Origin of the sequence: Candidatus Brocadia sapporoensis, assembly GCF_001753675.2 — a bacterium.
Taxonomy (GTDB): Bacteria; Planctomycetota; Brocadiia; order Brocadiales; family Brocadiaceae; genus Brocadia; species Brocadia sapporoensis.
Map to the genome: position 1 here is coordinate 1 of NZ_MJUW02000100.1, position 41,852 is coordinate 41,852.

Here is a 41,852-nt window from a genome sequence, read left to right on the forward strand (position 1 = left end):
CCTAACTATTCTGAGAAAATATTCTCTCTCACCATCCGTTTCGCTGAATAGTTACAAATTAATTCTCAATAAAGACAAATGTTTGTTTTTTCATTATAGGGAATCTTTAAAAGATATACAATAATTATAGCATTTCCTCGTATTAACGTGTCACCTCTGACGAGTCTTGATAAATTCGCGGTACGACGCTATCACTGGCACATCTGCCTCTGCCCAGTCGAGCGCAGAAAGTTCCCGGGGAGTCAACCAGGCAAGCGCTGCGTGTTCATGAAGTGTGATGTCACCGGAGATTATCTTACAAATGAACGGATGGAGTGTGACAGAAAATACCTGGTAGTTATACGTTACCGGGGACAGAGGATGACCGATAACGGCTTCTATGCCCAGTTCTTCCTGCAACTCGCGCCTCAGACATTCTCTAAGGCTTTCTCCATCATGTATCTTGCCACCAGGAAATTCCCATTTGAGCGGCAAACTCATCGATTTGCTCCGCTGTGTTGCAAGCACCTTCCCTTCCCTCTCAATGATGGCACAAGCGACCTGAATCGGTTTCATGAAAAAGTTAAATCTGTTGGATCTGAGGAGGAAATACAAAAATCGAAATTCCTGCAAAGCACGTTACTTGTATCCCAATTTATATAGTTTGCTTTTATCTTTCCGCCACTTCTCCATAACCTTTACCCGAAGTTCCAGGTATACCTTTCTGCCGATCTGTTTTTCAATCTCTTCCCTGGCAACGAGTCCGACCCGCCGGATTGCCATACCGTCTTTGCCAATAATGATACCCTTCTGGGAATCACGTTCTACGTAAATAATGGCTTTAATATAATCCTTTCCTGTCTCCCGTTCTTTGAACTCTTCGATCTCAACTGTGGTGGAGTAGGGGATTTCCTCTCCGTAAAACTCAAAGACCTTCTCCCGTATAATTTCGGAAGCGAGGAATCTATCATTATAGTCGGTCATGTAATCCTCAGGGTAGAAGGGTTCCCCCTCGGGCAAATATTTCACAATAAGTGTCAGCATAAGATCAAGATTGGTTTCCTTCAGGGCTGAGATTGGCACAATCTCGGCAAATTTGAATTGTGTATCATACGCAGCAATGATAGGGATCAGGCTGTCCTTTTCCACCAGATCTATTTTATTAATGGCCAAAATCACCGGGATATTCAGGCGCAACAACTTTTCAAGGATTTCCTTGTCTGTACTGACTGGAGGCGCAAAGGGCTCCGCTATCAACAGGATCACATCTGCATCTTCTACCGCTTCGTAAGCAGATTTCACCATATATTTCTGTAATTCGTATCTTGGTTCCATAATGCCGGGGGTATCATAAAAGACGATCTGATAGTCTTCCCGGGTCAATACGCCCATGATTTTTTTCCTGGTTGTCTGGGGTTTGTTCGTAACGATGGATAATTTGCATTCCATAAAATCGTTAATCAGAGTCGATTTCCCCACGTTTGGTTTGCCCACAATGGCCACATAACCTGCTTTAAAATTTCTTTTTTCTGACTGCATGAATATTTACCCCAAAATCAAAATTGCTTGCATACAACGGTTAACTTCGATTATCATTTACCATATTATATGAGTAAGGTTAGTGATAGATACCCGCATTCTAAACTTTATAGAACGTTGAATCAAGTGTTTTAGTGATGACTGCATACTCGAAAAAAGAGGAGGTTTGTTCCTTGGAAGAGGGTAAACAACAATCGATGCCCGCATCAGTTCAGGGGCTTTATCGTGAGAAAAAAAGGCTGGATATCAGGAAAACAGGTAAAAACAAAAAGAGATGGCTTAACTCTCTAAGGCTGCGTTGGTCTATACAAATAGCATTTTTTATTGTGGTGATCGTGATCGGGTGGCAATTTTACACCTTTGTAAAATACTGTGAGTCCGGTGGAAAGGGGTTTTATATGCCAAGACCTCCCGGGGTTGAATCTTTCCTGCCGATCAGCGCCCTTATGGGTACAAAATACTTTTTCGGAACGGGGAAGATTAATTCCATTCACCCCGCGGGCTTTGTCATTTTCGGGACACTGCTCCTTACGGCCCTATTTTTCAGGAGGGGTTTCTGCGGCTGGATTTGTCCTATTGGCACCATTTCTGAATGGGAATGGCGTCTGGGAGATTGGTTTTTAAAAAAACTGCCACAACGGGTTTCCTCCTTAATGAGAAATATCCCCACCCGGTTCACGGCAGGCCTGAGTCTTATCTTTACCCCCATTATTGCCTTGCTGATTGCCGGGGTTATAACCATGGAATCCTTCAAATACCCCTTGTTTCGGTATCTGACCCCAGCCTATGTCCTGGCAATGGTATTACCCTTTGTGATTCCAAGAAAAATCTGGCCGGATAAAGTTAACGACATACTGGCAAGGGCATGGAAATTTTCAATCCTCGCCTTTTTTATCCAGGTTGTTATTATCAAAATGCCTATTGCACAATTGGAGATGTTATACGCCCGCGCACCTTTTATGCGTGTTGCAGATATTAAAATGCTCAAATTTTTCACAAACATGTCCGGTATGGCTTTATCCGTCATCCTGACCTTTCTTATTATATCTCTGATTAACAAAAACTATTGGTGCCGTTTCTTCTGTCCGTATGGCGCTTTGTTGGGTATTATTGCATATGCAAGTCCTATGAGAATTACCCGTGATACGGGGAAGTGCATCGATTGCGGGAAATGCACGAAGGCATGTGCCATGCACATCCTTGTTGAGAAGAAAATACACGTTCTGACCCATGAATGTGTGGCCTGCTACGACTGTGTCAACGCATGCCCGGTAAACGGGGCACTCGATATGAAACTCATCGGCGACCGGAAAAAGATTCGTTACGGGCTTTATGCCATTATGATCGTTGGCTTGTACGTTGTCATAACAAACACGGCACGCGCAACAGGGCACTGGTACACGAAGATATCAGACGCCGAATATATCAAGCGGATATCGGAACTCGACAGCCCCAAATACCTTCACAAGGAAGGCCAGTTTGAGACAGAATAAAAAACTTAAAGACAGATTATGTGCTATCAAATGAAAATATCTGTATTTAGCAGTTTTGTTTTTTTTTCCATGATCATGTCTGGTTGTGCAACCTATAAAACTGCCGTTTTAAAAAAACCGGTTTGGGAGGATACTTCAGCCATTCTGGCAAATATCCAGGGGGAAAGACAAAATCTTACGGTACAGCAGATCAGGGATATCTTGATTTCCACGAGTTCCAGACTTACCGGTTTTCGCGCAAATATTGACTTAGCCCTTACGACACCAGACGCCAAAGTCCCTGTCCGCTGTACGGGACTGATCTTATATCAAAGTCCCAGGAGTTTACGGGCAATAGGCGCTAAGTTTGCAACAACGTTGTTTGATATGTCTTCCGATGGCAACAGGTTCTGGTTGTACATCCCTCCGGAAAACCTTGCATACACGGGTGAGTCCAATACCTTTCACAAGATTGAGGTGCTTGGCATCAGCATCTTCCCCGGTGATATGGCAAGCTTGTTTAATTACCGGGAAATTTTGCAAGGGAAACAGCCTACCATGGAAACCTGGCCTGCATATTGGCTGCTCCATATGCTCGAAGTGGGGAATGAGGATGTGAATCTGAAAGGAAATCTCATGATTGACAGGGTCAATGCGGAGGTTGTTCGCTGTGAACTGTTTAATCCGGACGGTTCGGTTCGTCTAGAGGCGGTATTTACTAATTACACAACGCAGAACGAATGCCGGATACCACAAAAGATTGATGTTCGCTGGCCGACATATAATACAACTCTTAGTATAACGTTTTCTCATATTACCGTAAATGGCGTAATCGACCCAAAACTCTTCACCCTTTCAATTCCTGAAGAGACGCAAATCATTACCTTAAACTAGTGTGGCGTTTCACAAAAATGACTACATATGTTATTGTCATTGCGAGCGACAGCGAAGCAATCTTAAATCTTTTGTAAACAACAGATTGCTTCGTCGCTCCACTCCTCGCAATGACATTTGCTTGTGTATAGGTTTTTATGAAACGTTATGCTAGATCCCTTCGCCATTTTCGAGTTCCGTAATCTTTCCCACCCGACGGGCATGTCTTCCACCCTCAAAGGGGGTTTCTAACCAGAGCTTGACTTTTTGTTCCAGAAGCTCTTCGTCAACAATATCAGCACCAATGCACAGCACGTTAGAATCGTTGTGCCGCCGGCTCATCTCTGCCGTATAAAGGTTATGGCAGCATGCAGCCCGCACACCTTTTACTTTATTCGCTACCAGGGACATACCAATTCCCGTACCACAAACCAGTATCCCCCGCTCGCATTCTCCTGACCCAACGGCACGGGCAGCATATAAGCCGTAGTCCGGGTAATCTACCGATTCGTTATTTTTATTTGTCCCAAAATCCTTCACTGTGTAACCTAACTGGGTAAGCATGCTTGCAATATGCTTTTTAAAATCGAAACCTCTGTGATCTGATGCCAATGCAATCTTCATGACAATAGTATCTTCTTAAAAATGTTCTTTTCGTTTAAAAATAAGAAAACCCTTTTTTGAAACTCTGCAAACGACTCTGTGTTTCATTGTGAGACAAAACCGGCGCTCGCAGAAAACAACTCGCTTTTCTGCACCGTATAGCATTACCACAGAAAATCTCTTTTTCTTATTTATAAGGCAGGTTAACCGCCTCCCGGTTGACATCCTGCTTGTCCTACCGACAGAGGGGAACTTGGTTGTGGCTATGCTGCACAATGCAACAATATTACACTCTCGCAAAAGTATTTTCAAGACAACTTCGTATCATTGTCTCTGAAATAATACCGGGTCGGATGATCTCAAAGCCTTCGTCCTTCAGCTTCAACACCGTAGAAGGCGAACGAAAGCGTGTCGAACCGCCATCGAGAATGACATGAATCTTCCCCTTGAAGTCCATTAATACTTGTTGTGCATCGGTTGACGGTGGGTATCCGGAAATATTTGCACTTGTGGTAACAATCGGTATTTTTGCTGTGCGGATCAAATCCCTTGCTGCCGTGTCATCGGGAAACCGTATACTAATATCTGTCCCATTCTTTAAAGGGAAAACAATAGCTAACGGACCCGGCCAAAAAAATTTTATCAGTTTCCTTGCCGTACTGGAAAAATGATCGACGTACTTTTTCACATCATCAGCGTCTGCAATCATCAGGGTAAGTCTCTTTTCTTCGACCCTTTTCTTTAGTTTATAGATACGTTCAACGGCTTTCGTATGATCACGACACGTGCCTAATCCGTATACCGTTTCCGTGGGGAAGGCAACCAGTTCCCCTTCCCGCAGCGCACAAGCAGCCTTTGCTATGTGATCTGAGTAAAGATTTTGATCTTTTAAGTTCAGTACTCTCGTTTCCATCACCACAACCTAACCAGCATGAGCCGGGAAAGATTATTAACACCCATAAGCTACCTTTATCGTTTCAACAAGCAAACGTTTCTCATGAAGCTCTATAATTTATTTGTTCGGTTACGTTCGGGTTAGTCGTCCGAAAATATACTGATAATGTAATTGTATAGGAATTTTCATTTTATTTAAGCGGGTTACCGTGTGGCGCTGACAAACGTTGTTTGTCCGTGTGATATATTCCAAATCCGTGCGTATACTTAAACACCATGGACAAACAAGATGAAGTCCATGCCACTCTGTAACCGAAGACATAACTTGAATAGTTTAAATTCTGCGTATCAATATTGCAACTTCTTTTATACCTTGACAATAAATTACAAAATTTGGTAGAGTTTGATGCATGAAACGAAAGACTCTTAAACTGCCCTGTTTATTTGTGATTTTCAGTGTCCTCTCTGCCTTCATTTCCCAAAGCAATCCTTCGCTCTTTTCCGCAGAAACGGTCATGGGTATCGATGAAATTGTACCAGGCATGAAAGGATACGGTAAGACCGTTTTCACCGGAGACCGGATTGAAATATTTAATGTCGAAGTATTGGGTATCTTACGAAACTGGGAAGCGAAGAGCAATATGATTCTGATCAGGATGTCGGGAGGTCCTCTGGAAAAATCAGGGATTATTGCCGGTATGAGCGGCAGTCCGGTTTATATCAGAAGCCGGCTCATTGGAGCCGTTGCCTATGGATGGAGCTTCGCAAAGGAACCGATTGCAGGAGTTACCCCGATTCACGAAATGAAAAGCACTCTCCTCGATATACCGCCGCAAGAAAATAGCGCCTTGCCAGTCACGGCAGAGTGGGACATCCCCGCCTTTTCTCAGAATGGGTGGCTAACAAAACCGGCGGCAACTTCGATACCGCTGGAATCAGCGAACCACGATGCTGGGAAAATAACGCTCACACCAATTCTCTCCCCATTAGTAGTATCTGGTGTTGAAAACGATGTTTTGCAAAGAATGCTGCCACTCTTTCATACCTATGGATTGTATCCTGTTCAGGGAGGAAACTATGATTTTTGTCCCGATAACCCGGAAAAGAGCAAGCTTGTTCCTGGGGCATCCGTAGCCGCCATTCTTATCAGAGGCGACCTGAGTGCAGCCGTTGTTGGAACGGTAACTTATGAGGAAGGAGATAACATCCTCGCCTTTGGGCATCCTTTTCTACAGACGGGAAATGCAGACCTTCCCATGGCATCAGCCTACGTTTATACAGTCCTCAGCAGTCAGTCGAGTTCTGTAAAAATGGCGTCACCGGTAGAAATCGTTGGCCGGATACATCAGGACAGGAGGTCCGGAATTGCCGGTATTCTTGGTGAGTCATCACGGATGATACCTTGCCGTGTTGAAGTGGAAGGTTCGCAGAAACTCACATACAATTTTGAGATCGTGGATAATAAACTTTTAACCCCCAGCCTCATCTTAATGGCCGCCCAGAGCGCTGTGTTATCCACAGAACGCAAGGTGGGAGAGAAATCGGTACATATAAAACTGACAACCCACCTTGAAGGCTACGAAAACCCTGTTGTTATCGAAAATGTTTTTTATGAACTTGACCAATCATGGTTTTCTCTGAACCATATTGTTCAGCCCTTTACGATGATCATCAATAATCAGTTTCGGGAGATACACCCAACCAGGATCGATCTGAAAGTCACGGTATTAGATACCCGGAAAACTGCCTATATCGAATCAATCCGGGTAGATAAGAAACAAGTAAAAGCCGGTGATACCCTTCAGGTTGACGTGTGCCTGAAACCTTTTACCGGAGAAAAATTTTATCAAACGGTACTTATGCATATTCCCGAAGATACCCTTCCCGGAAGTATGTTAAACCTTACCGCCTGTGACGCTACTTATGGTCAGGCATTGAATATTGGGCGGTCTGCAGGGAAGTATTTTCCCACGAACTTTGAACAACTCGTACAATATGTCGAAAACATGGAGCGAAATAATAATCTTATGGTACGGATCCTGCTGACAAAAAAGGGTATTACTTATAAGGGAGAGGGGTTCCCATCGCTACCAGCATCTATGCTTTCGATTATGAGTTTTTCCAATTGCAGCGGGATTGGCCCTCTCTCTGACGAAGTAGTGTCCCGCGTGCCGATGAAATACGTGTTAAACGGAAATCAAACGATCCCCATTTCAGTTAAATAAAAGGACGCAACATGAAAGGCATTGCGGTAAAAACAATCTGTACACTATTTTTCCTCATCCTCCTCAATCCTTACGCCTTTAGTACTACAACGAACACGTGGACGCAATCGACAGAATCTGATTTTAGTAAGGGCACGATTCAGGGTGTCTCTATCAATAATAAAGGCGAAATCTGGCTTGCTCCGGTAATCAAGACTGTCACGGGGATAAAAGGCGCTTTTGTCTGGTCAATGGCCACAGATTTACAAAACAACGTGTTTGTTGGTACGGGCGACCCGGGCACCGTTTATCTGATAAAGGACGGTTCAGAGGCTGTGGAGATTTTCAGTTCTCCGGAACTATATATTCAGAGCCTTGTCGCGGATACATCCGGCAATCTCTATGTAGGAACAGCACCCAGGGGTATCATTTATAAGATAAATAATCATGGAGATGCTTCCGTATTTTGCAGCTTGCCGGTACCCTATATATGGGATATGTCTATGGACAACAACTCTAATCTCTTTGCCGCCACGGGAAATGACGGCATTCTGTTCAAAATATCTCCGGACGGCAGGCCGTCCGTTTTTTTTAATTCCCCTGAGACCAATCTGCTGGATATACTGCACGACCGGTATGACAATATCTATGTTGGCACAGAACCGAATGGTTTGGTATATAAAATAACCCCATCCGGACAAGCGCAGGTGATCTATGATGCAAGCGAAAGTGAGATCCATTGCCTTTCGATGGATTCCGCAGGTAATATTTACGCCGGCACGGCTTCGGGTACCCAGGCACAAATACCTGTGGTTCCGGTTTCCCAGCCGCCCGTACAGGCCGGAGCTATTACCGCTCTTTTTAAAGAAGAAAAATCATGGGATTTGAACCTCCCGGAAGAACTCCCCATGGCACAACCGGCACCCGTGCAACAACAAAAAACAGTATTGAAAGGTATCGATGCGCCACCGAAGTCCACAGGTCTTCCTACAGCATCAAACTACGTCTATAAAATCAACCAGGAAGGACTTGTACAAAAAAAACTGGAAACGAGCCAGGCATTTATCCTTGGTATGTCCTTTGATGCGCAAGACAACCTGTATGTGGTTACAGGGAACACCTCAGGAGTGTTCAAAATCTCCGGCGATGAAAGTGCAAGCAGTCTGGTGCACCTAGAGGAGGTACAGGCGCTGTGCTGCCTCAATACCGGTAAAAATGAACTCTATTTTGGCACAGGTAATATGGGAAGAGTTTATAAGATATCACCTTCATTTACGAAAGAGGGAAGTTTTCTGTCAAACGTGTTCGATACCACTGCGCCATCTAATTGGGGTTGTATTTATTGGGCAGGCATGCAGCCGGAAGGCACAAGACTCACCCTGTCCACCCGTTCAGGAAACGGAGAAAAACCTGATGCCACATGGAGTGGTTGGTCTGCACCCTATGAGGATAGCGGAGAAAGAATCACAAGCCCTCCTGCTCGCTTTATCCAATACAAAGCCATTTTGCAGACAAACAATAGCGATTTAACCCCTATGTTAAACGCAGTATCACTCGCATATCTCCCAAAAAATGAGCCTCCCAGGATAATCAGTTTTGGGATAGAAAAGGAATCTTCTCCCGCATCACAAAAACTACCGGAGACAAAAACGGACGGCAAGATAGAATCGAAGCCACAGGGAACTCCGGGACAAAAACCACATCATCAGGTTGCCCAGAAGAATATCCAGTGGGAGACGGAGGACCCAAACAACGACACGTTGCAGGTAACGATGTATTACCGGGGAGTTGAGGAAAAAATGTGGAAGATTCTCGATAAGAATACTCAAAAAAAGGGCTCTTGTATATGGGATACCTTACGTCTGCCTGATGGTAAATATCAGGTAAAACTCATGGTCAGTGATGACCCCGACAACCCACCCGAGACGGCCTTCAGCACGGAGAAAACGACCGAACCTGTGGTAGTTGATAACACAAGACCGGACATCAGGTGTTTGAACGCTGCGGTTGGGGCCGAGGGGAAATATGTCATTTCAGGCACCGCGAAGGACGAGTATAGCAAAATTGTAAAGATCCAATATACCATTGATGGACAGGAATGGATCCCGGCATTCCCTATGGACGGTATCTTCGACAGTCCTGAGGAATCTTTTCAAATTACCACCAGGCTCCTGACGCCGGGTGATTATACGTTAATCATCAATGCATTTGACGGTGAAGGGAATATCGGGATTGAAAAGGTGCTGTTTGAGGCGAAATGAGTGATGGCGCAAACCTTCACAGACATCCCAGGAAAAGAATTTTGCAGCAATTTTTTTAACGATACGGTTTTTTCTTTGTTTCCTTTTTGTCTTTGTGGTAGAGTATTGAAAATTCGGGGCGTGGCTCAGTTTGGCTAGAGCGCGACGTTCGGGACGTCGAGGTCGGAGGTTCAAATCCTCTCGCCCCGACCAACTTCATGAAGACCAGGGAATCATATTTCATGAAGAAGTCGGATGAGCCCCCTGAGACCAACCATCCCAATAGAAGTAAGAAAATTGTTCCTGCCTTAACAGGTTGTCCGAGAATATACCAATAAATTGGAATAAAAGACAAAGAAAATCATGCGTAAATGAAATGCGATCTATAAACAAGTCAGGAAACGTTTAAGATTTTTCCATCCAAATCATATTTTTGTATTTTCGTATGAAAAAGCACATGAAACTGTCCAAGGAGAGCTTGTTTTCCTTAGAAGGTTTTGTCAAGCGAAAAAAAATTCTCTCTGGCAAAAAATCGCAGATTTTTTGCTTCATCAAACGAAACACTTCTCTTGTTCGTCTTTTTTTTTAACCAACGGATGCCCCGACGATATTACACTTCATTTATCTGCCTGAGGGTCTCTTCATCCAACAACCTTATATTGTCCTTGATGCTCTGCATCGAAAAAACCTTTGCCTCTCCAAATGTCGTCTCAACCCCCATTATCTGCCTGATAAGTTTGTGGTGGTTGGCAAAATCCTCCAACCGGTCATAATCAGCATCTAACCCTAATCTCACCACCGACAACACCAAAATATGCCATAAATCCATCCCATATCTTCCCGTCTTTTTCTTCCCCTTCGTTACCTTCGTCTCTAATATCCGGAATACCTCCTCGTTCAACTCCGCTGTAACATAGATATGTTGCAATGCCCTCAGTATCGGTGGTAGTTCATCTCGACCCTTTCGTGGCAGTTTTACTTCAGAAATAGATATGACTCCAAGTTGCCTTTGCTGCTCAAATACTTCGATTAACTCAGTACAGGTCTCTTTCTCATGTTCTATCGAATGTCCTTTGGCTGACGTGTTAATGAATCGAATTTTTACACTCTTTATACCCAGAATCCCTTTGTTTTCGCCTTATTTTACCACTTCTCCCAACTATTTTCAATGCCCTCCATTAACGATTTCCTCCTGCTTCTCCTTATTTTACCAGGCTTGGGAGTGTTTCCGTTCAAACACTAATTAGCACAAACACGTTTATATCCAAACGGACAAATGCTTTTCCCCTGCTTTTCAGAAAAATTGTTACGCTAAAAGACAAATTTCTTTCCACGAGGAATAACGAGAAAATAAAATCCTCAACTCAGGAAATTAAAAACAAAGGCACCTCTTACAACAATCATTCTGCCTGCGTGTAATCAATTTGGGTGTAGCGAGGAGTAAATAAAAATCAGGATGGTGTTTTGAGATAGACCAGCGCCTTATCATCGTTGTATGAAATTAATTCCGCATGCCGTCCCCAGTCGATAAGGATATCCAACTGTTTTTCTGCATCACCTTCAGGGAATTCCGACTCTAAAGCGTCATAGATTATATCCCAATTCAAGGCACGGTTTTCTGAATTGTTTAGCATGGTCATTAGCCAGCGCATCAAAGGCACGCGCCGGATGCGTGCAGCAAAAATTTCCTTTCGCGCCTGAATACTGGCTTCGGCAAAGGTTTCGCCGAGTGACGTCAGGGTAATATCGCCTTTTTCAACGTAGACAAAACCCAATATTTCAGCGGCCTCGGTAAGACTAAGGAGGTGGTCGGAGTTAACGCCTAATTCATGCGGAAGGCGGTAAATATCAAAACGGTTTTCCGGAAGTTCGGAAAGTTGCTCTAATAGCCCCGCTAAGTCTGTGATTGTAACATTTGGCAGTGAACGGGTACGGCCTTGTTCGCCCGGGGCAACCCCAAGTTCTATGGTTTCGGGTTCCGTCTGCCCTGCAAGTATGCTATAAACCCTATCCATAACTTTTTGAAATGCTTCCGATTTGCGTTGCCGGGGATGTTGCAGCCCTACCTTCACTTCGGCAACGATTCTCCCTGGCTCTTTATCCATGACTACAATCCGGTCAGCCATGAATACGGCTTCTTCGATGTTATGGCTAACCATAAGGATGGCTTTGGTGGGAATACCACCGCCTGTCCAAAGTTCCATAAGTTCGCTTCGCAAGGATTCGGCGCTTAAGACATCTAATGCGGAAAATGGTTCATCCAGGCAAAGCAATTCAGGTTCTACTGCCATTGCACGCGCAAAGCCGACTTTTTGGCGCATTCCACCCGACAATTCCCGTGGGTAAGCAGTTTCAAAACCATTCAAACCGACCCGGTCAATCAGGTCCGTAGTACGCGCTGCCCGAACATTAGAAGGGATGCCGCGCGCCTTCAATGCCAAATCTACATTTTCAAATACACTCAACCAGGGGAATAAGGCAAAGGATTGAAAGACTATTGTTGCATGCGGATTGACACCATTCACCGGCTGTTCCCGATAAAGTACCGTTCCCTTAGAGGGGCGTTGCAAACCCGTTATAATTCGTAATAAAGTGCTTTTCCCACAACCCGAAGGTCCAAGCAGTGCCACAAATTCACCTTCGTAAATGGTAAGGTTAACATCCTGCACAGCAGTGAAACGGCGCTGCCCACTGGCGTAAGTCTGCTGGACATGACGCAGTTTCAGTAATGCATTGTAAGTATGATTAATTGCCATGGTTACCCCATTCGATATTTTTCATCAGCGAGTTTATAAAGTCTCCTCCAGAAGAGGCGATTGATTAGTATCACGGCTAAAATCATGCTCAGAGTGGAGGCCAGAAGCAAGGGATAGTCTCCTTTTGCGGTTGCTTGCGAGATGAGCGAACCTATGCCTGTTGCAAACAACGTCTGCCCGCCAAAGTTAACATACTCTGCCACGATGCTGGCATTCCATGCGCCGCCGCTAGCTGTGATTGCTCCCGTGATGATGAAAGGAAACAGTGCTGGCAAAATAAGCGTACGCCATGTTTCCCAGCGCGAAAGTTGCAATATGGAAGTTGTGTTTTTCAGGTCTTGAGGAATAGCGCTTGCTCCTGCAATGATATTAAAAAGCAAATACCATTGTGTACCCATTAACATGAGGAAGACGGCGGCTATATTCAGTCCGCCTGTTACGTCGATGAAGATAAGCAGTATGATGGGAAATATAGCGGTAGCCGGTACTGCCGCTGTTACCTGCACAATGGGCTGGAGTATTGCGGCAACACGGCGATTTGTTCCGATTGCGACACCGACGGGAATGGTCCACAACAAAGCAATAACCAGCGATAAGCTCACGCGCAAAAATGTTGCAAAAGCGCCAATCCCAATTTGTGCCCATTGGGTTGACGGTATTAAAACCAACATGAGCACGGCCCGATAACCGCCGTACAGCAAAAGGCCACCAGTAAGCGAATAAAAAATGCCTATCTTCCAGTTGCGTTTCGATGTTTTAACTTCTGTGTATAACCTCATTGGTGCACGACGAATGATCCAAAGGTCAAATTGCTCGTTTACTTTGAGAAGGACGGAACGTATCCACAGAAATAAGCGGGAAGTATGTACTGCGTCGTAAAACCAGGATGTCGGTGGCTGGTCACTCTCTACCATTTCAACTTTGAAGCGGTCTGACCAAGCCAGAAGCGGACGCCAAACGAATTGGTCAAGCGCTACGATCGTAAAAATTAAAGCGGCTAAACCAAGAGCAATGCAGTAAAAATTACCCTGATTAGAGGCTTCCTGAAGATATGCGCCTAAACCAGGCAGACGGAAATCTTTTGACCCAACGGTAAAGATTTCTGACGCCATGAGGAAAAACCAACCGCCCGCCCAGGACATAACGCTGTTCCAGATAAGTCCAATCATCGCAAAAGGCAATTCCAGTCGTTTAAAACGCATCCATGTGTTTAAGCGAAAAATGGAACTTGCTTCGAGCAGTTCCCTTGGAATTGTAGTAAGCGATTGATACCAGCCAAAAGTCATGTTCCACGCCTGACTGGTGAATATTAATACGACAGCCGCCAATTCTGCTGCAACACGCTCGGGCAAGATAGCACTTAACCCCAATAAAACAATCGGCAGGAAGGAAAGGATTGGTACACTCTGTAAAACATCCAGCAGAGGCATAAGGACAGATTCTGCGTGACGATTGTAAGCCGCGATGCGCCCGTAAGTGAGTGTAAAGAGCAACGAGAGGATATAAGCCCCAAACATTCGGCCCACGGAAAGCAATGTGTACCAAGGCAAGGCAAAAGGATTGAGTGAAATTTGCGGACCTTCAATAATGAGCGGCGAATCAAAGGAAAGTCGCGCTCCCCCGTAAAGCAGCACAGCCATTAACAAAATAACAATTACATCTCCCCATGTAAAAGGGCGCTTTATACGCTTTTTCGGTGGTAAGGTGTTTTGAAGTAGTCCCATATTCTTCTCCAAACTAGAACCCAGCGCCATTGGTACGCAGGGCAGAAGATCGATTTGCTTTGGCAAAGCTGAATCAGCCTAATATTACCAGTTGGCTGGAATTTTGTATCGTGATGTGATCAGGGTTGGATAGAGAAATGGTATGCATATCTCTCCTTTGCTTTTCTTAAGATATCCAAAAACCTTCCTCTATCTTCATCGTCAAAGAACATTCTGTTCCTCTGATTGCCTCTTGGTGGGTATGACGAAAAACACATTCAAATTCCAATCATAACGATCTTGCTATAATCCTTCATTGTATCTATTCATCAGAGTTTATCAATGGAAATCTGAAGGTTTGATCGTATGTCGTATATATTATATGGCTAGCCCGACTTTCGCAATTCGCGTACAAGAGCGTTTGTTTTTGGGCAGGTACCGCCAGGAAATTTTTGATTAGTGTAGGGCGGATTTTCAAAAGGCCGCCTGTGAAAATTCTCAGCAAAAATCGGAGTTCTACGTCTATGTGGAAAGCCATGGCCATGTAGCCAGGGAGCGTTCCCGGCGTCGCCGCAGACTCAAGCGTCTGTGGGCAAGTCTGCACGGACTTCGCAATCGAAAGAGCATCACGCGTGATGACCTGCTGATGCATATCGGGGCGTTAAAGAAAGAAGCCGGGCGAGACTTTGGGCTGGTTCGTATCTCTCTCCCCAATCCGCAAGAACCGGTGAATGAGAACACGTTCCGGTTCCGTTTGGATCGAGAACGCCTGCGGCGAACGTTACGGCGTGAGGGACGCTATCGGCTTCGTTCCAACATGCAGGCCCCTTCGCCTAAAACCGTCTGAGAATCGTATCTACTTTTGATGCGTATTGAGCAGGCATTTAAGGATTTGAAGGGATCGCTTTCCATCCGTCCCATATGGCACCAATGGGAAAAGAGAATGGATGCCCATATTTTTGTTTCCTTTTTGGCTTTTTGTCTCTACACCACGTTGCGAAATCTTGCGCGTGGGCAAGCCACAGGGCTGATATCCGAAGCCATTTTGGAAAAAATGTCGAACATTCAAATGATTGATGTTCACTTACCAACCACGGATGGTCGTCGCATTGTCATGAGCCGCTATACACAGACAGAAAAGGATGTTTCTCTCCTTTTGGCACAATGGGGATTATCGCTTCCCGAACAACTGCCGCCCAAGATTTATGCATCAGGACAGATCGGGCTGTAGTGCCGACCTTTTTGTACGACCCCTTGAATTTGCTAACTTAGCGGCTTGTATACCCCCCCGAATTGCGAAGGTCGGGCTAGTGTCTGAACGAAAACTACCAAAAATATCATTTTGAGCGGAGCGAGAAATCTTTTGAGCATTGAAGTTGTTGGGTTTGAAGGTTTCTCCCTTCGGTTGAAATGACAAAAGTATATGTTTTCGTTCAAACATTAACTACTGCGGCTTTGTGGGAGACAGTCTGATGTTGTCCAAATTTAGCTATGCCGTCAGAAGGCTATGGCATAAATGGCTGAATTGGTGCAGCCGGAGGAAGGGCTTTGATTAGAATGAGTTTAAAGATCTGCTGAAAAGACGTACGTTGCCGAAACCCAGCATTGTGAAAGATTACAGCCGAATATATTCTTCTACTTAATGAATCTGTATGAAGAGCCGTGTGCAGGAATTCTGCATGCATCGTTCTGTGTGGAATGGCAGGAGTAATCCTGCCGTCTACTCGACTATAACCTCACTTTCCGATACAAAATTCAGAAAATATTTTCGATAAAATATCTTCTGTTGTAACGGATCCCAGCACCTCACCTATGGCATCTATTGCAGCACGTACGTCTAATGCAATAAATTCGTGGCTTTCATTACGCTGTGCCGATTCCACAGCACATTGAACCGATTGGAGAGATCGCTGAAGGGCATCCTTTTGACGCATACTCATGAGACTCGGAATAGCATCTATCCTGCCGCCAAGGATGGCCTCCAACAACAGCCCCTTCAATTTTTCCAATCCTTCACCGGTCTTCGCAGAAGTATATACAACAGGATACGTTGCAAGCTCCGGTGGCAATTCAAAATGGGAACTTGTTCTTTTTAGATCGGATTTATTGACTATGATAATCGTATTGGCAGTCAAGTTGTCCACCTTTATTTCCAGGAACTGTTCACTCAAATCGAGACTGCCGTCAAAAACAAACAATACAATCTGTGCCCTTTTCAGAATGGATTGCACCGTTTCTGTCAATCCTGCTATCTTATTATTTTTCGCGTCTTCCACTCCTGCCGTATCCGTCAATTTAAAACAAATCCCGCCTATCTCTAAGATATCGGTAACCACATCCCGTGTCGTCCCCGGGATATCGCTAACGATCGATCTTTTCTTCCCTAAGAGGGCATTTATCAGACTCGATTTCCCGACATTGGGTTTGCCATACAAAACAGTTTCAATCCCTCCCTGAGAAATCTTGCCGGTTTCTGATGGACGTAAAAGACGGGAAATGGCCGTTCTTAGCTCCTCTAGTTGCCGGATAATTTCATTCGCCGGTATCAACTCAATATCCTGATCTGAAAAATCAATAGCTGCCTCTATTTGTGCACACAGAGAAACTGCCTTGTCCTGTACCTGCCGGATCTGCCGTGATAGGTTCCCTGTTAATTGTGCAACCGCTGCTGTTAACTCAAGGTCTGTCTGTGCACGGATGATACGCATGGCAGATTCGGCCTGTGCCAGATCGATCCTTCCGTGTAAAAAGGCGCGTTTTGTAAATTCCCCCGGCTGTGAAAATCTGATACCGTTTTTCATTCCATTTCTTTCTGACAACAGAATGTCTAAAAGTATTTCCAGAAGCGGCGGAGAACCAATGGTATGAATTTCTACCACATCCTCTTTTGTGTACGAATGGGGTTTTTTCATAAGGTACAGGGATACAGGAATATTGATACGTTCCTTTGAAGAATGAATATATCCTTTTACCGAACTGTAGGATGGAATATCTTCTAAACTGATGTTTGTGGCTGGAGCAAAAAGACTTTTAACACATGGAATGGCTTCCGATCCGCTGATCCTGATGATTGCGTGAAATGATCTCCCCGAGGGTGTAGAAACAGCAACGATCGTATCCTGAATTTCTGGATACATAAAAGAATCCGGCGTGTTAGGTTCTTATCTTTTTAATGGTCTTTCGGATCACGATACCCTCGATAATACTGAATATGGTGCTTGTTGTCCAGTAAATCGTGAGTCCGGAGGGCATGTGATAGAGGATGAAAGCGAACATAATCGGCATAAACGACATCATCTTCTGCTGGGCTTGGGCCTGCGGGTCTGTTGCCGGGGCTTTTGGGGTAACCTTCATCTGGACAAAGGAAACTCCGGTCATAATTAATGGCAGGATATTGAGGGCGCTCCCAATGAAAGGAATGGTAAAGGGGAGCGTCAACAGGGTATCCGGCGCGGAAAGATCATTGATCCAAAACATGAAGGGCGCCTGTCTCATTTCAAAAGAAAGCTGCAGGGTGCGGAAGAGCGCAAAAAACACCGGAAGTTGCAAGAGCATGGGCAAACAACCGCTCATCGGGTTAACCCCATATTTTTTAAATAACAACATCTGCTCTTTTCCCATTTTCTGTTTATCATGCTTATATTTTTCCTTCAGCTGATTAATCATCGGCTGCAACTGCTGCATTCGAAACATAGAAACCTGACTTTTCCTGGTAAGAGGGAAAAGAATGGCTTTAATGATAATCGTTAACAGGATAATGGAAATACCGTAGTTGGGAATTACCCGATAAACGGCATTTAAAAATGCCAACAGCATCTTGCTGATTACAGTAAACCAACCGTAATCCAGAAGAACATCCAATGTCTCATATTGTTTCAGGATTTGCTCTTTTTTCGGTCCCATAAAATAGATATACCTGTGTCTGGCAGTCTCATGTGGTGGAATCCGAAATTTGTTCGTTTGTATCATTACCATAAAATCAGCGAGTTCTGCCTTTTCATTCGTAAGCACTCCTTCGGCATTCAATGCCTGCGCATTAACCGATGCAATCATATCGCTGGAGGCAGGCTGCAGGATCGTAGAGAAATACTTGTTTGTTGACCCGGCCCAGACAATACCAACCGATTCATTTTTAGAAGGTAATTCCTTCGGCGCCATCTTTAGTAGCTTTGTCCTTTTATTTCCCATATCCACTCCCAATACCGCCGCAATGTCCGTGGCAGGCACGCCTTCATGGGTGATCAGTGAGGATGCGATAATGCTGTATGATGCAGCGGTTTCAGCGTCGGTAGTATTTTCTAAGGCAACTTCCATACTGATATGATATTTGTCAGAAGGCATGGTAACGGTTTTAACAAGATTCATTTCTTTGTTTAGCTTGGTGGAAAATATGATCGTGTCTTTCCCCTGTTCAACGATCTGGTATCGCTGCCGAAAAAAATCCGGCTGCTGAAGAATGGCATCAATGGCAAGAGGGCGGTATTCTGTGTTCACGTCCTCTAATAAATCAAGGATCTTTTTTGCCCCTGCATCTTTGAAGTGTTTCAGTTGAATCGATTTGAGCGCCGCCCCTTCGTTCGTCCATACCGTTCTTACGAATTCATTTTCAAGAACGACTTCCTGAGTCGGAACATCCTTCTGAGGCTCAATAGTCTTCTGGTCTGGCAACGACCGGGTCGCTTCGGCAGTCTTTGCCTCCCGGCTTTTTTGCGGAACGATTTCTTCTGGTATTTCTTCGGCAACTTTAGCCGTTTTAGACGAGAGCAAGGGTAATATAAAGGGGTAATACAATATCATAGTTACCCCACAGATAGCCACCGCAATAATTGCCTTTTTATCCATGAATCTTTTTTGGTCCCTCCGGCAACTCAGCCTCATCAATGAGCATAACAGGAATATCGTCTCTTACCGGATATCGTCGCCCGCATGTGGTACACACAATTCTGTCACCTTCCAGACGGACATCTGTCTTGCAGAGAGGGCAAGCTAGAATATTCAGCAATTCTTCCGTAATCATTGGTAAATTCTCCAGGAAATTATCATAAGCGTTGCATGGTAACAAACTATCTCAGGAATTTCAAATTAAAACTACGATCTGAAAAATATGGTTTCTCTTCATGCGGAAACTTCCCAGTTGTTTTGTTCAATCAACTGTTCAGGAGAGATGGAAATATAAATATCTGCATAGTTTACCGGTTGTTCAATCTTAACTCTGTTGAGTCGAACCAGTTCCAGCAGGGCTAAAAAGAACCCGACAATCCGTTTTCTTTCACGCATTCCCTCAAAAAGTTCCGTAAAGGAAATCGAAGAATAAAGGCGTACCTTTTCGATTACATCATTCATATATTTCTTTATTGGAGTGTCATCATACGTTACTTTCGTGGATACATCAAGCGATAGCTGCTTCATGAGTTGAGAAAACCTTTGCAAAAGATCCCACACCCTGATACCCTCCAACGGCAGTTGCTCTCCTTTCTCTTCTGGCATTTCTATAATGGGCTCTCTGGGTATTCGTGAGCACTTTTTTTCCCACTCAGCAGCACGGTCAGCCAGGATAAACGTGCGCTCCTTGTACCGTTTATACTCCAGCAATTGTTTTACCAGAGATGACCGCGGATCTTCCACTTCATCATCATCTTCTTTTAATTCCGTACGGGGAAGAAGCATGTACGACTTCACATACATAAGCGTAGCCGCCATCACTAAAAAATCGCCAACAATGCTCATATCCAAAGACTGTAAGGCTTCTACGTGCTGTAAGTACTGATCGGTAATCCGTGCAATGGGGATATCGCAGATATTAACTTCCTCTTTTTTAATCAGGTACAAAAGCAAATCAAGGGGGCCGTTATAAACATCCAGATCTACTTTATATTCGTTTGTCATTTTGCGTACGCTGCGGATAATACGGTATAGAGAAGTTTTTTTCAGTTCACAGGGGGCAAATTTATACAAGTGCCTCTGCTCCCTTAAACTACAGTCCCGTAAACAATCTGAGAAAATACTGTATCGGTGGGCCAAGGATGGTGCTTAAAATCGGGATACCAGCATAATTCCCCATAATAATCAGCCCCAGCAGAATAAAAGGGCCGTAGCGCTCGATTTCCTTATATTTCTGCGCCATTGCATAGGGCAGCAAGCCTTCAAGGATGTGAGAACCATCGAGAGGAAATAAAGGAATCATATTAAAAAATGCCAGCGAAAGATTCATAGCAATCCCCGACAGAAGCAAATTAAATAAATTGATAGATACGTTCATCGGTATGAACGTTGCATTACGCAGAAGTTGAAAGACGACACCAAATAAAAAAGCAGAAACGAAGTTAGAGGCAGGGCCTGCAAAGGACACGATCATGTTATCCCGGCGGGGGTTCTTAAAATTATAAGGATTGATGGGAACTGGCTTGCCCCACCCAAAACGCGCAAAAACAAAACACAATGCCCCAAGAATATCGATATGAGCAAGGGGATTGAATGTCAACCGTCCCTGAAGCCTTGCCGTTGGGTCGCCAAGCTTATTTGCCGTCCAGCCGTGAAAATACTCATGAACCGTAAGCGCATAGAGTATTGCAGGGATGGAAATGAGTAAATTATTGAAATCCACTGATTGTTCACGCCCTCTTTTTATTCATGCAATCCGTATAAACGGAGGACATCCTAACACAATAAAAATGTGTTGTCAAGCGCAGAACAAGGAATGGATCGGTTCCCCAGAGAAAGCCGTTCTTTTCTCTTGAATGTTGCAGGAATGACTACTATAATTGGTTTGGCCGGGTCTAAAAATTCATCGATCCCGTTTCATCGATTATAATGGACTGGCTTTTTCAGACCAGTAACTAAGATGCAAAATGGTAAGATAGAAAAGAGAAAGGGGGTGGGGCTGGAAAATGCGAAAGAGTTTTGATAAGGAATTTATGGCAAGGGTGGCATTGGAGGCAATAAAGAAAGAAAAGACGATAGCAGAGATATCGTCGCAGTACGAGGTACACCGGACGCAAATAACAAAATGGCGGAAGCGGGCGTTGGAGGGGATAGTGGGGATATTTCAGGGAAAGGAGGGGAAGGAAGTAGGGGACAAGGAGAGAGTAATAGATGAGTTGTACCGGCAAATAGGGCAACTGAAGGTGGAGAACGAGTGGCTCAAAAAAAAATCTAGAGAGATTGGGAGTTAAAGAGAAGAGGGGGTTGATAGAATCAGATAACAGGGAAATAAGTGTACGCAGGCAGTGTGAGCTGATAGGCTTAAACAGGTCGAACGTGTACTATGAGCCGGTGGTGGTGACAGAAGAGACAGTACAGCTAATGAATCGAGTAGATGAGATATTTACGGAATATCCCTTTTATGGGAGTCGGCGTATACAAGAGGCGTTAGAACGTGAGGGTATATGGGTAGGTAGGGAACGAGTGCAGAGGTGTATGAGGGAGATGGGATTGCGGGCGATATACCCGAAGAGGAGTCTGAGTAAGAGGCATCCTGGGCACAAGATATACCCCTATCTTCTCAGAGATAAGGAAATTAGCCGTCCGAATGAGGTGTGGGCGACGGATATAACGTACCTGAGGCTGAAACGAGGATTTGTATACCTGACAGCAATACTAGATTGGTATAGTCGTTATGTGTTGTCGTGGCGTATAAGCAATACGATGGAAGTGACATTTTGTGTAGAGGCCTTGGAGGAGGCATTAGAGAAGGGTAGGTCGGAGATGTTTAATAGTGACCAGGGTTCGCAGTTTACGAGCGATGAATTTACGGGGGTACTGTTAAGGAAAGGGATCGCCATCAGTATGGATGGTCGTGGTCGTGCGTTTGATAACATTTTTACGGAACGTCTTTGGAGGAGCGTGAAGTACGAGGATATTTACATAAAAGAGTATGATGCTTGTCGTCATGTGCGCGAGGGATTAGAGAAGTATTTTGAATTTTACAACAACAGGAGGTATCACCAGGCGCTGGAATATAGAACACCGTATGAAGTCCATTTTGGAGTTTCCTGCGAGGATAAATGAGTGAATGGCGATGGTGGTGCATGGAAAAATCGCGGAGTGTGCAGAAGGGTAACTCCAGTCGCCCTACGGGCTCCTTCCGTTACCCTTCTGCACACTCTAATTGATGCATTAATGCATCTATAAATTAACAATAAATGGTCTTGACAAACCCGTCCACTTTAGATGCACGACTTTACAGAGTGAAAAAACCTGATGAAAGAAAAACTTCTGTCAGATATTGATTTTGCTAAAGAGGTACTCCTTCTCGAATCGGAAGTAATCAAAAACCTAATCAGCCGCCTTGATCAGAGCTTTCAGTTGGCCGTCGATCTGATTTTTACCTGTAAAGGCCGGGTCGTAGTTACCGGCATTGGAAAGGCAGGAATTATTGGACAAAAAATCTCAGCTACCCTGGCCAGCACCGGAACGCCTTCATACTGGATTCATTCTTCAGAGGCAAGGCATGGCGATCTTGGACGCATCGTTTCGGAAGATATCGTTTTGGTGCTTTCGAACAGCGGTGAAACCGAGGTTGTTACCCTCTTGCCCTTCGTGAAACAGATCGGGGCTAAAGTGCTTGCCATTACAGGAAATAATAAATCTTCCCTGGCCAAACACAGCGACGTTGTCCTTGACCTCGGGAAGATTGAGGAACCGTGCCATTTAGGATTGGCCCCGTCGGCAAGCTCGACCGCCATGCTCGCGTTCGGCGATGCTTTGGCTCTTACGATATTTAAAAAACGAAATCTCCGGAAGGAAGATTATGCCTTCTATCATCCCGGGGGGGAACTGGGTAGAAAATTGCTTACCGTAGAAATGGTCATGCGCAGGAATGAAGAGAACCCCGTCGCCGATGAAGACATGCCATTGCTGGACGTTCTTGCTGTTATGACAGAAACAGCAGGCAAACCAGGCGCAGTGAGCATCGTCAATAAGCAGAAGAAACTCGTGGGATTTTTTACTGACGGAGATCTGAGAAGACATTTGAAAAACGGCATCTCATTCTTGCATTGCAGCGTAAAGGAGGTTATGACGCAATCACCCAAGGTTATCCATGCCCATTGCCTCGTCGCCGAGGCATACAAAATACTCAAAGATTACAAAATTGATCAGCTTCCCGTAGTAGATGATTTCCACACACCCATCGGAATCATCGATGTGCAGGATTTACTTGCGGTGGGGTTTTAAATTTTTCTTTTGGACGCTGATGAATGCAGATTATCAGGATCAGAGACTAACAAAATACCGGCGTTTGTCTGCGAAAATCAGCGTTATAAGGTAACTTGCTAGTATAGGAATTTTCATTTTATTTAAGCTGGTTTTAGGATGGCATGGACAAACTTGTCTGTCCGTGTTTAACTTGATAAAAAATATAAAGCTCGTCATCATGGATGTAGATGGTGTATTAACGGACGGCACTATTTACCTTAATACCCAAGGCTATGAAACCAAAGCATTCAATGTACTGGATGGCACCGGTATCGCGTACCTCCGCCGCGCCGGCATCAAAACCGCCATTATCAGCGGAAGAAACTGCGATGCGGTAATCCACCGGGCAAAGGAATTGGGTATTGAGGATGTTTACCAGGGGGTTAAGAATAAAATAGATGCTTACAAACAATTACTGGAAAAATACGCGTTCAGTGACAAAGAAATATGTTATATCGGCGATGATCTTATAGACCTCCCTGTCTTCTATCGTGTTGGATTTCCCGTTGCCGTGGCCAATGCCACTCCGATGGTTAAACAGTGCTCAGCCTATGTTACCAAGGTAAGGGGTGGGCAGGGCGCCGTGAGAGAGGTTGCAGAAAAGATACTCAAATATCAGGATAAATGGCATCTTATTATGGAACGGTATCAGAAACCTGCTACATAGAACGAGAGATAAAAATCGTGAATTAATGAATTAACCAAAATAAAAGGCTGAAAATTATGCAAACGGCATTAAAGAATCGTGTCAAAAAAACGATAGATGAACTGTCGGGGGGGATAAAATAAAACGGCATGTTAGCAAATAACAAACTAAGTTTATGGATGTAATTACAACCCTTTTATTGGACTATATAACATACCCTACGTAGAGGTCACCATATTAAGCGCCTTGCAGATGGTGGGGAAGATACCTTAAAAATACTGCTTGCCTTTGCCCTATTCATCATAGGAAAATAGATTAAATAGCAAAGAATTTTAGTAACAATTTAGTTCTTTAAAAAACCCTCTGTATGAATAATGTTGACTTGTAGGGGCAGGTTTCAAACCTGCCCCTACACTGCATGTAATAGCCGGTTTTTATTGGAAATTTTCAAAAAACTAAATTGTTACGAATTTTAAAGTGAAAACTATTCTTATTTTTTAGACGGTTATGACCACACGAAGATACATACTTATCGGTATTCCTATCGCTTGTATACTCTCCATCATTGTGTCGATAGTTATATCCAAGCCAAAAGGCGAACTGAAGAGCGCAAAGAGAAATACCCCTTCTGCCAGACAACTGCAGAATGTTTCTGGAAATAGCAAAGATACCGTAACACAAACGGTGCAGGGTTTAACCATGCCGAGCTACGACGAGCAGGGGAAAGAGGTCATAATTATGCGTGGAGAGAATACCATCCTCCTAAATGATAATGTCTACAAAATCATTTCCCCGGAAATTGAGGTAACTGACTCTGCCAATACAGGAGATGGAACACAATCTGTTTTCATTACATCAGAAAATGGAGAGATGAATAAGACCTCCGAAGAAGGCTATCTCTCTGATAATGTAGTCATACATTTCGATCCTGATACCCGGCTCAACACGGATAGCCTGCGGTATTTACCGGAAAAAAAGCTTGTTTGTACGGACGAACCCGTTACCATTTATGGGAAAGGCACAAAAATTGTTGGACAAGGTTGCGAAATAGACCTTGTTAATAAGAAGATGTGGATCAAAAAAGATGCAGAAATGGAAATGGATGGGATCAAAAACGATCTTTTTTTTCTGTCCAAGGATAGTGCTCTGCAAAATACGCAAACTCCTGACGACAACACCGTTCTTCCGGAAGAGGCCGGTACGAAAGAAACTTCTTCAGAAAAGACTTATATCCGGTCGAGTGGGCAGCTCATATTTGACAAACAGCCCGATAGCAATATCATGACCTTCAATGACCATGTCGAGTTAAAAAAGGGTAGTTCAACCGTTTTTTCTGACAAGCTCGTCATCTTTCTCGACCCTCAGACGAAACAAACAAAGCAGGCAATCGCCAGCGGAAATGTGCTCGCATCACAAGGAACAAAAATCGCTAAAGGGAGTTCTCTGACCTGGGATGTCGATACCCAGAGCGCTACCCTGGAAGACACCCAAAAGGCAGAATTTGTAAAAGACGATCTCAATATAGACGCGCAGAAAATAATTTTTTACAAAGATACGGGAAAAATAGACATTCCAAGTCCCGGAAGTTTAAAAACAAAGATCAGAGAAAAGAATGGAAAAAAAAGATCCACCGCCGGAACAGGCAAAGCAAACAATAATGTTACCGTAACATGGGAAGGGAAAATGAATTTCCTGGATAACGCACGGGAGGCCAGTTTCGAAAAGAATATTGAAGTTCAAAGAGAAGATTCCACCCTGCTTTGCGACAATCTGAATGTGACGTTTAACGGTCGCGATTATGATATACAATCGTTAAAGGCCACAGAAAAAATCCATATAATCGACAGAAGGGACAACCTGTTCAGCGAAGCCGTCGGAGACCGTGCCACCTGGGATGCAAAAAACAAAGTCACCGTCCTGCGAGGGCAACCCTTTGCCCTGTTGAGAGAGGGAAATAAACGACAAATCCTTGCTCCGAAAGTTTTGTTTTATGAAGATGGGAAAACGGTATTATGTGAAGGCAAGGGAAGTTTATATGAACGGGGAGAAGAAAAACCCCTCAATCAAAGTGCGGAGGAAACTGACCTAAAAGTCAATTGGACAAAAAAGATGCTTTATCATGATACCCTAAAAAAAGCGAGTTTTTTTGAAGAGGCAGAAGCTACACGGGGCGGGCAAAAATTACAGGGGGACCAGATTGACGCCTACCTAGGCAACGACCAGAATATCGACAAGATTATCGCCACAGGCAATGTCTATTTTTTCAGTAAAAGGCTAGAAAACAGCGAGGGATTTGGATCGCTGTTCACCTGGGATCTCGTCAAGAGTATCGCCGTACTAACTGGTAACCCGAAAGCGGAATTACGAAAGGGAGGTTCGCGGACATTTTCTGAAACGGTCTATTTTGACTTGGCAGGGAACCGGGTAACTTGGGAAGGCAGACCTCACTGGCAAATCATAAGCAATGAAATAACAAGTTCAAAGAAATAATGATATGTACCATTTTCTAGTTGTTATAACGCTCCTGTACAAAAAACTCTTTTTTATACAAGTTTTTAACAAGCCGTTTAACTCCTCTCGTTTAAGAACGATTTGGTTGCAGCTTTGCTTCGTTGCAGCATTTCTGTTAACATCCCCGTATTTCCCTGTTTTTGCGGAAGACACAAAACAGGTTGAAATCTTTGCATACCATGGCGTGCTGGAGGACGTTCCGGAAAATACCTTTGCTGCATTACGGCGTGTTGCGGAGTTGGGTATCGATGGTATTGCCGTTGATATCCGGCAAACGAAGGATAACCAGCTTATTCTGATGTGCGATGAAACGATCGACAGGACGACAGATGGAAAAGGATTCGTTGATCAGCTATTATATGCTGAAATACAACAATATGATGCTGGTTCGTGGCGTGGTTCTGAGTTTCGGAAAGAACGGGTTCCTCTCCTTTCTGACGCCCTGAGATTCTGTAAAATAAACGACCTCAAGATGATTCTGAATGTAAAACAGACCTGTTTGGGAAGTCAGGTACTAAATCTTATCAGAGAAAGCGGAATGTCTTCAAAAGTTTATTTGTGGGGAATGCTGAGAAATTTACCCATGGGGGATACAGAATTTGAGACAAAAGAGCTAATGTTTTTACCTATGGAAGAAATGACAAAAGAAAAAATTGATCGTATCCACGAAGAAAAAAAATACGCGTTTTCGATTATCTTAGGAAACGATAGCAGAAAGACGATAAAAGATAGAATCAAAATGGGCGTGGATGTAGTTATGGTCGATTATCCATGCGTTGCCATGGATGTTTTGAACTACAAAGGCCAGGCAATCGTCGACAAGAAACCAAAAAGTCAGGAAAAAAACATTCCCCGGCAGGAAGATAAGAACAATGCCGCATACATTCAGGAACAAGTAAAAACCCTGATAAAAACCATCAAAGATGCGGATTATGACAAGGCAAGAACTGCTGCAATAGCATTGATGGTATTGCCACAGAGATACACGACACCTTCACTCGTAAAGCTTCTCAAAGATAGCAACCCGCAGATAAAGCAACATGCTGCCTGGGCACTCGGATTTTGCGGTGATATCAGTGTGTCCATGAGCATAGAATCCCTTCTGAAAGACAAAAATACTGCAGTACGGCGGGAAGCAGTTCTTGCACTGAAAAGGCTTAACGCTTCACAGCTGGTTCCTGCACTTCTCGAAGTATTTAAGAATGAAACCGATCTGGGAGTTAAATATGACATTGCAAGGACGCTGGGAACACTTGGAGACCAGGGCGCTGTTTATCCCATTATAAAGCTTCTCGCAAAAGAGCGTAGCTGGTATGTCAAAGGTGGCTGTATCGAAGCGTTGGGAAACATTGGCAGCGATCAAGCAATGAACACCCTTGCCAAAATCCTGATTACTGATGCCGGGGAGGATGCAGCATGGACACGTACGAAGGCTGCATGGGGATTAGCTGCAATCGGGCAAAAATCTATCCCGTTGTTGATAAAAGCCCTGGATGACAAAGAAGAAGGAACGAGGCGAAGAGCTGGATGGGCGCTGATAAAGATTGGGCATCCTGCAGTGCTGGCGCTAGTAAGTTCATTGCACGAAATTAAGAAGGAAACACGTGAACGTGCTGCACAATGCCTTGGATGGATTGGCGATGAAAGTGCGGTTGCTGCACTCGTATGGGCGCTAAGGGATAAAGAATCTTCCGTAGTAAGTTCCGCGGCATGGGCTTTAGGCAGAATTGGCAGTCCTAAAGCACTTACTGCACTCCAGTGGCTGGTTAATAATGATACTATCGATGTCCGGGAAAATGCGGCTGAGGCCATAGAGAGAATCATGTTAAATAAAGAAAAAATGGCATATCAACAAGAACATCCGCAAAGACCGTAGCGCTGAAGATCTTTTAATAAACCCCCTGATTACCGGCAAACAATCTTCTGTATCTCCTCTTTTTAGGGAAGATTTCTCCGCCCCCCGGCTGGCGAACAAGTAAGCGAATGGAAAAGCATGAATAAAAATCCGGCAGTCTTAAACGAGAATATCTCTGGTCCGAACATGGTAGAAAAGATGACAGCGCAGACGCAACCAGGCCACCCTAACCGTGGGAAGACGAAGATAGATGTAAAATACTTACATGCACAAGGAATTTTTACAGACGGTATCTATAAAACATCATTGATTAATACAGAAATTTTCAATATTATTTTGTATACAATATTTTACCTTCCCTGATTTTCCTCCCTGTAAAAGAGTGGAATTCGGGAGCAGGTACTTTGATTGTGGCTCTGCCACATTGTGTTCATTTGCATCCAAATGAAGACCAATACCACCAATTAAGCTTGAAAGGTTTATGTTTTCATGAAACGCAACCTGGTATACCTTGTGGGTGCCGGTCCGGGCGACCCACGACTTATCACCGTAAAAGGCCTGGAGTGTATCAAAAAAGCTGATGTTATTATTTACGACTATCTGGTAAATGTAGACCTACTCAAAGTTGCCAAGCAGACTGCAGAATTCATCTATGTTGGCAAACAGGGAGGCGCGCATACCATGGAACAGGAAGACATTAATAACCTGATCGTAAAAAAGGCCAGGGAAGATAAAATTGTAACCCGGTTAAAGGGCGGTGACCCATATATCTTTGGGCGTGGCGGGGAGGAGGCAATCGTGCTTTACGAAAACCGTGTCCCTTTTGAGGTAGTTCCCGGCATCACTGCGGCCGTTGCAACCCCTAATTACGCTGGTATTCCGGTTACTCATCGTGATTTTACCTCAACCTTTGGGCTGATCACCGGTCATGAAGATCCCACGAAAGACGAAAGTTCTATTGATTGGGCAAAGATCAGTACCGGAATTGGCACCCTTGCCTTTTACATGGGGATTAAAAACCTTCCGTATATTACCGAACAGCTTATAAAACATGGTCGTTCTAAAGATACTCCCGTTGCCGTCATCCGGTGGGGAACCACACCACAGCAAAAAACGGTAATAGGGACGCTAGATACAATCGTACAAAAAGCCAAAGATATAAAGCCACCGGCAATTACCATCGTCGGCGAAGTAGTAAAGCTACGGGAACAGCTCAACTGGTTTGAGTCCAAACCATTATTCGGAAAGACGATCGTTGTAACCCGTTCAAGGGAGCAGGCCAGCGAGTTTGCTGATCAGCTTTATGAACTTGGTGCGCAGGTCATTGAATTTCCCACCATAGAGATTTCGAAACCAGACGCCATACAACCCCTGGACGAAGCGATAAACAACCTCCAGTCTTACAATTGGCTTGTCTTTACCAGTATCAATGGTGTGGATGCTTTCTTTCAACGCCTGTTTGAACTGGGGAAGGATATTCGTGACCTGAAAGGCCTCAAGGTCTGCGCCATTGGTCCGGCAACAGAGGACGGCATTAAAAAGTACTACATAAAGGTCGATTGCAGACCACCAAAATTTGTTGCAGAATCTGTAGTAGAGGAGTTAAAGAAGTTGACAACGATCAAGGGTGAAAAATTCTTGCTGCCACGGGCAGATATTGCCAGAAGTTTTTTGCCTGAGGAACTGCAAAAATTAGGGGGAAAGGTAACTGACCTGGTGGCCTATAAGACCATTATGGCGCAACCCAGGAACGTTAATCTTGCTGATAAAATCAGAAATGGAGAAATCGATATTATTACGTTTACCAGTTCATCAACCGTAAGGAATTTTGCGGAGCTCATTGGAAAAAGGGATCTTTTGGCATTGAATGGAAATGTCAAGTTTGCCAGCATTGGTCCAATTACAACACAAACCGCTGAGGAGATGGGACTCCGTGTCACCATTAAGGCAAATGAATACACCATCCCCGGTCTTATAAGTGCTATTCTGGAAAACGTTGCCGCTTCACCTGTAGAAAAATCTTAAATGTTATGTCTTTTGTAGCAAATTATTTTTTTTAAAAGCAGGGACAAAGCATTTACCTGATTGATTATGGATGTGTTTATGACAATTATAGCATATGCTGCTCCTTTACACGGTGCAACAAGCATCGCTATCATTGAGGTTCTTTAAAAAATTAATTTGTTACTGTCTTTTTCGTTGCGACTTGATGCAGTATAATATAAAATTCAGATATTTGAGTTGTTGCTAATCAACTGCTTTTTCAACAACCACGGAAACAAGGTGGAATTTTAATACAGTAAACTTCGGGAGAATCTACACATGTTAAAAAAGAAATTTATAAAAGATAAATGCATAACCTGCAAACAATGTATGATAGAGTGCGGCGTGCGACATTCAGTATCTCAAAATATCTTCGAATCTTTTGCAGAAACCCCCGCGCCCCGTTATCGATTGCAAGTATCGATAAAAAAAGATAAACCACATATGACAGTATGCCAGAATTGTGCAAAACCCAAGTGTATGGCAGCCTGTGAATACGGCGCTATCACAAAATACGAAGATGGGAACGTGGTCATTGACACAAAGAAATGTGTTGGGTGCTGGGCATGTGTGACGGAATGTCCTTTTGGGGCCATTACGAAGGACGCCGAACTTAATTTTGCCTTTAATTGTGATGACTGCAAGGATTTTGACACAATGGCATGTGTAGAAGCTTGTAAAACCGGGGCGCTCGAATATACGGAGAAACACGCCAAATGTCAATCGGTGTGAATGTCTGGAGAGATGAAATCATACTTTTTGACCGCAAGCCGGAGCAAGAAATTTAAAGCATTTCCTCTTTTAAAACCTGGATTAACTCTTTGAAAAATATACCTGAAAATACTGATATTTATAGAAAGACGGTCTTTATAACGGTGACATTACAGGAATAGCGTTATCTCTCCTTTGTGCTGGGTAAGCTATGCGGGCCATCCTTAAAACTGTAAATTCCGATAACTCGCGTTGGCTCGGGTGCTCTTGAAGAGTGCTGTAAATTTAACATGCAGTAACTAAAAAGATCACAGATGTGGAGCAGCCTCTGCAAAGGTTAAATGCGTCTCACCCTCAAAACCCACGATATTTCCCTAAAGAAATACCTCTCTTTTCAGTGGTTTCCAGCATCCGGCAGACAGTTACTATTTTTTCATTTCCCCTGTGCCTTTTTTGAGCCCTTCTTCCGCGGTTTGACCAACATCCTGTACTGATGCACCCATTGCTCCTCCAGGCACAGACGCCATGGTTTGATCAACATCGACTTTCCATTGTCCATCCTCCTTTACCAGAATGGTCTGCATCTGGGCTTCGGATGTAGTCGTCCCACGATACGGTTGTATAGCAGTTTTAATGATTGCCTTGGTGTCTTCCACCATAACTTCACCAAAGGTTATCTTGCCGTCGGTAATGGCATCATTATCTTTTATCCGTAATTTATCCCCACTCTCTTTCGTTGTATGCGACTTTACCGATTGAATATCTTTTGCATTCATCGCATCCCAGAATCCCTTTGCAACAGTCAACGGAGATTCAGCATTTTCTCTATGTTGAACTTCAGTTTCTTGTGTACCGGATGATCTACTGCTATCAGCAGCAGACTCTTCCATTTTAACAGGTATCTCTTTCTCAGCCGAAGGGACAATATCCGGAGTTTTTGCGGACGTACTAAGACTGGTAATCCGTTCATTCAAATCCCTGATACTTGCTTCTAATCCATCAATCTTTTTTCGACTAATGATATTGGATGTCTTTGCCTCCTCCATCTCGTTGTGGAGTACATTTGCATCATTTACAACGAGGTTAATCTTGCCGGATAAATCGTCAGTCCTCTTTTCTAATGACTTGATTTCTACACTATGCTTCTGTACCTGTTCATGATAAGAGGTAGAACAGCCAAAAAGAAACAACATTGGGAAACAAACGTATTTCAAAAAGCATTTCTTTCTGTTAGACATGAAATTGCCCCCTTTTATAATAATTCATACCGCGTTTAAAAATTTTTATCTGGTAATTTATGTGTCATCAAAATGTACTTCATTTACGAAAATATATGCCAGCATAATAACACTTTGCGTATCCATGTCAACAGTTTTATTTATTGTATCGCTAAAATTGATTTGAATTCTTTGCGAAATGATGCTAAGCATTCCAAAAGAAAAAAGCCACCCGGATTACGAGTGGCTTTTTGATTTAAGGCCAAAGCAAATATGTGTGGCTTTTATCTGAAAGCAGATGCCGGCCGCCAGTGGCTAAACATGTTATGATTTATTTATATCGCCCCACCCTTCTCCCCTTGCATCCCATCTTTCCATGATTTGCACGTTTGCTGCGCCATGTTAATCTTTGTCTTCTTTTGTCTCTCATGATGAATTACCCTTCTTTAATAAATTAGGCTGCCTTTGGCAGCGACTTCAAAGAGCTCCCCTCTATTGAGAGGACCAGCATCCCGCTTGTTCTGATGTTGTCAATCGGGGATGGCTGACCGATCTATGGGCTTGGGGTGTGTTTTCAGCATTTCACACACCTCTATATCCCCTCTTTCTAAAGAGGACTCAAAAGATTGAAATTCTCTTATAGTAAAATAGGCTTCAGTAAAACTGTTCTTAGTTTACTTTGTTTCCTGTTTGGTGACGTCTTTCTCTGTATCTATCTTCTTCTGTGCAGACTTACCACTCGCTTCTTCAACATCGTCTTCGACTCCCTTGACGCCTTTCTTGAACTCAACAATGCCCCGCCCCAGGGATTTCATTACCTCAGGGAGTCTTTTGCCGAAGATCAGTAGCGCCACAATCAGGATGATAAGCCATTCCCAACCGCCTGGCATACTAAACATATTCATGCCTCCTTATATAAAATTCCCGAAACAGACAAATTATATCAACAGACTCATGAAAATCAAAGGATTTGTTTTGAGGAAAGTAAACGTTTACAGGTAGTGCTTAAGACCTGTTGTCAGCCGGTCTATAGTTCTTGATTCAAAACTACGGTCAATTGCTGCCGTTTTTGTATGGCCTTATCTCCCTCAACGTTTTTACGAGACAGGATATATCCTCAGGCAGGTCTGCCTGAAATTCCATTTTTTTATTCTGTATGGGATGAAAAAATTCAATCCTGTGTGCATGAAGAGCCTGTCTCTCGATGATTGGAACTTCGCAGGTTTCCTTTTCCTTTTCCAGCAAGTCAGAAAGATAACATGCTTCGTGGTTGCTGTACATAAAGTCGGCAACGACCGGATGTCCAATTGACCGCATGTGTACGCGAATTTGGTGTGTTCGCCCCGTTTTGGGCATTATTCTTACCAAGGTATAGCCGCGAAAACGCTCTATCACCTCGTAGACGGATACCGCTTCTTTCCCAATATCACGCCGTACCGCCATTTTTTGGCGATCGCTCTTGTGCCTTCCAATTGGTAAATAAATCTCGTCAGAATCAAACCTGACTTCTCCCTCTACGACGGCAACATATTCCTTTTTGATATGTCTTTTTTCAAATTGCATGGCAATTTGTGAATGAACGGCGTCACTTTTGATCACCAGCATAATCCCGCTCGTATCTCTGTCTAGCCGATGCACAATACCTGCCTTTAATGGTCCGTTGACCTGAGAAAGGTTTTGACAGTGGAAGGCTACTGCATTAACAAGTGTCCCGGATGGATGACCGCCCGCAGGATGGACAACCATGTCATACGGTTTATTGATAAGCATCAAATAGTCGTCCTCGTAAACGATATGCAAGGGAATGTTCTCTGGGACGATCCTGCTTTCTTCGAGTACCGGCACATGGACAGAAATGCAATCACCCTTTTGGATATCATAACTGCTCTTAATCGTGCGACCATTGACCAGCACAGCCCCTTCCTTTATCAACTTTTGAATAAATGTCCTTGAATAATCAGAAAGACGCGCTGCCAGGTATCGGTCAATCCTTTTGTCGTCAAACACCTTCTTTATTTCAAAAGTTACCTCTTTTACCTGTGAAACATCCGGTTGCATATTATTGGATCGCTGATAAACGGTACTGCGCCATAGTTGCCCAGTTGCTGTTCGGTGAGAGTTCTATCGTTTGTGTGTATGAGCGGATGGCATCACTCACTTGACCCAGCTTTTCATAACAACGTCCTGCATCCCAGTTTCCCTCGGTGACAAGGAAATTGTTACCATACGCTAAAATATCCTCGAACTGCTTAACAGCCTCCTGGAAGAGCCCTTTTTCTTCGTAAGCATATCCTAAAGACTGTTTTACAAGAATATAAAGGGGATGACTGCCATATCGAGCTAAAAAATCCTGATACGCACGGATGGCTTCGTCATAATTTTTCAGACGATAATAAACATTTCCTAATTGAAATACAACCCACGGTGCAGCGCTGGAAGAAGGCAGATTGTCTTTCATATATTTGTAAGCATCAGCCGTTGTGCTTAATGCGGCAGTTCTATCCTTTTCACTTCTCCCTTGTTGTACTGCCGTTGCCAGGTCATCATTGATCTTCCAAAGATTTTGCCATGCAAACTCATTCTTTTTTGCCCTTTGGCTAACAAAAAAAGCAGACGCACCACCAGTAGCGATAGCAATAATAACACCTGTTATTATATAAATTTTATATTTTTCCAGCGCTTTTAATACGTTTACAGCAGTTTCTTTCATGTTTGCCCTTCTTTCAAGGTATCATATTTATAAACCAATTAATAATTCCGCCTCTTTAAACATTTCCTGAATATCATCCTCCTCCAGACCTGCCCCGCGAGCAATGAATTCAGCGCGACTCCGGTCTAACAAATCATCAGGCGTATGGGAATCCGAGCCAAAAACAAGTTTTGCGCCGATCTTTTTTGCAACTTTAGCAACATGGCCATTTGCATAAGCGTGCCCTTTCCTTCCGGAGATTTCCAGTCGCACCCCATTCTTCGCAGCAAGCTTTGTATCATCCTCCGTAATGATGCCTGGATGCACCAGGATATCGGCGCCAGCCTCAATAGCTGCCCGATTTGTTCCCGGAAGCACGGGCTCAGTAATGGTCTCGCCATGCACCAGCACAAGATAAGCTCCCAGTTCTTTTGCCCGTTTCACCATGGATTTTATATGTTCAGGACGAAGGTGGGTCAATTCCACTCCACCAAACACCTTAATCCTTGAAACAGCAGATATCTCCCTGCATGCCTTTAAAACATTCGGTATTACCATATCGATATTGGAGTAATCAACATGATCTGTTATTACCAGCCCGCGGAAACCCTTTGCCTCACAACGCCGGATTAATTCAGCCGGTAAAAGCACTCCATCGGAAAACAACGTATGTGTGTGTAAATCAATCATTGACAAAAACGCCGGGAAAACTATTTTTAATGCGCCCGAGACGATTTGAACGTCTGACCTACGGTTTAGGAAACCGTTGCTCTATCCAGCTGAGCTACGGGCGCATTGGATCACCGTAAAGAGTATTCAAATAGGAAGACCAAAACAGATTAAAAAGCTAGATTATAGCCTTAAGACAGAAAAAATCAACATCATTAAACAAAATGTTTCATTGACAATTGGATGAACGATGTGCTTGTGGGCAAATTTCGCCCGCATCCATGATCCTAAAGCGGTGCATTCTGGAAATCAGCTCTTAATAGTGTCAAGAGAAAGGAGCGGTGCATCGTTCGAGAAATTCCAGATATGCGTACGCTTCATCGGAGGTTCGTCCGCACATCTCTTCCAGTGGCCGCAGGCTCAGGCAAACAGCCGGTCTTTCCGGCTTGCCAAAGATAAGGCAACGGTTATCCGGACTGAGTTGCAGACAACGGACACCGGCAGGTTTTCCGTCTGGCATGCCGGGAATGGGAGACGAAATCGATAACGCAATACAACATGCCCCGCAACCAACTCTGCAGTTCACGTGATACCCATCCTATCTTCCCCATTTACCCTGAATTTCAATAACATCTAATCTCAAAATCCCCAAGTTGCGGTAAACCATGTCATTCGACAGAGATTCTCGCCTTATTTTATCAGGGTTGTCCTCCAGGTGTTTTAAGAGGATATCCATCCCATATTTCTTTTCTTCTAAGGATTCTACGAAAAACATGTTTCCCCGGATAATAACCGACCGGAATTCATGTGCGCATTCATTCATGATGTATCCTCTGTCTTCGATGATCGTAGCGCATACCTGCGGGTTTCCGAGAATGAAATCTGCCTTCATACCTCTGCGTCTGCTGTGGAAATAGAAGACATTTTTGCTTTCATCGTAACCATAGCTGAGTGTAACAATATAGGGTTCCCCGTTTCTGCACAACGCAAGGGTCAGGTATTTTCCCTTCTTTATAATTCTCAGCAACTCCGCCTGATCCCGGATTGCCCTTTCCTTTTTTTGCAGATGATATCGTGGCATCATGTTTCAGGCCTTTGAATTCCTTATTCACGAAATTCCCGTAAGAGAACAAGCACGTAGCTTTTTCAGTAAAAAATGCACCGTAACCCAACCGGAGCATATCGGAAAGAACAAATCCGTAGTACAAACATTATGAATCCGCCCTGTCAGAATTTAAAACTCTGACGGGGTTAATTTTGTTCATGTTTTTGCGAAGGGCGTTAAACTCATCTTTGAAAGACACTATATAATCTTTTCTCCGGTAAGAGTACGTAAACTTTGGATAAATCGTATTTTCTTTTTGTTGGTTTCTCTCAAACCGGACACATAGGATTCCCAGTCCTTTGTCCGACGGCTCTTTTGATAGATGTCACGCGCCTGTTTCAAATAGCCCACAGCCGTTTCGTAAGCAGAAGGCTTTGTTAACGCAATCTGGTTTTCCGCCAAGGCGCACCATATCTTTAGCGCCTCATCAGGGTACTTCTCCGCAATAGCACTGGCAACCCGGGCATCTTTCTCGGAAAACCAACGATTCTTACTGCAAGACCGCCTGTACCAATGTAATACTTTGTCAGCGTCTTTCTCATTGTCTGCTATATCTATCAATACTTCATACGCCGGAAACCTTTCATAAGGATTTTTTTTGGCCTTTTGCAGGGTCTTGAAATTATCCTGAGCGCCCACGTTTCCCGTTTCCAAAAACGTTAGCGCCCACTCCCTGACCGCAGTCTTGCTTTTCGTGTTGACCGCCGCTTCCAGGAGTTTGCTGTAATTGCTCAGGCAGGGAGAATCTAAAAATTCTTCCTGTCGTAGGGATACGACCGCATCATAGTCACCGTTCTTTTCCGCAAGGTTTGCGATATGTTCCCTCAGGGTACCGGCAATTCCCGGGTACTTTTGGCCAACCTGTCTAATGCCATTTTCTGCTGCCCGCCTGGCCTCATCATATTTTTTTGCCCCAATTAACCGCTCAACATACCGTACCCAGCTACCAGTAATTCCCGCCTCTTTTTCACAGAGGGGGAGTATTTCTTCGTTCCTGCCAGATTTTGCAAAGGCAGAGATAAGAAAATTGGAAATGCGGTCTCTCCGATAATTGCTGTTAAACTCGTTGTTAAAATTCTTTGAGAACGATAAATTGGCAAGCCTGCCGGATAAATCATCCGCCACCGCAGACCATGCTGCTTTGTCACGTATTGATTCCAAAATTTCGTACGTATTACCGCACAGATCGTAGTCATCCTGTAACTCTGCTTCTATGAGAAACATAATTTTACTGACGTTTGGCCACCCACACCTTGTAACTGCTTTAAATCCGATTTCCAGACATTCTGAAATTTGCGAAGCGGAATCACCTTCATCATCGCAGATTTCGACGTAAGAACTCCCTTTTTCCAGCAGTTCTCGGGCAATAGCAATAACAGCATCGTAATAACCCTGGTCAAAAAGAGTTATCATCATAGAATTCACCCTGCTAAAATCTGCATTGTTTCCCTCGTCTGACCAATGGTTATGCCAAGCCGGTTCTGATGTAATGTTGTCGATCTCCTGGCGTATGCTGGAAACAAGTTTATTTATCTTGCCCCCTGCCAACCGTGCGCTGTCTAAAAGTTCTGCATGCACCTCCGGATACCTGTTTGCAAGCCTTGTCAATAATTTAATCAGGAATTCCTTGTCATGCTGGTCGAGAAACTTTGTAATATCATTGTCCTGGCTTGGTTTTGCGGAAGATTTTTTTAATCGGGTTTGGGTATCTCCGGGATCGTCGCAGTCGTCTTCCCCGTACCCATCGTCGTCAAGTCCTTTCTTCTTCATGATGTTCGGGTCAGTGGATTGGGCTATTGGTATTTCTCTCTTCTCTTTAATTGCCTGGGAAAATGCCAGTACTGTTGCCACGGCATGTTTGCATCCGGCGCCGTAGGGGCAGGTGCAATCAGATACGATTTCCTTGTGCCGTCCTTGTCCGCGTATCGTAACAAGAGTTGTATATTTATCATTACCAGATACCGTTGCAAGAATCCCTTGGGGAGCAATTCTCAAGTTGGTAACCCTGCCGCGCTTGAAGTAATCTTCTCCTCTTTTCAAGACGCGGCTGCCAACCCAATTCGATACATCATTCCACGTTAATTCTCTCAAGATTTTTTCTGGATTATTCAAAGCTTATCGTTCCTCCACATACGGTATTGATCGTACAGAAAAGGGAAAATATCTGCTGAAAAACAGAAACAACATGCCACTCCGATGGAGCTTGATTGCGGCATAATGGTTTGTCTCTAGCCATATCGCTCCTAACGGAGCTTTTTTTCGATGGTTTTTCAAAATACTAAAGGGTTACCAAAATTTAAATTTAATAGACTCAACACTAGTTGCTGCTCAAGAAATTTTCAATAGATACTCAGGATACGGTCGTGGTTTTTAAAATCCCAATTTCATCTTGTGCCAACTCCTCGGCATAGTCGTTGATCCTGTAAAACTCCTTGTAGTGCAGAAGCATTTCGTTGGAGTTCTTGTAACCCAGACGGCGGCCGTAATTGACGATACACATCGTCCTCGCCTCAACAAAAGAAAATCCCTTGAATTTCAACGCCTCCAGAAAACACTTCTTCATGTGACTCAGGTGATAGGCCGTAGTGCGGGCATAAAAGCAATTATGGTGTTTAAAGAGAGATTGTACATCGGCAGGGTAATCCGGATTGCCATGAGGTGTGGTCAGTGTTTTGGTATTGTGAGGGGTAATAGGGGAGACCTGCCCACCCGTCATGCCGTAAGTTTCGTTTGCATAACAGATAACAGTAATGTTCGTGTTTCGTCGTATAGCATGCAATAAATGGTTGCCACCAATACCGAGCAAATCGCCGTCCCCGCTTACCACAACGACATTCAGGGTATCGTTAGCGTATTTAATACCTTCAGCCACGGGGATTGCCCTGCCATGCGCTGTATGTACCGAGTCCAGATCGAAAAAGCCGGCGCTCCTGCCGGAACAACCAATTCCGGAAACGACAACGGTTCCTTGCTTTGGCAACTCAAGTTCCCCGAACGCCTGGCATATGGTTTTCAGAGCAATTCCATTTCCACAGCCGGGACACCATGGGGTTGGTAGTAAATCAAGTTTCAGGTAACGTTTAAAACGAGTATCATTGCTCATATAATGTTTGCTTTATTTCTTTCGGGTCAATGCGGCCACCTAAGATTGGGATAAACTCCACTTCACGATGGAGCATTCGCTCGATCTCGTAAACATACTGTCCCGTATTCATTTCCATCATGCGAATCCGTTTGTATCGTGGTGCGATTTTTCTGATCTCTTCAACCGCCGGGAACATGCGTATGGGGCGGTACAGTGCGAAATCATTTTTAAAATAATATGCGGCCCGGGAAAGCGCCCCGTAAGAGATAAGGAGCGTGTCTGTTTCCCTGCTGCATTCCAGATATTCAAAATAGTTGTGTCGATGCGCTGTCATCTGCTGCTTTTCACGAAAGCTTGCGATCAACTGCCGGTAATTATTAACATCTGAAGTCTTTAGCACAGAGCCCTTGTGTGATAATCCGGTAAAATGCCGGTTTCCCATGCCTAAAGCCGGACGGCTTCTGGGTGTAATCGTACAATCATAATGAGGAACAATAGTTTCATAAAGGTGACTGATATATCCGTCACTCAGGAGGATTACCGGGCTCATAGATTCTTCAGCGGCATTAAATGCCGCAATGGTGTACCGGAAGAGCTCGAAGACAGAATTGGGATAAAACACAATGGGAAAGTAATCTCCGTGGCTGCCGTGTATGCATTGGATGACGTCTCCCTGGGCTGGAAGGGTGGGCATGCCGGTGCTGGGACCAACCCGTTGGACATTGACAATAACCAGCGGTACTTCCATCATGTGAGCAAGCCCAATGCTCTCCTGCATCAGCGAGAAACCAGGCCCCGATGTTGCAGTCATAGCCTTGAGCCCTGCCAGCGATGCACCGATGACGGCGTTGATGGAGGCGATCTCATCTTCCATTTGCATCGTTTTAATATGCTTCTTATTGACCATCTCGTGAATAATCTCAGAAGCCGGCGTAATAGGGTATCCTGCGAAAAATTGTAAACCAGCGGCCTCTGCTGCCTGTGCGATGGCCTCATTTCCCTGCAACAATTTTTTGGGCATCTATCTCCTCGATCTCAATAGCTATGTCAGGACAATATCGCTGGCACATCCTGCAGGCGATACATCTTTCTAATTCTATTAATTTCTGCTGTCGAATCTCCAGGTTTTTAACCGGACAGAAATTTACACAGATACCGCAGCGTTTGCAGTATTTATGGTTAATGTGTACAATCCCTTTCCGTTTTGGAGCCTTTTCTTCGGGCATGCGACCTTTTTAATCCTCCTGAGATAAAAAGAAAACAGATGTTGAAATATTTGTAACCGCTTAGCTTTTTAAAAAGGGTAGTGCTGGTCGTTCAACGGGGCTCACGGCGGAGTCCCTTGTCTTCGGCTTGTTCCGGGGGTAAAACACCCGCACTACGTTTTTCGTTTTATGCGGATCAGATATAAATAAACGGATCTCTTTAAAAGCCTAAACGTTACATATTCTTGTGTAAAATCCGGTCTTTCAGAATAGTTTAGCACTATTGCTTGTTAAATTCTATGAATATTTTATTAGCGATTATTGAAGAGGGATTTCCATCATTTTAGCGAGAGTTGCCGTTACCGTAAGTCATCGTTCCCGTATCTTTTTTGAGAAGTCAGGGACACAGTACTAGTTATTTTTCGCCAAGTATTGATTTATCCATGATAATGACGGTAATCGCCAAAGGTGAAATGCCTGCATACGGATCTTTGTTTATTTGTCCGTTGCGCCATCAATAGCGCAAACAAAATTGTTTTTTATTTCGCAAGTACAGCAAACGTAACGTAACTATTCAGCGAAACGGATGGTGAGAGAGAATAATTTCTCAGAATAGTTAGGAGCCGATAGGGAAAACGGGCAGACGGGAAAATCCCGA

33 protein-coding genes, 2 tRNA genes and 2 pseudogenes are annotated in these 41,852 nt (G+C 44.0%); 13 read left to right on the forward strand and 24 right to left on the reverse strand.

All coding sequences use genetic code 11. The annotated features are described in order from the left end of the window. Positions 1–150 precede the first annotated feature (150 nt). On the reverse strand, positions 151–555 hold the full coding sequence (locus BIY37_RS09285; protein WP_070067600.1) for a (deoxy)nucleoside triphosphate pyrophosphohydrolase: 405 nt from the start codon (positions 553–555) through the stop codon (positions 151–153). A 63-nt stretch (positions 556–618) separates the two neighbouring features. After that, on the reverse strand, positions 619–1,518 hold the full coding sequence (era, locus tag BIY37_RS09290) for a GTPase Era (RefSeq protein ID WP_070067567.1): 900 nt from the start codon (positions 1,516–1,518) through the stop codon (positions 619–621). A gap of 173 nt (positions 1,519–1,691) precedes the next feature. Between era and BIY37_RS09295 the strand changes: the two genes are divergently transcribed. Both BIY37_RS09295 and BIY37_RS09300 read left to right on the forward strand, forming a co-directional pair. Continuing rightward, positions 1,692–3,011, forward strand: a complete 1,320-nt coding sequence (locus BIY37_RS09295; protein ID WP_070067568.1) for a 4Fe-4S binding protein — start codon at positions 1,692–1,694, stop codon at positions 3,009–3,011. Positions 3,012–3,041: 30 nt separating this feature from the next. Further along, positions 3,042–3,884 carry a DUF4292 domain-containing protein gene (locus BIY37_RS09300; RefSeq protein WP_070067569.1) on the forward strand — a complete coding sequence of 281 codons (843 nt, stop codon included), beginning with the start codon at positions 3,042–3,044 and terminating at the stop codon, positions 3,882–3,884. 150 nt (positions 3,885–4,034) lie between these two features. Here the strand turns inward: BIY37_RS09300 and rpiB are convergent, their stop codons facing one another. Continuing rightward, positions 4,035–4,487 (reverse strand): ribose 5-phosphate isomerase B, encoded by a 453-nt coding sequence (gene rpiB, locus BIY37_RS09305; RefSeq protein WP_070067570.1) that lies wholly within the window; start codon positions 4,485–4,487, stop codon positions 4,035–4,037. Positions 4,488–4,752: 265 nt separating this feature from the next. Next, a complete protein-coding gene (locus tag BIY37_RS09310) occupies positions 4,753–5,379 on the reverse strand; it encodes an L-threonylcarbamoyladenylate synthase (RefSeq protein ID WP_070067571.1) in 627 nt (208 codons plus the stop codon). A 391-nt stretch (positions 5,380–5,770) separates the two neighbouring features. Here BIY37_RS09310 and BIY37_RS09315 point away from each other — a divergent pair, with 391 nt between their 5' ends. From BIY37_RS09315 to BIY37_RS09325, 3 genes are all read left to right on the forward strand, one after another. After that, on the forward strand, positions 5,771–7,585 hold the full coding sequence (locus BIY37_RS09315) for a SpoIVB peptidase S55 domain-containing protein (RefSeq protein ID WP_070067572.1): 1,815 nt from the start codon (positions 5,771–5,773) through the stop codon (positions 7,583–7,585). 11 nt (positions 7,586–7,596) lie between these two features. Continuing rightward, complete coding sequence (locus BIY37_RS09320) at positions 7,597–9,825, forward strand: ligand-binding sensor domain-containing protein (protein ID WP_070067573.1); 2,229 nt, start codon at positions 7,597–7,599, stop codon at positions 9,823–9,825. Positions 9,826–9,939: 114 nt separating this feature from the next. After that, positions 9,940–10,017: transfer RNA gene (locus BIY37_RS09325), tRNA-Pro, on the forward strand. 400 nt (positions 10,018–10,417) lie between these two features. Here the strand turns inward: BIY37_RS09325 and BIY37_RS09330 are convergent. From BIY37_RS09330 to BIY37_RS09340, 3 genes and pseudogenes are all read right to left on the reverse strand, one after another. Beyond that, positions 10,418–10,834 (reverse strand): annotated as a pseudogene (locus BIY37_RS09330) (ISNCY-like element ISCku10 family transposase); the annotation flags it as partial. Between the two features lie 421 nt (positions 10,835–11,255). Continuing rightward, positions 11,256–12,560 (reverse strand): ABC transporter ATP-binding protein, encoded by a 1,305-nt coding sequence (locus BIY37_RS09335; RefSeq protein ID WP_070067575.1) that lies wholly within the window; start codon positions 12,558–12,560, stop codon positions 11,256–11,258. A 2-nt stretch (positions 12,561–12,562) separates the two neighbouring features. Further along, on the reverse strand, positions 12,563–14,284 hold the full coding sequence (locus BIY37_RS09340) for an ABC transporter permease (protein ID WP_070067601.1): 1,722 nt from the start codon (positions 14,282–14,284) through the stop codon (positions 12,563–12,565). Positions 14,285–14,762: 478 nt separating this feature from the next. Between BIY37_RS09340 and BIY37_RS14390 the strand changes: the two are divergent. Then, positions 14,763–15,494: pseudogene (locus BIY37_RS14390) on the forward strand (IS1634 family transposase); the annotation flags it as partial. Between the two features lie 505 nt (positions 15,495–15,999). On the opposite strand, the gene mnmE reads toward BIY37_RS14390, so the two are convergent. The 5 genes from mnmE to BIY37_RS09380 all read right to left on the reverse strand — a co-directional run bounded on the left by mnmE (position 16,000) and on the right by BIY37_RS09380 (position 20,867). Beyond that, a complete protein-coding gene (gene mnmE / locus BIY37_RS09360; RefSeq protein ID WP_070067579.1) occupies positions 16,000–17,400 on the reverse strand; it encodes a tRNA uridine-5-carboxymethylaminomethyl(34) synthesis GTPase MnmE in 1,401 nt (466 codons plus the stop codon). A 16-nt stretch (positions 17,401–17,416) separates the two neighbouring features. Continuing rightward, complete coding sequence (yidC, locus tag BIY37_RS09365; protein ID WP_070067580.1) at positions 17,417–19,105, reverse strand: membrane protein insertase YidC; 1,689 nt, start codon at positions 19,103–19,105, stop codon at positions 17,417–17,419. Then, positions 19,098–19,280 carry a Trm112 family protein gene (locus BIY37_RS09370; protein WP_070067581.1) on the reverse strand — a complete coding sequence of 61 codons (183 nt, stop codon included), beginning with the start codon at positions 19,278–19,280 and terminating at the stop codon, positions 19,098–19,100. Before BIY37_RS09370 ends, yidC begins: the two co-directional genes overlap by 8 nt. A gap of 98 nt (positions 19,281–19,378) precedes the next feature. Then, the gene (locus BIY37_RS09375) at positions 19,379–20,149 is read right to left on the reverse strand and encodes a segregation and condensation protein A (protein ID WP_070067602.1); all 771 of its coding nucleotides are present in this window, start codon (positions 20,147–20,149) and stop codon (positions 19,379–19,381) included. An 88-nt stretch (positions 20,150–20,237) separates the two neighbouring features. Further along, positions 20,238–20,867: a site-2 protease family protein gene (locus tag BIY37_RS09380; protein ID WP_070067582.1), complete on the reverse strand. Its 630-nt coding sequence runs from the start codon at positions 20,865–20,867 to the stop codon at positions 20,238–20,240. 283 nt (positions 20,868–21,150) lie between these two features. On the opposite strand from BIY37_RS09380, the gene BIY37_RS09385 reads away from it, so the two are divergent. From BIY37_RS09385 to BIY37_RS09420, 7 genes are all read left to right on the forward strand, one after another. Further along, positions 21,151–22,270 (forward strand): IS3 family transposase gene (locus tag BIY37_RS09385; protein WP_420886190.1). Its coding sequence is split into 2 segments (ribosomal slippage): positions 21,151–21,414 and positions 21,416–22,270, totalling 1,119 coding nucleotides; the frame shifts between segments, so codons are not numbered across the junction. Positions 22,271–22,462: 192 nt separating this feature from the next. Next, on the forward strand, positions 22,463–23,437 hold the full coding sequence (locus tag BIY37_RS09390; RefSeq protein WP_070067584.1) for a KpsF/GutQ family sugar-phosphate isomerase: 975 nt from the start codon (positions 22,463–22,465) through the stop codon (positions 23,435–23,437). Between the two features lie 163 nt (positions 23,438–23,600). Then, complete coding sequence (locus BIY37_RS09395) at positions 23,601–24,125, forward strand: KdsC family phosphatase (protein ID WP_261340847.1); 525 nt, start codon at positions 23,601–23,603, stop codon at positions 24,123–24,125. A gap of 486 nt (positions 24,126–24,611) precedes the next feature. After that, a complete protein-coding gene (gene lptC, locus BIY37_RS09400) occupies positions 24,612–26,594 on the forward strand; it encodes an LPS export ABC transporter periplasmic protein LptC (RefSeq protein WP_070067586.1) in 1,983 nt (660 codons plus the stop codon). A gap of 4 nt (positions 26,595–26,598) precedes the next feature. Further along, the gene (locus tag BIY37_RS09405; RefSeq protein WP_070067587.1) at positions 26,599–28,491 is read left to right on the forward strand and encodes a HEAT repeat domain-containing protein; all 1,893 of its coding nucleotides are present in this window, start codon (positions 26,599–26,601) and stop codon (positions 28,489–28,491) included. Between the two features lie 468 nt (positions 28,492–28,959). Continuing rightward, positions 28,960–30,495 carry a uroporphyrinogen-III C-methyltransferase gene (gene cobA / locus BIY37_RS09415; protein WP_070067589.1) on the forward strand — a complete coding sequence of 512 codons (1,536 nt, stop codon included), beginning with the start codon at positions 28,960–28,962 and terminating at the stop codon, positions 30,493–30,495. A 297-nt stretch (positions 30,496–30,792) separates the two neighbouring features. Next, positions 30,793–31,245, forward strand: a complete 453-nt coding sequence (locus BIY37_RS09420; RefSeq protein WP_070067590.1) for a 4Fe-4S dicluster domain-containing protein — start codon at positions 30,793–30,795, stop codon at positions 31,243–31,245. 404 nt (positions 31,246–31,649) lie between these two features. Here BIY37_RS09420 and BIY37_RS09425 read toward each other — a convergent pair whose 3' ends face one another. The 12 genes from BIY37_RS09425 to BIY37_RS09480 all read right to left on the reverse strand — a co-directional run bounded on the left by BIY37_RS09425 (position 31,650) and on the right by BIY37_RS09480 (position 41,215). Continuing rightward, complete coding sequence (locus BIY37_RS09425) at positions 31,650–32,462, reverse strand: hypothetical protein (protein WP_070067591.1); 813 nt, start codon at positions 32,460–32,462, stop codon at positions 31,650–31,652. A gap of 653 nt (positions 32,463–33,115) precedes the next feature. Then, a complete protein-coding gene (locus tag BIY37_RS09430; RefSeq protein ID WP_070067592.1) occupies positions 33,116–33,340 on the reverse strand; it encodes a Sec-independent protein translocase subunit TatA/TatB in 225 nt (74 codons plus the stop codon). A 154-nt stretch (positions 33,341–33,494) separates the two neighbouring features. Next, a complete protein-coding gene (locus tag BIY37_RS09435) occupies positions 33,495–34,499 on the reverse strand; it encodes an RluA family pseudouridine synthase (protein WP_070067593.1) in 1,005 nt (334 codons plus the stop codon). Between the two features lies 1 nt (position 34,500). Next, a complete protein-coding gene (locus BIY37_RS09440; protein ID WP_070067594.1) occupies positions 34,501–35,151 on the reverse strand; it encodes a tetratricopeptide repeat protein in 651 nt (216 codons plus the stop codon). Positions 35,152–35,178: 27 nt separating this feature from the next. Then, positions 35,179–35,820, reverse strand: a complete 642-nt coding sequence (locus BIY37_RS09445) for a histidinol phosphate phosphatase domain-containing protein (RefSeq protein WP_070067595.1) — start codon at positions 35,818–35,820, stop codon at positions 35,179–35,181. 30 nt (positions 35,821–35,850) lie between these two features. Continuing rightward, positions 35,851–35,924, reverse strand: a tRNA-Arg gene (locus tag BIY37_RS09450). A gap of 200 nt (positions 35,925–36,124) precedes the next feature. After that, positions 36,125–36,385, reverse strand: a complete 261-nt coding sequence (locus BIY37_RS09455) for a YkgJ family cysteine cluster protein (RefSeq protein WP_080324989.1) — start codon at positions 36,383–36,385, stop codon at positions 36,125–36,127. Between the two features lie 12 nt (positions 36,386–36,397). Continuing rightward, positions 36,398–36,883 (reverse strand): pyridoxamine 5'-phosphate oxidase family protein, encoded by a 486-nt coding sequence (locus tag BIY37_RS09460; RefSeq protein WP_179129356.1) that lies wholly within the window; start codon positions 36,881–36,883, stop codon positions 36,398–36,400. Positions 36,884–37,102: 219 nt separating this feature from the next. Further along, a complete protein-coding gene (locus BIY37_RS09465) occupies positions 37,103–39,016 on the reverse strand; it encodes an SWIM zinc finger family protein (RefSeq protein ID WP_070067597.1) in 1,914 nt (637 codons plus the stop codon). 238 nt (positions 39,017–39,254) lie between these two features. After that, complete coding sequence (locus tag BIY37_RS09470; protein ID WP_070067598.1) at positions 39,255–40,007, reverse strand: thiamine pyrophosphate-dependent enzyme; 753 nt, start codon at positions 40,005–40,007, stop codon at positions 39,255–39,257. Continuing rightward, positions 39,997–41,010 carry a thiamine pyrophosphate-binding protein gene (locus BIY37_RS09475; protein WP_080324990.1) on the reverse strand — a complete coding sequence of 338 codons (1,014 nt, stop codon included), beginning with the start codon at positions 41,008–41,010 and terminating at the stop codon, positions 39,997–39,999. The genes BIY37_RS09470 and BIY37_RS09475 overlap by 11 nt, the downstream gene beginning before the upstream one ends. Continuing rightward, on the reverse strand, positions 40,982–41,215 hold the full coding sequence (locus BIY37_RS09480) for a 4Fe-4S dicluster domain-containing protein (RefSeq protein ID WP_070067599.1): 234 nt from the start codon (positions 41,213–41,215) through the stop codon (positions 40,982–40,984). The genes BIY37_RS09475 and BIY37_RS09480 overlap by 29 nt, the downstream gene beginning before the upstream one ends. Between the last annotated feature and the right edge of the window lie 637 nt (positions 41,216–41,852).

Coding starts and splice junctions, on each gene's coding strand:
- BIY37_RS09315 (WP_070067572.1), top strand. CDS start 5,771: ATGAAACGAAAGACTCTTAAACTGCCCTGTTTATTTGTGATTTTCAGT.
- BIY37_RS09460 (WP_179129356.1), bottom strand. CDS start 36,883: ATGATGCCACGATATCATCTGCAAAAAAAGGAAAGGGCAATCCGGGAT.
- BIY37_RS09425 (WP_070067591.1), bottom strand. CDS start 32,462: ATGTCTAACAGAAAGAAATGCTTTTTGAAATACGTTTGTTTCCCAATG.
- yidC (WP_070067580.1), bottom strand. CDS start 19,105: ATGGATAAAAAGGCAATTATTGCGGTGGCTATCTGTGGGGTAACTATG.
- BIY37_RS09440 (WP_070067594.1), bottom strand. CDS start 35,151: ATGAAAGAAACTGCTGTAAACGTATTAAAAGCGCTGGAAAAATATAAA.
- BIY37_RS09390 (WP_070067584.1), top strand. CDS start 22,463: ATGAAAGAAAAACTTCTGTCAGATATTGATTTTGCTAAAGAGGTACTC.
- era (WP_070067567.1), bottom strand. CDS start 1,518: ATGCAGTCAGAAAAAAGAAATTTTAAAGCAGGTTATGTGGCCATTGTG.
- BIY37_RS09300 (WP_070067569.1), top strand. CDS start 3,042: ATGAAAATATCTGTATTTAGCAGTTTTGTTTTTTTTTCCATGATCATG.
- BIY37_RS09340 (WP_070067601.1), bottom strand. CDS start 14,284: ATGGGACTACTTCAAAACACCTTACCACCGAAAAAGCGTATAAAGCGC.
- BIY37_RS09445 (WP_070067595.1), bottom strand. CDS start 35,820: ATGATTGATTTACACACACATACGTTGTTTTCCGATGGAGTGCTTTTA.
- BIY37_RS09370 (WP_070067581.1), bottom strand. CDS start 19,280: ATGATTACGGAAGAATTGCTGAATATTCTAGCTTGCCCTCTCTGCAAG.
- BIY37_RS09475 (WP_080324990.1), bottom strand. CDS start 41,010: ATGCCCAAAAAATTGTTGCAGGGAAATGAGGCCATCGCACAGGCAGCA.
- BIY37_RS09420 (WP_070067590.1), top strand. CDS start 30,793: ATGTTAAAAAAGAAATTTATAAAAGATAAATGCATAACCTGCAAACAA.
- BIY37_RS09435 (WP_070067593.1), bottom strand. CDS start 34,499: ATGCAACCGGATGTTTCACAGGTAAAAGAGGTAACTTTTGAAATAAAG.
- BIY37_RS09285 (WP_070067600.1), bottom strand. CDS start 555: ATGAAACCGATTCAGGTCGCTTGTGCCATCATTGAGAGGGAAGGGAAG.
- BIY37_RS09320 (WP_070067573.1), top strand. CDS start 7,597: ATGAAAGGCATTGCGGTAAAAACAATCTGTACACTATTTTTCCTCATC.
- BIY37_RS09335 (WP_070067575.1), bottom strand. CDS start 12,560: ATGGCAATTAATCATACTTACAATGCATTACTGAAACTGCGTCATGTC.
- cobA (WP_070067589.1), top strand. CDS start 28,960: ATGAAACGCAACCTGGTATACCTTGTGGGTGCCGGTCCGGGCGACCCA.
- BIY37_RS09470 (WP_070067598.1), bottom strand. CDS start 40,007: ATGAGCAATGATACTCGTTTTAAACGTTACCTGAAACTTGATTTACTA.
- BIY37_RS09310 (WP_070067571.1), bottom strand. CDS start 5,379: ATGGAAACGAGAGTACTGAACTTAAAAGATCAAAATCTTTACTCAGAT.
- BIY37_RS09375 (WP_070067602.1), bottom strand. CDS start 20,149: ATGACAAACGAATATAAAGTAGATCTGGATGTTTATAACGGCCCCCTT.
- BIY37_RS09430 (WP_070067592.1), bottom strand. CDS start 33,340: ATGTTTAGTATGCCAGGCGGTTGGGAATGGCTTATCATCCTGATTGTG.
- rpiB (WP_070067570.1), bottom strand. CDS start 4,487: ATGAAGATTGCATTGGCATCAGATCACAGAGGTTTCGATTTTAAAAAG.
- lptC (WP_070067586.1), top strand. CDS start 24,612: ATGACCACACGAAGATACATACTTATCGGTATTCCTATCGCTTGTATA.
- BIY37_RS09480 (WP_070067599.1), bottom strand. CDS start 41,215: ATGCCCGAAGAAAAGGCTCCAAAACGGAAAGGGATTGTACACATTAAC.
- BIY37_RS09405 (WP_070067587.1), top strand. CDS start 26,599: ATGTACCATTTTCTAGTTGTTATAACGCTCCTGTACAAAAAACTCTTT.
- mnmE (WP_070067579.1), bottom strand. CDS start 17,400: ATGTATCCAGAAATTCAGGATACGATCGTTGCTGTTTCTACACCCTCG.